Origin of the sequence: Zunongwangia pacifica (genome assembly GCF_023499215.1) — a bacterium.
GTDB lineage: Bacteria > Bacteroidota > Bacteroidia > Flavobacteriales > Flavobacteriaceae > Zunongwangia > Zunongwangia pacifica.
Window position 1 is genome coordinate 57,672 of sequence record NZ_JAKHSK010000008.1, and the last position, 57,671, is coordinate 115,342.

The window sequence follows — 57,671 nt, forward strand, 5'->3', positions numbered from 1 at the left end:
TGCAACGGCAATGAGTCCTTATTCTGTTCCATACGATGAAAATGGGGAATATATTATTTTCCCAATGAATCCAGAATTACTTTATGCTAATCCCTTATTAGGATTAACTACAGATCGGGAAGTTAGGGAACGTACATTGTCGGGTAATGCCTATGCTGAAATTACTCCAAAATTTTTAGAGGGCTTATCTTACCGTGTTAATGCATCATATACGATAAATCCATATTCTTATAAAACCTATACCGGTAGAGCTGCAAACGATAACAGAGGAACAGCGACCATAGGAGGAGATGAAGAAAAGGTTTGGGTAGTTGAAAACATTCTAAAATATCAAAAGAGTTTTGGAAAACATAATTTCGATGTAACCGGCTTATATAGTGCCCAAGCCAATGAATTTTTTAGAAATGAAACTGTTGGTGTTGGTTTTGTGAATGATCAATTATCATTTAATAGGATTTCTGCGGCAGAAAATTTAAGTGCCAATCCAGATCGAAACTATAGTAATCGGTCTACATTAGTATCGCAAATGGGGCGTTTTAATTATAACTTTGATAGTAAATACTTATTCACTTTTACAGTAAGACGAGATGGTTACTCGGCTTTTGGATCGAATACTTCAAAGTATGGTACTTTCCCATCTGCAGCTTTAGGGTGGAATGTTCATAAAGAATCTTTTTTTGAAAATATCCAGATTGTAAATAATTTGAAACTTCGTTTTTCTTATGGGGAAACCGGGAATCGAGGTGTGAAAATAAATCAAACTCAAACCCGGGCAGGAACATTATTATATCCGTTTGGTGGACAGGCTTATACTGGAACCTATATTGATGGTTTAGGAAATCCAAATTTAAAATGGGAAACAACAACTTCCGCGAACTTAGGATTTGATTTTGGATTATTAAAAAATCGAATTTCAGGATCATTCGAGGTGTATAAATCTAAAACCGAAGATCTATTACTTAATAGAAATATCCCAGCATTAACAGGTACTAGAAGTATAATTGAAAATATAGGAGCTGTAGAAAACAGAGGTTTAGAATTTACCGTAAATAGCACTAATATTAATAAAGGTGATTTTAAGTGGGAAACCAGTATTAATTTTTCAACCTATAAAAATGAAATTATCGATTTATATGGAGATGGTAAAGACGATATTCCCAGCAGATGGTTTATTGGTAAATCCCTAGGCGCTATTTATGATTATAAAATGGTAGGTGTATGGCAAGAGGGAGAAGATACCGGCACTTATAATGCCCAGCCGGGAGATCTTAAATTCGAAGATTTAAACGGAGATGGTGTTATAGAACCAGAAAATGATCTAACCTATTTAGGAAACTCGTTGCCAGATTGGACAGGAGGTATCACTAATACATTTTCATATAAAAACTTTGATTTTTCTTTCTTTATTCAAACAGTTCAGGGAGTGTTAAAGGGAAATCCTGATATTAATTACGGGGACGAGTTAACCAGAAGAAATACTCCGCGCGATGTAGGGTATTGGACACCAGAAAATCAAAGTAACGAATTTCCATCTCTGCTATATCGCAATACTAGGGGGTATGGATATCCAAGAGATGCAAGTTTTGTTAGGCTAAAGGATGCACGTTTAAGTTATAGATTTTCACAGGAAAAAATTGAAAAGATTGGATTAAGTAATTTAATGATTTATGTGGCTGGTAGAAATTTATATACATGGACAGATTGGATAGGCTGGGATCCAGAAAGTAACCAAAATTATCGAGGAAGTAACGATTGGACAAATAACTATCCTGTGGTTAAAACATTTTCACTAGGACTAAATGTATCACTGTAAATAATGAAATTGGAAAATATGAATATCAAATATAAAATACTCGTATCACTATTTAGCTTGAATTTATTACTTGTATCCTGTAGTGATGATTTTCTAGATGAAGAAATTAGATCTGATTTTACACCAGAAACCTTAAATGATGAATTAGGATATCAAGCTCAAATAATTGGTTTATATCAGATGCTTAGCACATGGCAAACAAGAAGTAATGAGCAGGGCTGGTTAGCCGTTTGGCAAGCCGGTACAGATATAGTTTGGCCAACTCAGCCACAAGGAGTTGAAGTTCCCTGGTTTAAATATAATCAATTGAATACTGATGATAGTGCCGCTAACCAAAGTTGGGAATTATGGTATAATATGGTCGAAAATACAAATAGTATTATCTATAGTATAGAAAATAATCCACCTGAAACCATCTCAACAGAAAAACAAAATGCTATTAATGCCGAAGCGAGATTTTTCCGGGCTTTAGCTTATAATAATTTGGCGACTTTGTTTGGAGGAGTACCGTTAATTTTAGAACCGGTGACCGAAGCCAGATTCGATTATACAAGAAATCCGATAGAAGAAATTAACAAACAAATAGCTATAGATTTAGAATATGCAACAGCAAATTTAAACGATCCCTCTGTTTCTCCGCAGTTAGAATCCAGAGTTAACAAATATGTAGCCAATCAATTATTCGCTGAATATTATTTAAGAATAGGAGATCCCGAGAATGCAGAAAAGCAGGCCAATATAATATTAAATAGCGGCGAATATAGTTTAGTGAAAAGTCGTTATGGAGTAAAGGCTTCAGAGCCAGGAACTCCTTTTTCAGATATGTTTTTAAAAGGTAATCAAAGAAGATCTGAAGGGAATACTGAAGCTATTTGGGTATTGGAAAATGAAAATCCTGCTGAAGTTAGAGGGGGGGCCAGTGGTTATCCCCAGCATCGTAGAGTATGGGGGGCTGGTTATCATAACATTAATGGAATGGTGCCGGCAGATTCTTTGGGGGGTAGAGGTTTATCCCGTATTAGACTAAATAATTGGGTGTTATATGATCTTTATGATGATGGAGATATGCGTAATTCTCAGTTTTCAATTAAAAGAAATCTATATTACAATGACCCTAATTTCGATTACAGTAAGGTAGATTTCGATTATGGTGATCCTGTACCTTACACCGGTATCGATACCTTATTCAGGATCAATCCATATACTTTAAAATGGGGACAGTTTGATCCTAACGATGTATTTGGATATGGAATGTGGAAGGACTTTATACTAATGCGATTAGGGGAGACCTACCTTTTAAAAGCTGAAGCACAAGTGCTACAAGGTAAAACGATAGAAGCCGCCGAGACTATTAATGCTTTAAGGGAAAGAGCAGGAGCACCTCTTGTGAACGCATCACAAATGGATCTGGATTTTATTTTAGATGAAAGGGTAAGAGAATTGATTGGTGAAGAGAATCGAAGAATGACATTAATGAGAACCAAGATGTTAGTAGAGAGAGCCACAAGATTAAATACGGGTAATATGGCTCCGGTTCCTCAACAAATGACAATTGAAGGAATTCAGGAACATCATGAGCTTTTTCCTATACCTTTAAGAGAAATACAGTTAAATAAAGATGCTGTTTTAGAACAGAATCCAGGATATTAGTTAGTAGTTTGAGTTTTGCAAAGCAGGCGGTTATTTTAATAATTGTCTGCTTTCTTTCTTTACTTTTAAGTAAATTGAACAATTTATACCCCTAAATAAATCAAATACACCCTTTTATATATAGTAAAATTTAGCAAAATTGGAAACCCTATATTTAAAAGATGAAGTTTAAATTAGTATACCTTATTTATTTTAGTTTTCTATGCCTATCCTGTACAGCAGTAAGAGTTGATGAGGTTAGGGTAGGAGAAGGCTGGGCTAATAATTCCGTGAATACAACTATTTTTAGGAAAAATGCAATAACATCTATTGGTAATTATCAATTTCTGGGATATTACGATGATAATGGGCAGATGGTAATTGCAAAAAGAGAGCTGAATTCATCCAATTTCGATTTAAGTAAAAGTGATTTTAAGGGCAATGCGAAAGACGCTCATAATTCTATAAGCTTAGCTTTAGATGGGAATGAGAAATTGCATGTAAGCTGGGATCACCACGATAATCCTTTAAATTATGCCCTTGGGAAAACCATTTTAAGTACACAATTGGGAGATAAAATGGAGATGACAGGTAAAGAGGAAAATAAACTTTCTTACCCTCAATTTTACAATCTCAAAAACGGGAATCTTCTTTTTTTATATCGATCTGGGCAATCTGGAGAAGGTAAACTGGTTTCAAAACTTTATAATGTTGAAAGTCAAAATTGGACAGATTTGCATGACAATCTAATTGATGGCGAAGGGGCTCGAAATGCCTACTGGCAGGCTTGTGTAGACCAACAAGGGATCATTCATTTATCATGGGTATGGCGTGAAACCTGGGATGTGTCTACTAATCATGATATGGCCTATGCCAGGTCTAAAGATGGTGGGGAAACCTGGGAAAAATCGACCGGTGAAAAATATAGGTTACCCATAACCGTAAATACAGCAGAATATGCGTGGAAAATTCCGCAAAAAAGAGAATTGATTAATCAAACTGCTATGACGGCCGATAGAAATGGTAATCCCTTTATCGTAACCTATTGGACAGAAGATCACAAAACCGATTATCAAATAATCTATTTGGAAAATGGAAAATGGAAGCACGAAAACACCAATTTTAGAAATTCTTCATTTCAATTAGGTGGTGGTGGAACCAAGAAAATTCCAATCTCCCGACCAGATATTTTAATTAAGGAAACAAAAAATAACCCAATCATCTATCTTTTATTTAGAGATGCTGAAAGAGAAAATAAAGTTTCTATGGCATACCACAAGTTACATAGCGACGATCCCTGGAAGGTAATCGATCTTACAAAAGAATCTGTTGGGGAATGGGAACCAAATTATGATTTACAGCTTTGGAAGAACAAAGAGAAACTGCATGTTTTTGTCCAAAAAGTAACGCAGGTTGATGGTGAAGGTCTTGCAAAAGCAAAGCCTACAATGGTTCGGGTTTTGGAAGTTTCAAATTTGCCGAAAAAATAAATAACTATAGTTCACAACCCTAATGAAATTAAAAACAATTAAAATATTAAGCGTCTTTGTATTTCTTATAAGCATGAGCTCGTGCAAAGAGAATAAGAAGACTAAAGAAGATAAAACAAATCAAACTTCAGAAGAAAAAATCACCAAAACGATTTCCGAAGAAAAAATAGATTCGGTGAATCAGTTAGCCGCCCGTCAGTATTTAACAATGGCTGAAAAATTGGAAAAAAACAGGTATCCAAAAACTTTTTATCCTGAAAACAACGAATTTGAATCTAGTAATTCGGGCTGGTGGACAAGCGGATTTTATCCGGGTACGCTACTGTATCTTTATGAAGAAACCGGGATAGATAGCTTAAAAATCGAAGCCGAAAGGATATTAAAAGATCTTAAGCAAGAAGAATCTAATACCGCTACACACGATCTTGGTTTTATGATGTTTTGCAGTTTTGGCAATGCCAACCGTATCGACCCTAAACCAGAATATCAGGAAATCTTAATGAATAGTGCCAAATCACTGGCCACTCGATATAACGATACAGTAAAAGCCATTAGATCATGGGATAGTGCTTCCTGGAATAAAGCAGGAGAAGATGATTTAGTGGTGATTATCGATAATATGATGAACTTGGAGCTTCTGTTTTGGGCAACAGAACATAGTGGTGATAGCATCTACTATGACATTGCCGTAAATCATGCCAATACAACCATGAAACATCATTTTAGGAAAGACTATAGTTCGTATCATGAAGTAATCTATGATGAAAATACCGGAGCCGTGAAAAAACAAATCACCAATCAGGGATTTGCAGACGAGTCTTCCTGGGCAAGAGGTCAGGCCTGGGGGTTGTATGGTTATGTAGTGATGTATCGTGCCACCAAGAACGACAAGTATTTAGAGATGGCAAAAAATATAGCCGATTTTATATTAAATCATTCTAATCTTCCAGACGATAAAGTGCCTTTCTGGGATTTCGATAGCGATAAAATTCCGAATGATTTAAGAGATAGTTCTGCCGCCTCAGTGATGGCTTCCGCTTTGTTAGCATTGTATGAATTCACTAATAGTACTGAATATTTTACTGCTGCTGAACAAATGCTGAAAACTTTATCCAGCCCAGAATATTTAGCAGGTCAGGGCGAGTTAGGTGGCTTTTTACTGAAACACGGTGTGGGAAATATGCCTAACAGCACCGAAGTAGACGTTCCTTTAACTTATGGAGATTATTATTTTATTGAAGCATTCCACCGATATAAAGCGATGTAACACCGAAAATCGAATACTATAGAACTATGAAAAAGAACATTTTACGCCTTCTGTGCTTGCTATTGATCGCGGCAGGCCATGCACAGCACAACGAGTGGGAAGATCCCACCCAGGTAGATGCCCATAAGCTTGAGGGCCGTAGTGACTTTGTGCTTTACACTTCAGCAAAAAAAGCCTTACAAAACGATCCCACAGCATCAACTTTCTACCAAAGCCTTAACGGCACCTGGAAGTTCCATGTGGTGCAGCACCCCAGTGAGCGTCCCAAAGATTTTTATTCAGCATCATTAAACGACAGTAGTTGGGACGATATCACCGTCCCATCCAATTGGGAGCTGGAAGGCTTCGACCTTCCCATTTATACCAATGTCACCTATCCCCATCCCAAAAACCCACCCTATATCGGGTTCCCTTCCCAGGAAAAAACAGCCGACGGGGAAGTCATCAACACCAACACCAAAGGTGGGAACGAAGAGATTTACAATCCGGTAGGGACGTACCGCAGAACATTTACCATCCCTAAATCCTGGGACGATCACGAGATCATCCTTCGTTTTGGTTCCATCTCGGGCTATGCCAGGATTTTTGTAAACGGTAAAGAAGCCGGGATGACCAAAGCCTCTAAAACCCCGGCAGAATTTGATATCACCACCCTGCTAAAAGAAGGGGAAAACCTTTTGGCCGTTCAGGTATTCCGCTGGCACGACGGCAGCTATCTGGAAGATCAGGATTTCTGGCGTTTAAGCGGTTTAGAACGGGATGTGTACCTACAGGCCGTTCCCAAAACCACGCTTTGGGATTATTTTGTCACCAGCGGACTGAGCAACAATTATCAGGATGGCGAATTAAAGGTTGACGTAACACTCAAGGAATTTGATAAAGGCAGCCTCAAAAGGCCAAAAGTAAGATTCGTTTTAACGGCCCCTTCCGGAAAGCAGGTGTATACCGAAACCAAAGCATTGGATAAAAACGCTACCAAAGTAAACTTCAGTAAAAACATTGCCAAGGTTGAAAAATGGAGCAATGAATTTCCCAACCTGTATCAGTACAGCATTAGCTTATTGGATAAAAAGGGCAATGAGGTGGCTGCCATTGCAGGAAAAACGGGGTTCCGTGAAGTCGAGATCAAAAATGCCCAGCTCATGGTCAATGGGGAGCCCATTACCGTAAACGGGGTGAATTTACATGAGCACCATCCCGATAAAGGCCATACACCCGATCGTGAAATGATGCGAAAGGATATCGAGGTGATGCAAAAAAACAATATCAATGCGATTAGGATGAGCCATTACCCACACGATTCCTATATCTACGAACTTGCCGATGAATACGGGATGTACGTGGTCGACGAGGCCAATATCGAGACCCATGGGATGGGCGCCGAATGGCAGGGGAATTTTGATAAATCCAAGCACCCGGCCTATCTGGAAGCATGGGCACCCGCGCATATGGACCGTATCCAACGCATGGTAGAATTCCATAAAAACCATCCCTCAATTATCGTCTGGTCTTTAGGGAACGAAAGTGGGAACGGCCCCGTGTTTTACGAAGCCTACGATTGGATCAAAAAACGGGATACCACAAGAAAAGTACAGTTTGAGCAGGCCGGTGAAAATAGGAATACCGATATTGTTTGTCCCATGTACCCCGGTATGGAATACATGAAGGAATATGCCGAAGATAATAGCAAAAAGCGCCCTTTTATTATGTGTGAATACTCCCATGCCATGGGCAACAGTAACGGGAACTTCCAGGAATACTGGGATATTATCGATAGCAGTGACCACATGCAGGGCGGCTTTATCTGGGATTGGGTCGACCAGGGACTGCGTGCTAAAACGGAAGATGGGAAAGAATTTTGGGCCTACGGGGGCGACCTTGGCGCAGAAAAACTACAAAACGATCAAAACTTTAATGCCAACGGACTGGTAAGTGCCGACCGTACCCCACATCCTGCTTTAGAAGAGGTTAAAAAAGTATACCAGAACATCAAATTTGAGCTGGAGGGAAACTCTATTTTGTTGACCAACAAATTCGATTTCACCAATCTGGAGGCTTTCGATTTTAAATGGGAATTGCTGGGCGATGGTGAAGTTGTAAAAACCGGGGAATTCACGGTAGCTGTTGCCCCCAATGCCACCAAGGCGATAGGTATTTCATTACCAACATTGGGGGAGAAGGAATATTTCTTAAGCGTGTATGCCTATACCCAAAAAGCCAAAGCCATGGTCCCTGCAAATCATGAGATTGCCAGGGAGCAGTTTAAACTAGGTGAAAATACATTTTTTGCTGAAGAGGGGGCTGATGCCACAGGAAATCTAAAAGTAAAAACAAAAGGCGATCAGCTTCTTTTTTCAACAGCAAAAATCGAAGGGATTTTTAATATTGAAACCGGAAACTTTGAAGCTTATCATATAAAAGGAGCTGAAGGATCCCCAATATCGGTATTCCCAGTGCCTTATTTTTGGAGGGCACCCACCGATAATGATTTTGGGAACGGCATGCCAGCAAAACTAAAAGCCTGGAAAGAAGCCACCCATAATGCCAAAGTGACGAATGTTGAAGTTGCCAAAAAAACAAAAGCAGGGCAGCAAATTACCGTAACCTATCAGTTGGCTGGTGTGGATGTACCCTATACTGTGGAATATGTTATTGAACATAATGGGGATATCAAGGTAACCGCTATTTTAGATAGCAAGAAAGACCTTCCCGAACTTCCACGTTTTGGAATGCGGATGATCCTACCGGGAGACTACGACCATCTGGACTATTACGGCCGTGGCCCGTGGGAGAATTATTCCGATCGAAATACCTCAGCCTTTATGGGGATTTATGATGATAAGGTAGAAAACCAGTTTACCTGGGAATATATCCGTCCACAGGAGGCCGGCTATAAAACCGATACCAGGTGGATCCTGCTTAAAAATAAAACGGGCAACGGAGTAAAGATCGTTGGCGGACAGCCACTGGGCTTTAGTGCCTTAAATGTGTCGACAGAAGATCTGGATCCTGGGGAACACAAGGCGCAACGCCACCCTACCGATATTAAGGTTCAGGACAAGGTGTTTTTACATATCGACCTTAAACAACGTGGTCTTGGCGGGGATGATTCCTGGGGACGTTACCCACATCGACCATACCGATTGGAAGATAACAGCTACCGCTATTCCTATACCATTTCTTTGGTGGAGTAGTCCATGAATATGTTGAAAAAATTAGAATCTTAAGTTTGAAAAGTAGACTCAAAAAAAGATTCTAACCACATTACAATGTGAGTTGGGAGCTATCCCCTATAGGATTAATTTTCTTTGGGGATAGTTTACTCGATGATCTATTAAAAATTGAAAGCCGTTTCGACTGTCTTTGTATTGTTTTTAATTTAAATACTTGTAAAACATGCTTCAAAAAGCATCGATTTTAGTCATTTTTTTATGGGTTTTCCAATCTTGTGCAGTTCAGCGAAACAGTGTTGTCCCCATTGGATATAAACTGGTTTGGTCTGATGAATTTGAAAAGGGAACCAAACCAAACCCTAAATTTTGGGGCTATGAAAATGGTTTTGTTCGCAATGAAGAATTACAATGGTATCAATCTGAAAATGCAAATATTCATGATGGAAAACTGATAATTTCAGGTAAAAAAGAATCGGTTAAAAATCACCAATATAAACCTGAGAGTAGCAACTGGAGAGAAAACAGGGAATTTGCAGAATATACTTCAGCCAGTATCAATACGAATGGTAAATTCGATTTTCAATTCGGTATTTTAGAAGTAAAAGCCAAGATCGATACCTCGATGGGAATGTGGCCGGCAATCTGGACGCTTGGTATAAAGAAAGGATGGCCTTCTAATGGAGAGATCGATGTGATGGAATATTATTTAGTCGATCAAAAACCTGCAATTTTAGCAAATGCCGCATGGAAGGGAGAAAAAGCCTATGTATCTTGGGATAGCGAGAAAATCCCGTTCTCAAAATTCCTTGAAAAAGATCCAAAATGGGCAGATAAATTTCATATCTGGAAAATGGACTGGACAAAAGATGATATCAAAATCTATTTGGATAACGAATTGCTAAACACAATAGAGCTTTCCAAAACCCAGAATCCCGACGGATTTAATCCATTTCATCAACCCCATTATATTTTACTTAATCTAGCAATTGGTGGTAATGGCGGAGATCCCTCAAAAACTGCATTTCCCAGAAAATATGAAGTCGAGTATGTAAGAGTCTACCAGAAAAAATAACGTATGTTGAAAATATCCAATCTTAGTTTTTTATTTAGTTTACTTTTTTTGAGTTTCAGTATAAATGCTCAGGAAGTAGATCAGCCGGCGCCTAAAGAGGTCCGGGAATTTTATGTAAACGCTTTAGTCAAAATAGCCGATCCGGTTTTAAGTAATCTGGCCAAAGGAAAATTAAAAGATAAAATGCCTATAGAGCGTTCACCGGGTGCCTGGGACGATCGTACCCATGTAACTTATCTAGAGGCTTTTGGAAGAACATTATCCGGGATTGCACCTTGGCTGGAGCTTGGGCCAGATGATACTAAAGAAGGAAAACTAAGAGAAAAATATATCGAATTAGCTCAAAAAGCAATTGATCAAGCAACCGATCCTGAGTCGGCAGATTTTATGAATTTCAATAAAGATCGTCAGCCTTTGGTAGATGCTGCTTTTTTTGCTCAGGGATTACTTAGAGCTCCTACGCAGTTGTGGGAGCCACTCTCTGAGGCAACAAAAAGGAACGTTATAAAAGCGCTAAAATCGTCTCGGGATATCGAGCCTTATTACAGTAACTGGTTGTTGTTTACAGGAATGGTTGAAGCTGCTTTGCTAAAATTCGATAAAAAAGCCGATATGGTTCGACTATCTTATCCTATAAATAAGCACATGGAATGGTATCTGGGCGACGGAATGTATGGGGACGGACCAGATTTTCATTGGGATTACTATAATAGTTTTGTGATTCAGCCTATGTTACTGGACATTCTAAAAGCGATGGATGAAGCAGGAGTGGGCCGAAAAGAAGATTTTAAAAAAGTACAACAAAGAGCGCAAAGATATGCCAGTATTCAGGAGCGGTTAATCTCTCCTACCGGAACCTATCCACCAATTGGCAGGTCTTTAGCTTATCGTTTTGGTGCTTTTCAGTCACTCTCTCAGATAGCACTATGGAAAAATTTAAGTCAGGAATTGGCACCTTCTCAGGTTCGGTCAGCTTTATATGCGGTTATAAAAAGACAAATTGAAGCTGAAGGAACCTTCGATAAAGAGGGATGGCTTCAGGTTGGTCTTGTAGGCCATCAAAATAATATTGGTGAAGGCTATATTTCTACCGGAAGCCTTTACTTATCTACCGAAGCTTTTCTTGTTTTAGGACTTTCTCCTGAAGACGAATTCTGGACAGCACCTGCAAAACCTTGGACTCAAAAGAAAATATGGAGTGGAGAAACCATTCCTATAGATCACGCACATTAACCCCCACGAAAAATGAAAAATCCGGAATTCAAATACCTCATTATTTTAGCTGTGTTTTTGTTCAATATCGACATAGAAGCGCAATCTACAGCACCAAACTATACTGCTTTTTATCCTGGCGAGATATGGAAAGATACCGATGGAAATCATATTAATGCGCATGGTGGCGGGATCATGTTTAAAGACGGTACTTATTACTGGTATGGTGAACATAAAGGAAAATCTAGTTTGGCCAGGGTTGGGGTTACCGTATATTCTTCAGAAGATTTATATAATTGGAAAAATGAGGGCGTAGCCCTTTCAGTATCCAAAGATCCCGATTCAGAGATTACTTCGGGCAGTGTAATGGAACGGCCGAAAGTAGTGTATAACGAAAAAACGGGGCAATATGTGATGTGGTTTCATTTGGAGCTGAAAGGACAGGGATATTCTGCCGCCCGAACCGGAGTAGCAACCAGTGAATCTCCAACAGGCCCATTTACCTATTTAAAATCCTATCGTCCAAATTCGGGAAAATGGCCACAAAATTTTAAAGAAGCATGGAAAGCTACCCCAAAAAAGGGAGATCCAAAAGAGTGGTGGACACCAAAATGGGAAAAGGCTTTAAATAAAGGAATGTTTGTTCGCCGTGATTTCGAAAAAGGACAAATGTCACGTGATATGACGATTTATATCGATAAAGATGGTACGGCATATCATATCACTTCTTCAGAAGAAAATCAAACGCTTCACATTTCAAAATTAACTGATGATTATCTTGATTTTACCGGGGAATGGGTGCGTATGCAACCCGGCGGGCAAAATGAAGCACCGGCAGTCTTTGAAAAAGAAGGATATTATTATATGATTACTTCAGGCTTAACCGGTTGGGAACCAAATGCAGCAAGGTCATTCCGCGCCAAATCTATGATGGGACCCTGGGAAAAACTAGGAAACCCTGCAAGAGGAAAAAATGCCGATAAAACCTTCTTTTCTCAAAGTACGTTTATTTTACCCGTACAGGGAAAAGATGATGAATTTATATTTATGGCAGATCGATGGAAGCCAAAAAATCATATTGATGGACGATATATCTGGTTACCGATTGAATGGGAAGATGATAAGCCAATCATTCGATGGAAAGATAGTTGGTCATTATAGTTTAGTAAGCATTACGATTAATTATTTCTAATTCCGTTAAAAAGTGTATATTTAACACTTAAATGATAAAATCCGAAAATATCACCATAATGAACATCAAATTCTTATTGAAGCCTGTAAATTTTATTTTATTACTATGTTGTATCACTCTTTTCTCCTGTAAAGATGGACAAAAGGAAAGCGAATACACCGCCTATTTATTCACCTATTTTACCGGTAATGGCGATGGAGAAGAAGCCATTCGTTACGCCATTAGTAAAGATGGTTATAACTTCTATGCGTTAAACAACAACGAGCCCATTATATCTTCAAATGAGATCAGCCTAAGCGGAGGCGTTCGTGATCCTCATATTTTAAGAAAAGAAGATGGTAGTGGATATTATATGGTAGTGACCGATCTTTTATCGCAAAAGGGTTGGACAAATACAGCCATGACGCTATTAACATCTGATGATATGGTTAGCTGGTCTAGTTCTATTATTGATATTCCACAAACTTATCCAGAGTTTTCAAAGGTGATGCGGGTTTGGGCGCCACAAACCATTTACGATGCCGCTGCAAAAAAATATATGGTGTACTTCTCGATGTTAGAGCCAGGAAGCTATGATAAAATATATTATGCTTATGTAAACGAAGATTTTACAGGTCTGGAAAGTGCACCAAAGCAATTGTTTTTTAATCCGAACAAAAAGGCATCTATAGACGGTGATATTATTAAAAAAGACGGCAAGTTTTATTTGTTCTATAAAACCGAAGGAGATCAAGATAAAGGGATAAAAGTAGCTATTTCAGATTCTTTGACTTCAGGATATAAGGCAGAGCCCGGGAACGTAGATCAAACTGATAAAGCGGTAGAAGGATCTGGAGTATTTAAATTGATTAATTCTGAAGATTATATCCTGATGTACGATGTGTACATGGACGGGAGTTATCAATTTACCAAAAGTTCAGATTTAAAGAATTTTGAAATCGTAGATGAAGATATATCCATGAATTTTCATCCAAGACACGGAACGGTAATGCCTATTACGATTAAAGAGTTGCAGCGTTTACTCAACGCTTTCCCTTCAGATGATCTGGTTGGTGTAACAGGCGCTTCAAATTCGGCTATAAAAAAGAACAATATTGTAATAAAAAGCGATGAAAATACTATTTATCTTCCTGTAAAATATGGTACAGATATCAGTAATTTTAATCCTGAGTTTAAAACACTTCCGGGGGTTGCGGTTTCTCCCGAAGGGGCTCAGGATTTTTCTAATGGTCCGGTAGCTTATGACATTTCAACAGGTGACGAGACCAAAACTTTTCAGGTGACTGTAGCGGTAGCCAATAATCCGGTAGTTGAAGGGTATTATGCTGATCCAGAAATTATTTATGCTGAAAAAGATAAAAAATATTACCTGTACCCAACCAGCGATGGTTTTAACAGTTGGTCTGGAACCTATTTTAAAACCTTTTCTTCTGAAGATTTAGTAAACTGGACAGACGAAGGTGTAATTCTCGATTTAGAGAAAGATGTTTCCTGGACCAGCAGAAATGCCTGGGCACCAACAATGATCGAGAAAAAAATCGATGGAAAGTATAAATATTTCTATTATTTTACAGCAGCACAGCAGGTAGGAGTAGCCGTTTCAGATAGTCCTAAAGGTCCATTTAAAGATTCTGGAGCACCATTAATTTCAGAGAAGCCAGAAGGCATAAAAGGGGGACAAAATATCGATCCTGATATTTTTGAAGATCCACAGTCTGGTAAAAATTATTTGTACTGGGGGAATGGGTTTTTAGCTGTTGTAGAGCTTAATGACGACATGACCTCTATCAAAGAAAATACATTAAAAGTACTCACTCCAGATCATACCTTTAGAGAAGGGGCCGAAGTTTTCTTTAGAAATGGAAAATATTATTTTATGTGGGCTGAAGATGATACGCGAAGCCCAAATTATAAAGTACGCTACGCCACAGCCGATAGCCCACTTGGCCCGTTAACTATTCCTGAAGATAATATCGTAATCCAAAAAGATGTGAAAAAGGAAATTTTAGCTACAGGTCATAATTCAGTTATTCAGGTGCCGGGAAAAGACGAATGGTATTTAGTGTATCATCGTTTTACACGTCCTAAAGGCGAAGCTATGGGAGAAGCTGCCGGATTCCATCGTGAGGTTGCTATCGATAGCTTAGCTTTTAACGAAGACGGTTCGATAATCGAAGTTAAACCAACTTTAGAAGGTATAGCACCTTTAAATTAAGTGATGAGAAATTTGATAAGGTTCCATATTTTTTTGCTCCTTTCTTTAGGAGTGCTTTCCTGTAAGCAAACTCCTTCTCAAGGAAATTCAGAAAAGCAGGATCAGGAAAAAAAGGCGGCAGCAAATGAAGAAGCTCAGGGAAATAAGGAAGCTTATCTTTTTGTTTATTTTGAAGGAACAGGAAAGGGGGAACTTCAGGAACAGTTAAGGTTTGCGGTAAGTGCTGATGCTCAAAACTGGAAAGCCCTTAATAATAATCAACCCATTATAAGCTCAGATCGTATTTCGAATTCCGGAGGAATTAGGGATCCTCATATTCTTAGAAATAATGATGAGTTTTTTATGGTGGCCACAGATATGTTTACCGTTAAAAATGGCTGGGGCAGCAATCCGGGTATCGTTTTAATGCGTTCCAAAAACTTAACCGACTGGAAAACGAATGCTATCGATTTTAGAAAAGAATATCCTAAAACTTTTAAAAACGTGAAATGGGTCTGGGCACCACAAACATTTTACGATAAGGATAAAGATAAATATCTGGTGTATTTCACCATTCGGTTTTCAGGGCAGGATAATTTAGATTTTTATAGTGCGTATGCAAATAAAGGTTTTAGTGGTTTTGAAAGTGAACCTACATTAATGTTCCGGGCAAAATATGGTGCGATTGATGGCGATATCATTTATAAAGACAGTCTTTATCACTTTTTTTATAAAGGAAATACTAAAAATGAAAAAGGAGAAGAAATAAAAAATGGAATTCAACAAGCTGTTAGTAAATCCTTAGAAGGGCCGTGGAAAGAGGATTTTAAATATCTGGACAGTTATGCTGATACTAATACTGTTGTAGAGGGTTCTTCAGTATTTAAACTGAACAATAGTGATGAGTATATCCTGATGTACGATTTATATTCGAGCGGTCGTTACGAATTTCAGCGAAGTAAAGATCTTTTTCATTTTTCAGAAGAAACAGAAAGTTTTACAAAAGATTTTTTTCCTCGTCACGGCAGTGTTATCGGGATAACCAAAGAGGAAGCAAAAAGACTCGATAAAAAATGGGGCGGTGTACCCAAAGAACTTTTAAATGAAGAGGAATGAAAATAGGAAACACTTTTATAAAAATAGTATGTATGCTCTTTGCAGGTTCTATACATGCGCAACAACATGTAGATTCAACATTTATTTTTGAAGCGACACAAAACCCGATTTTTACCCATAAATACACCGCAGATCCTGCAGCTCTGGTAGAAGATGATACTTTATGGCTGTTTACCGGGCATGATTACGAAGGTGGGCAAAAAGGCTACAAAATGAAAGACTGGTTGGTATTCTCTACAAAAGATATGAAAACCTGGGAAGAACATCCGGTACCTTTAAAAATTACCGATTTTAAATGGGCGACCAGTGGCGATGCCTATGCCGGGCATGTTGCCAAAAGAAATGGAAAATACTACTGGTATATCAGTACTAATTGGAATGGCATTGGTGTTGCCGTTGCCAACAAGCCTAGCGGCCCTTATAAAGATGCGCTTGGAAAGCCATTATTAACCAATGAAGATTGCTTTGCTTCTACACATTCATGGACGTGTATAGATCCTGCAATTTTTATAGATGATAATGATCAGCCGTGGATTTTTTGGGGAAATGGCGTTTGCTATTATGCAAAGCTTAAAGACAACATGATTGAAATTGAAGGAGGTATTAAAAAGATCGATTTTGATGGCTTAGAGTTTACCGAGGCGCCCTGGGTGCATAAAGCCAATGGAAAATATTACCTAACCTACGCTACTGGTTTTCCAGAGAAAATAGCTTATGCCATGGCAGATAGTATCGAAGGGCCTTATGAATATAAAGGGATCTTAAATGAAATTGCCGGAAATAGCAATACCAATCATCAGTCAATCGTAGAATTTAATAATGATTGGTATTTTATTTATCATAATGGAGGCATCCAAACCGACGGTTCTAGTTATAGCCGATCTGTTTGTATCGAAAAAATGGAACACAACGCCGACGGAACCATAAAACCCATTGTGATGACGACTAAAGGAATTTATAGTGAAGAATAATTTATTCTTCTGATAGCCCCAGCCCTAAATCTTCTAAAGATTTGCCTTTGGTCTCGGGCATCATAAATTTCACATATAACAACTGCAATACCATCATAAATGCGAAACAGGCAAAAACCCATCCCGGGCCAATACTTCCAAATAAAACAGGTACCATTGATGGAATGATGGCTGCCAATACCCAATGGGTAGACGATCCAAAAGCCTGTCCATCGGCACGCAAATGATTTGGGAAAATTTCAGAAATAAAAACCCAAATAACAGAACCCTGCCCAATAGCATGAGCGGCGATAAATATAAAAATGAAAATGGGGACACTCATGCCGCCCCAATTTAAAAAGAACGCGGCTGAAACCATGGACAAAGAAATAATGTAGCCAATAGATCCTATAAACATTAATGTTCGCCGGCCTAAACGGTCAATTAAAAATAAGGCTAAGAATGTGAAAATAATATTGGTGACCCCAACTCCTATACTGCTAAGCAGGGAAGCACTTTCTTCTAAACCGGCTTCTTCAAAAATTCTTGGTGCGTAATACAACAGGGCATTAATTCCTGAAAACTGATTAAAAAAGGCGATAAGAAAAGCTAGCGCCAACGGTTTACGGTACTTTTTCATAAAAATGTTTTCGTGGCTGGATTTTCCGTGATCGGCCTGTCTTTTAATTTCGGCAATCTTAGCGTCTAGATTTTTAGAAGTATCGATTTTAGATAAAATACTGCGTGCTTTTTCAATTTTCCCCTGTGCGATTAACCAACGCGGACTTTGTGGAATAATAAGTACTAAAAAAGTATAAATTAAAGCCGGTAAAGCTTCCATACCCACCATCCATCGCCAGGGTTCGCTGCCGGTTTCTCGTAGCAGGTAATTTGAAGCATAAGCCGCCAACATCCCTAAAACAATATTGAATTGATAAAATGCCACTAATCTTCCCCGATCTTTTTCAGGAGCGATTTCAGAAATATAGGCGGGCGCAGCGATCGTTGAAGCCCCAACTCCTAATCCACCAATAAATCTAAAAATCCCAAAGGTAATAGGATCGTCTACCAAAGCAGATCCTAAAGCAGAGATTACATATAAAATCCCTATAAAGAATAAACTCTTTTTTCTTCCGAAAAAATTAGTAGGGAAACTTCCAAAAACGGCTCCGGCTACCGTACCCCATAATGCCATACCAATTACATAAGTGCCATGAAAAGCATCAGAGCTTTGCCAGATTTGTTGCAATTGCTTTTCGGCTCCCGAAATTACTACGGTGTCGAAACCAAAAAGGAATCCTGCAAACGCGGCGCAAAGTGACCAGAGTATGATTTTATTCATTTTGTTAAAATAAAATTTAGAATTTTTGAGAATATAGCCATTTTTATTGGAATGATAATTTAAACTTGAAAATTTCAGGAATGTGTATTTCAGAAGTTTATAAAAAATACCCAATTATTTGATTCTAATTTTAGGCAGGGTAAAATTGAGACCGCTACGAAAACGATATTGTGAAGATTTTATATCTTCGAGTTAAACCTTATATAAATGCTTTCTTAAGTCTATGGATTGAATATATTTTCGCTGAGTATTAACAACAAAAAAATTAAAAATTATGGCATCTTATTTAAAAACGGAGGAGATTAAAACATCATTGCGGGTATTGGTAAACCAATATATTGAAGAGTGCAGGGATTGTGATAAAATACCACAGGATTTTATCGATTTATTACGCCATAATTTTTTAGCAAAGTTTGTTTTTTATAACAAGAACGATAAAACTATAGAGATTGGCATTAATCAGGGATCGTTGCCAGAAGGGTATCCTAATATTAAAGTCTTTACTTTTCCTGTAAATAAAGCAGTAGAATGGCTGGATGAATCGTTTAAAAGTAATAGCAACGATCTTGAATTTTACGGAAAATTACTGAATAGAAATGATAGTATTAGTCCATCAGAATTGGTGCTGATCTAATTAACTATTTAAATGTTGTGATACAAACCCCGGGAATTTTTCGGGGTTTTCCTTTTTTAGGCTTGTTTATAAGTTTTTCGCTTTTTCAACCAGTTTTTTTACCTGTAGATCGCCAAAGCCATAAATACTTTCCCGCTTACAAAATTCCCTAAAAATGAGGTTAAAATCATCGGTTTGCAATTCATCCATAATTTTTAGGGTAGCGGTTACCGGACGGCCTGGATCCTCCTTTTTCGGAATTCGTGCAATGTGAGCCTTGACTGCGGGCAGAATGAACGGGAATTCTTTTTTAAGATTCTTGGCCGTTTCCTTTAGGTCTTCAAGGTTATTATTTTGATAGTGCTGCCAAAGCTTTGCAAAATCTTGAACATTATTTATCGATTTTCGATGGTTATAAGCTGCAATTAATTCGGGTTCACTTAATCCGCCAAATCCAAAGGGAGTGTGCTCTTTTGGCATTACCAAAAATACGTTGTTTACATGAGGGGTTTGAACGATTAAAGAAGCGACAAACCACAAATTCGCCTGGCAGAAAAGATCCTGCTCAAACCAAAGGTTAATTTCACAGGCTTCGTTGATATCCAGGATTTTCTGAAATTCCGATTTAACGTTTTTTAGGTAATTTTCTTCAGTTTCAGCATGACTTTCAGAAATAAACCGGGCCCGATTTTTAAAAAAGCTATCAAAATCATCTCCTTTTGTAGTTCCTTCTACTAAACATTCCCTGGCGATAATTGATTTGCCTGGAAGTACTTTGGGAAATTGATGTTTTAAAGCATCGCCGTTTAGAATGTGATATTGTGATAGCATAGAAAAAAATGAATCTAAAATTCAGGATTAAAATTGCATAAATTAGGATTAGCTTTTAGGACTTTCCAACAATATCGGCAACGATAAGCTTGGCGTGAATTCTAGAGTTTTCAATAAACCATTTATGGGTTTCCATTCCGCCGCAAATCACCCCGGCAAGGTAAATCCCTGGAATATTGGTTTCCATCGTATTTTCATCATACATAGGGATTCGTTTGTTTTCGTCTTTTAGTGAGATTCCTATTTTATTTAAAAACTCAAAATTAGGACGATATCCCGTTAGTAATAACACAAAATCATTTTCAATTTGTATTTCACCGTCTGGTGTTTGCACGATCACTTCGTGTTCTTTGATCTCTTTGATACTAGAATTAAAATGCGCTTTAATGCTCCCTTCTTCTATCCTGTTTACAATATCCGGGCGCACCCAATACTTTACGCGAGGGCCAATATCTTCGGTTCTCACAATCATCGTAACCTCGCCGCCTTTTCTGTAAATTTCTAAAGCTGCATCTACTGCCGAATTACTTGCGCCAACAACAATTGTCTTTTGGGTGGCGTAATAATGGGGATCGTCGTAATAATGCGCTACTTTAGGCAGTTCTTCGCCTTTTACGTCAATATAATTTGGGATATCATAAAATCCGGTAGCGACTACTACATTCTTCGCTTTATAAGAAGCTTTTGTGGTAATGACCTCTTTTATAGCAGCATCAGCTTTTACCTGGGTAACCTTTTCAAACAAACGAATGTTCACCTGGTTAGAAGTGGTAATCCTGCGGTAATATTCTAAAGCTTCGGCCTTTCGGGGCTTAGGATTATTACTGATAAAAGGAATGCCATCTAACTCCAGTTTTTCTGAAGTAGAAAAGAAAGTCATATTGGTAGGATAATGGTAAAGACTGTTTACCAAACATCCTTTTTCAAGGATCACATAGGTGAGTCCGTGTTTTGCTGCTTCTAGTCCGCATGCTATCCCTATTGGGCCACCGCCTATAATTACAAGGTCGTATGTATCGTTATGAATTTGCAAGATGCTTTAAGTCTTTAATAGTTTCTAATTGATTTTTAGCTTTAAAAACATAGCTGCCGGCAACCAGAATATCTGCACCAGCTTTTACCAGTTCTAAAGCATTTTTATTGGTTACCCCACCGTCGATCTCGATTAAGGTTTCAGCATTGTGGTTTAAAATGATTTCTTTTAAACGTTGTACTTTATTGTAGGTATGCTCAATAAAAGTTTGTCCGCCAAAACCGGGGTTAACACTCATTACAAGTGCTATGTCGATATCTTTAATTACATCTTTCAATAAATCTACATTTGTGTGAGGATTTATCGCTACGCCAGCTTTCATGCCTTCTGCTTTTATGGCTTGTAACGTTCTGTGCAAGTGCGTGCAGGCTTCATAATGCACGGTAAGATGACTGGCACCAAGATCAGCAAAATCCTTAATGTATCGATCTGGATCTACAATCATAAGATGCACATCCAAGGGCTTTTTAGCATGCTTATTAATGGCCTGTAACACTGGCATTCCAAAAGAAATATTGGGTACAAAAACACCATCCATAATATCGATATGAAACCATTGTGCTTCGCTATTATTAACAGTTTCTATATCGCGTTGTAGATTTGCAAAATCTGCTGCAAGTAGGGAAGGGGCAATTATCTTTTCTTTCATTGTTAAAGAATGTTTCTCTAACAAAAATACTAAGAATATGTGAGGTGTAAAGAATAAGAGGAAAAGCTTCCCTTGCTTCTTTATCGTTTTTTAATTGAATATCTTTGAAAAACCTAAAGAAAAAAGACCATGATTTTTATCGAAAATGAAGGAAATAACGATCCTTTTTTAAACCTGGCATTAGAAGAATATATACTACGGAACTTTGACCACGGGCAGGATTACCTATTGTTTTACATCAATGAGCCTTCGATTATTATTGGTAGAAATCAAAACACGCTAGAAGAAATTAACCACTCTTATGTTGAAGCGCAAAATATTAAAGTAGTACGAAGAATTTCTGGAGGAGGTGCGGTATATCATGATTTTGGCAATTTAAATTTTAGTTTTATTACCGATTATGATGTAAAAAGCCTGAATAATTTTAGAAAGTTTACAGAGCCGGTTATTAAAGTGTTGAACAAAATGGGTGTTCTGGCGGAATTAAAAGGGCGTAATGATATCGTGGTGAACGATCGTAAAATCTCGGGTAATGCACAGTTTAGCAGTGTAAAAAGAATGTTTAGTCATGGGACTTTGCTGTTAGATTCAGATTTAGATGAGGTGACCAGAGCGCTTCAGGTAAAAATGAGTAAAATTCAGTCTAAAGGTCATAAATCGGTACGTAGCCGTGTGGCCAATATTAGTGAATTTTTAGATGAACCTTTAGCTATTGAAAACTTCCGAAGTATTATTTTAAAAGGATTATACGAGGAACGTGAAGAATTTGAAACGTATCATTTGACCCCAGAAGAATGGGAAGGAGTACGGCAATTAAAGGCTGAAAAGTACGAATCCTGGGATTGGAATTATGGACGATCGCCTAAATTTAATATTCAGCGTACAAAGCGTTTTCCAATAGGGGAGATCGATCTTAGAATTTTTGTTGATAAAGGCCGTATTGAAGAATTTAAGATCTTTGGAGACTTCTTTGGAAAAGAACCGGTATCTAATATTGAAAATAAACTGATTGGTGCCCGATATGATAAACCAGAAATAGAATCGCTTTTAGCCGATATTGATACCAAATTTTATTTTGGAGATTTACCAAAAGAAGATTTTATAAATCTTGTATATGGGGAAGATGAGGAATAATTCCGCAAAAAAATGAGACAGTTCAGGATTTAATCTACAAAAGCCTTTAGCATATTTTTTACTGTATTTTGTGAAGCAGGATACAAATACTTAAGATACTCCAGATAGCTTATATTCTGGGTTAAGTTTTTGGTTTGCTTAGAGAGAAAAGCAGCTTCATAACCGGTAAAGGTGGTATTTTTAATTTCTTTATTAAAAATTTTTATGAGGTTGCGATGTCTGGAGTCTTTAGCGATATTGGCGAAAAGCTCTTGAATAATAGCACTTTCCCCTTCTATTACCTGAAAAAAATTACCTTCTGAACATAGTAAAATTCCGGTGATGTTGTGATCCATATTCCAATTTTCTGTATAAGAAAGAATGTTATCGATGTCTTTTTCTTCCATATCGGGAGAAGCTGTACTTACGTAGCAGATTGCCCATCTTTTCATAATTAAAATGATTGGTGAAATGTTAAAAGTAAGGAATTAAGTGAAGTTTTTATATTAAAGCCTTGTTACAATTTATTATAAATGAAGCGACCCCGGGTCATCACTCCGGGGTCATTCATCAATCAAAAAACGAACAGTTATTTTCATGGTTAGGGTCATCACTCCCACCACTAAACTGTTGTCATCTTAAATATGTTTAAATCTATCTTTAATTTTCAATATTTTAATAGTGATAGTCAAAAGTAATGCCATTATAAAATAGATGATCGCTAAGACTCCCAAAATTAGTCCGCTAATTTAGTAAGTTTCAATTAGAATCAATAAATTTTAATTTAAGTTTAATAAATGATGCCAAAATAAGGAGTGGAATTAAAAATACATATCCTTATAAAATGAAGCGACCCCGGGTCATCACTCCGGGGTCATTCATCAATCAAAAAACGAACAGTTATTTTCATGGTTGGGTCATCACTCCCACCACTAAACTGTTGTCATCTTAAATATGTTTAACCTAAATAGGTTTTTAAAATCTTACTGCGGGATGTATGTTTTAATCTTCTAATCGCTTTTTCTTTAATTTGTCGTACACGTTCACGGGTAAGATCAAAAGTTTCGCCAATTTCTTCTAAAGTCATAGGATGTTGATCTCCTAATCCAAAATATAAGCGAATAACATCAGCCTCACGAGGTGTAAGTGTTTCCAAAGCACGCTCGATCTCTGTTCTTAGCGATTCATGTAGAAGATCTTTATCTGGATTTGGAGACTCACCAGATCGTAATACATCATAAAGGTTAGAATCTTCACCTTCTACTAAAGGAGCATCCATCGATACGTGACGGCCAGAGTTTTTCATAGACTCTTTAACGTCATTAATCGTCATATCCAGCTCTTTTGCAATTTCTTCAGCACTTGGTGGGCGCTCATGAGATTGCTCTAAGAAAGCAAAGGTTTTGTTGATCTTGTTAATAGATCCAATTTTGTTAAGTGGCAAACGCACAATACGGGATTGCTCTGCCAATGCCTGTAGGATAGATTGTCTAATCCACCAAACAGCGTAAGATATAAATTTAAAACCACGAGTTTCATCAAAACGTTTCGCAGCTTTAATAAGTCCTAAGTTTCCTTCGTTAATAAGATCGGGAAGGGTTAATCCCTGGTTTTGATATTGTTTCGCCACAGAAACCACAAAACGTAAGTTCGCTTTTGTTAATTTCTCCAAGGCACGGTTATCACCCGCTTTAATTCGTTGTGCTAATTCTACCTCTTCGTCTGCGGTAATTAAATCTACTTTACCAATTTCTTGCAAATACTTATCTAGCGAAGCAGTTTCACGGTTAGTTACCTGCTTCGTAATTTTAAGTTGTCTCATCTATCTTCTCCTTGGGTTTTAATTATGAATAGCTCTTGTATATAGTTATACGTAAGAAGACCAAAAAATGTTACAAAATGTTTAGGTAATTTTATCTGGGCGTTACCCAAAATGGCCATTTTGGGTCGGGCTTTCTGCTACAAGTCCGCGTTGCTTGTAGCAACTACGGGCTTTTCGCGCCAATCCCTAACGCAAAGAAAAATTATGAAATTTTATCGAAAAAAAATGAAATAAAAACAAAAAGGCACCGAAATTCGGTGCCTTTTTTAAGATTATATAATCTAAAGGATTATTTTTTATCTCCTCTTGGTTTGCGATCGTCACGTTTGTTGTGATTACGATCACCACCTTCTTTACGTTCTGGGCGTTCTGTACGCTCTGGTCTTGGAAGTAAAGCTTTTCTGGAAACTTTCTCTTTTCTGGTTTTTGGATCTACACCAAAATATTTTACATCGATAACATCACCAAGGTTAACAACATCGGTAACATTATTGGTGCGTTCCCAGGCAAGTTCAGAAATATGAAGTAACACTTCGTTTCCTGGAGCTTCTACATATTCTACTACTGCACCAAAATCTAGAAGTTTTATTACTTTAACTTCGTAAACACTTCCTTTTTCTGGTTTAAAGGTAAGGGCGTCGATCTTAGCAAGAACTTTATCGATGCCTTCCTGGCTGGTACCAAGAATTTCTACAATACCTTCTTCAGTAACAGGATCTTCGTTAATAACGATCTCAGTCTTAGTTTCTTTTTGTAGTTCTTGGATCACTTTACCACCTGGCCCAATTAATGCTCCAATATAATCTCCAGGAATTCTTCTGGTAATGATTTTTGGCGCGTGAGCTTTTACATTTGTATTTGGCTCGGCAATCGTATCGGTTAATTTTTCAAGAATATGTAATCTTCCGTCACGTGCCTGCTTAAGTGCTTTTACTAAGATTTCGTAAGAAAGTCCTTTGATTTTAATATCCATCTGGCAGGCGGTAATACCATCTGCAGTACCGGTAACTTTAAAATCCATATCTCCTAAGTGGTCTTCATCCCCAAGAATATCAGAAAGTACCGCGTAATCTTCACCATCAGAAATTAATCCCATAGCGATACCGGAAACTGGCTTTTTAAGCTGAATACCAGCATCCATTAAGGCCATTGTACCAGCACATACCGTTGCCATAGAAGAAGAACCGTTAGATTCTAAAACTTCAGAAACAACTCTTACAGTATAAGGACAATCTACAGGGATCATTCCTTTTAATGCCCTTTGTGCAAGGTTACCGTGACCAATCTCTCTTCTGGAAGTTCCTCTTATTGGATACGCTTCACCGGTAGAGAAAGGAGGGAAGTTATAATGTAAGTAGAAATTTTCTTCACCCTGATAGGTTGGAAGATCTACTTGGTTGGCTTCTCTAGAAGTACCTAAAGTAACAGTTGCAAGCGCCTGAGTTTCCCCTCTGGTAAAGATGGAAGATCCATGCGGAGAAGGTAAATAATCTACTTCACACCAAATTGGTCTAATTTCAGTAGTTTTTCTACCATCTAAACGAATTCCTTCTTTAAGAACAACGTCTCTTACTGCTTTTTTGTGGGCATCACCTATGTAAGCACTAATAAGTTTTTGATTTTCTTCAAGTTCTTCTTCAGTGAATGTCGCTAAAACTTCGTCTTTTAAATTAGAGAAAGCTTCGCTTCTTTCTTGTTTGGTGCTTCCCTGCTTAGCAATATCGTATGCTTTTTGGTAAACAGCATCGTAGATTTTTTGTTTTAAATCTTCATCATCTTCAGCAACTTCGTATTCACGAATCTCTGTTTTTCCGGCAGCTTCTCTTAATCTTGTCTGTGCTTCACACTGAACTTTAATCGCTTCGTGAGCAAATTTGATGGCTTCTGCCATTTCTTCTTCAGAAATTTCATCCATCTCACCTTCAACCATCATTACAGAATCTGCAGATGCACCAACCATGATATCAAGATCGGCTTGCTCCAACTGTTCAAAACTTGGGTTGATAACCAGTTCTCCATCAATACGTGCTACTCTAACTTCTGAAATTGGAGTTTCGAAAGGGATGTCTGAAACCTGGATAGCGGCTGAAGCGGCTAAACCGGCAAGGGCATCTGGCATCACTTCAGGATCATGAGACATCAACTGAATCATTACCTGAGTTTCGAACTTATAGTCTTTAGGGAAAAGAGGTCGTAATACACGATCTACTAATCGCATTACAAGAATTTCTTCACTACTTGGTCTTGCTTCACGCTTAAAATACCCTCCAGGGAATCGTCCCGCTGCGGCAAATTTTTCACGATAATCTAAGGTTAATGGGAAAAAATCCATTGTAGTAGGCGTGTAAGACGACACTACGGTACATAAAAGCATAGCATCTCCCATTCTAACAACAACAGAGCCATGTGCCTGTTTTGCTAGTTTTCCGGTTTCGATCGAGATTTCTCTTCCATCTCCAAGATCGATAACCTCTTTAAAAGTTTGTGGAATCATAAATTTTGCATATTTGATCTGAATAACTTCACCAGATCTATTTTGTTAAACAAAGGTCTTTCCGTCTTTATCTGGACGGCCAGGAGTTGTGTTGTTGTCGTTGCAGGCAGACCAATGAAAAACTACCCTTTTTGGGTGACAATTTCTAAAATAGGAGTAATCCTAAATTGTAAAGAACTTATTTTTGGGTATTTACAGCTACCCAGGCTGTATAAAAAAAGGGGGCAAAAAGCCCCCTGAAAATTATTTTCTTAATCCTAATTCCTTAATAATGGCACGATATCTCATGATATCCTTTTTCATTAAGTAATCAAGAAGTCTTCTTCTTTTTCCTACAAGACCAACAAGAGATCGCTCTGTGTTAAAGTCTTTACGATTTCTTTTTAAATGCTCAGACAAATGTGAAATTCTGTAAGTGAATAATGCGATTTGCCCTTCAGCTGTACCAGAATCGTTTTTACCGTTTCCGTACTTTTCGAAGATTTCTTCCTTCTTTTCTTTAGTTAAATACATTCCAATATTATTTAAATGATTTTTATGTATTGGCAGCTTTTCTGCCAGGCCGCAAATGTACTACTTTTTTGTACAAATGCTATTTATTCTTTAAATTTTATTTTTATCGCTATTACGCTCTTATTGGTTGATTTTGAATAAGATCCAGGTAAAGGTTAACCTTATTCTTAAGTTCAGACCTTTTGGTAATAAAATCTAAAAAGCCGTGTTCTTTCAAAAATTCTGAAGTCTGAAAGTCTTTTGGAAGGTCTTTACCTGTTGTATCTTTCACTACACGAGGACCGGCAAACCCAATAAGCGCACCAGGTTCAGAAATATTAATGTCTCCTAACATGGCAAAGGAAGCGGTGGTTCCTCCGGTAGTAGGATCTGTACATAAAGAAATATAAGGAAGTTTAGCCTCAGCTAATTGTGCTAGTTTTACTGAAGTTTTTGCCAGCTGCATTAAAGAAAGCGCAGCTTCCTGCATTCTGGCACCACCAGATTTAGAAATAATCATTAAAGGCAGGTTGTTTTGGATGGCATAATCTGCTGCACGTGCTATTTTTTCACCTACTACAGATCCCATAGAACCTCCAATAAATTTAAAGTCCATACAGGCAATAACCAGTTCTTTTCCTTTAGATTTTCCTACGGCTGTTCTTACAGCATCTTTAAGTCCTGTTTTATCCTGAGCGGTCTTTAGACGTTCCGTATATTTTTTGGTGTCCTTAAAGCTAAGAGGATCCTTGGCAGAAAGCCCTTTATCCAGTTCATTATATTCATTATCATCAAAAAGGATCTGGAAGTACTCGTTACTTCCTATTCTTACATGATAACCATCTTCAGGACTTACATAGAAATTGCTTTCTAATTGTTCTGCATCAACGATTTTTCCTGTAGGGGACTTATACCATAAGCCTTTTGGAACATCCTTTTTCTCCTCAGTAGGGGTTTGGATACCTTTTTGTGTTCTTTTAAACCAAGCAGCAGCCATAGTATTTCAAGTTTTTATCTCTTTCGTTCAATCAGCTTCATTTACGAAAGAGCAATTAATATCAAAAAATAAAAACAGCTGAAATTTAATAATCTCAGCTGTTTATTAAGCTTATTCTTATAAAGTATTTACGTTATTAAGATCTTCGAAAGCTTTCTTTAAACGAGTTTTAAAAGTAAGTTCTCCTTTACGTACCCATTTTCTTGGATCATAGTATTTCTTGTTTGGAGAATCTTCCCCTTCAGGGTTACCAATTTGCGAAGCAAGGTAATCTTTGTTTTCGCCCATATAGTCTCTAATTCCTTCTAGGTAAGCGTATTGAAGATCGGTGTCAATATTCATTTTAATCACTCCGTATCCAATAGCCTCACGAATTTCTTCTACTGTAGAACCACTACCACCGTGGAAAACAAAGTCGATATGGTTTTCTTCAACATTGTATTTTTTAGTGATATAATCTTGTGAGTTTTTAAGGATCTTAGGAGTAAGTTTTACGTTTCCTGGTTTGTAAACTCCATGAACGTTACCAAAAGCAGCAGCGATAGTAAACTGGTCACTAACTTTGCTTAATTCTTCGTAAGCGTAAGCTACTTCTTCTGGTTGGGTGTACAATTTAGAAGAATCCACATCGCTATTGTCAACTCCGTCTTCTTCACCACCGGTAATACCTAGCTCAATTTCAAGAGTCATTCCCATTTTGCTCATACGCTCAAGATATTTTTTACAAATCTCAAGGTTTTCTTTAAGAGGTTCTTCACTTAAATCGATCATGTGGGAACTGAAAAGTGGCTTTCCGGTTTTTTCAAAATGTGCTTCACTGGCATCCAGTAAGCCATCAATCCAAGGTAAAAGTTTCTTGGCACAATGGTCTGTATGCATAATTACAGTAACACCATAAGCTTCAGCTAATGTTTGTACATGTTTTGCACCGGCAATACCACCTGCGATTGCAGCTTTTTGCCCTTCGTTAGAAAGACCTTGACCAGCGTTAAATTGTGCACCTCCGTTAGAAAATTGAATAATAACAGGAGAATTTAATTCAGCAGCAGTTTCTAATACAGCATTAATACTGCTCGAGCTAATTACGTTTACAGCAGGAAGGGCAAAGCCTTTCTTTTTAGCGTAATTAAATATTTCTTGTACTTCCTTTCCGGTTGCTACACCGGGTTTAATGTTGTGACTCATAATTTAAGTTGAATTAGGTTTACAAAAATAAGAAAATAAACTGGCTTAGAAAGGATAATTGATCCCAACATTATATACTGCCCTGGCAAAATTATATTCTTTAAACCATCTGTCACCTAATACTCTGGCAGGATTGTAGGTTTTAAAACCGATATCGAAACGAAGGATGAAAAAATTAAAGTCGTAACGCAAACCAAAACCAGAACCTATAGCAAGATCCTGCAGGTCTGAGAAGGAGGTGAAGGTAGAAGCTTCATCTTCTACAATATCCAATACATTCCAGATATTGCCAATATCTACAAAAAATGCACTGTTTAAAGATCCAAAAAGATTGTAACGATGTTCAATATTAAAAGCAAGTTTCATATTAGCCTCGTTAAACTCGTTACGGCCACCGCTGCTTCCTGGGCCAAGATCGTAGGCTTGCCAGGCACGGTTATCATTAGGGCCGCCGGCAAAGAAACTTCTGGTAAATGGGATACTATTAGCATTTCCGTAAGGTATAGCAACACCACCAAAAGCTCTAATGGCAAAAATATTATCGTGCCCCAAATCCCAGTGCTTAATAAAATCGACTTCTGGTTTTACATACTGTGAAAAATTTACACCTAAAATGTCGTAATTTCCATTTTCGTTTTTATCCAAATTGGCAATACTGGCTACGGCCGATAAAAAGTTACCGGCAGTTTCAATCTTAAAACGAAAGCGGGTAAACTCACGGTCGTAAAGATTATCTTTGGTATTCCATAAATAAGTATAATTAGAGGCAAAAATCAAGTTGTTTTCTGTAAGTCGTTGTTTTCGTTCTCCGATATTTTTAACGAGCTGGGATTGATCGCTGGTTAATCCTGTAGTAGCGCTTCGGTTATTCTGGATATCATTGATAAAGTTATCAGCCCCATTTGGGATGATAAGGTTGCCATTTCCATTTAAATAAGCAGGATCGGTAACCACGTTAACCGAGTTTACAATTTCGTTGAGATCCTGGTATGAGCTGCGATAAACATTAAAATAATTAGCAGCATTAAGGTTTCTTACGTATTGAATATCCAGTAAATCAAAACTGTTTGAAAGCTTTCTGGAAGGCGACCATTTATAATTTAATTCGCCAGTAATATTCTGTTTATCCAGTCCGATATTGGTTTGTGTGCTTACTCCAAGACTTAAAGAGGTAAACGGGGACATATATTTTGGGATAAACCTTTCTGTATTAAAAGGCAAAAATATCCTTGGGAAACTTAGGCTTACATCACCGCCAATTTCAGTAATATCAAAAAACTGATCCTGATTGCTGGAGGTTACCGCATCTTTAGATGAGCCTATACTACCACGTGCAGAAATTTCAAAATTCTCAGCACCACCAAAAACATTTCGTATTAATAAAGAACCTCCAAAACCAATCCCAAATTGTTGAATGTTGGACTGAGAGACATCAAAATTGAATCCTAAAGAATATTTTTGTTGCGGGGTTAGGAATATATTGGTGATTAAATCGGTGCCGGTACTATCTGCCGGATCTGGCATGTATTGGATGTTAGGATATTTAAAGACACGATAAGAATTTAAACGGTTATAAGTACGGGTACGGTCGATATCCCTGTAAATTTGTCCAGGTCTTATAAATACCGCATCGGTAATGGCCTCGGGTTTAAAATCCAGTTTGTCGTAAGAATATAAATAGTAGCCACCCATTACCTGTGCACTATCTAAAAGGGGTTTGTTTTTATTTATAAATTTATAATCGGTAATAATATTTATCCGACTAATTTTGTGGATTTTAAAGGTTTTTTTTACCGTATCTTCCTCGGTGTTTGGTAAATCACCAATAATTACGCTGGTATTTACATTGTGATTAGTATTAATGGTATCGGCATCAAAACTTATATATTCCTGTTCAAAATCATAAATTCCATTATTTCTGAAAAGAGTAGTTAAACGATCTCTTTCGGCATTAAAATCTAATGTTTTGTACTGCACACCAGATTTTATGATCGAGTTTTGATCGTGTTCATTATAAATAGAATCCAGGACATGAGAAGTAATTCTGGTTTTTATAGAATCAATATCATAGGGTGTTCCTGTCTCTACAAAATATTCAACACGGGCACGTTTTTCTTTTTTTAGTGGAATGACATCAGATGAGGTTTCTACATTAAACCAACCATTATTCCAATAATAAGACTTTAATTTTTCTTCAGAATCCTGAATGTCTTTACTTCGAACGGTTACAGGTGCTTCACCAGTTCGTTTAATCCAGGCGTTAAAATCTTTTTTATTCTGAATTAACTGATCAAATTGCTTTCTGGAAAGGCGGTTGACCAGTCGCCTGAATTTTACGGAATCCTGAATATATTTTTTATTTAAAATCGAATCGATATTTGGCCTGGCCAGATTATAAAAGTGTAAGCGTAAAGGAATGCCCAGCAAACGGGTGTTGGGCTCTTTGTCTAATTGATTGTAAATATTCGCCTGACTGATCTTATCCCCATTAACAAAAATTTCGTTTTTCTCTAATAGCTGCTGGTTCTCGTCTAAGCGTTTTACCGCATCACACGAAAATAGAAAAAGAGATACTAAAAAAAATAATGATATTTTTGCGAAAAGCCTTTTCAAACATTAGGTTTTAAAGTGATCAAAAATACATTTTTTGTATGGTTAGTAAAAGCCAAATTAAATTAATAACGAGCCTTGGTCAAAAAAAGTACCGACAAAAAAACGGACTTTTTGTTGCTGAAGGAATCAAAGTAATCCAAGAGCTTTTAAATTCTGATTTTCAGTTAGAAAAATTATTTGCTTGTGAGGCGATTTTTGATGTTTCTGAAGATCAATTTGTTTTGGCTGACGTACGCGACTTAAAGAAGATGAGCTTTCTTAAAACACCGCAAACGGCATTGGCACTGTTTAAAATTCCGCAGCAAGATTTAGAAGAAGTTTTAGATGAACTCACCGTCGTTTTAGATGGTGTTCGCGATCCTGGTAATTTAGGGACTATCATTAGGCTTTGTGACTGGTTTGGAGTAAAAAATCTGGTGTGCAGCAAGGACACGGTAGATTGTTTTAATCCTAAAGTGATCCAGTCTACTATGGGATCGATCACTCGGGTAAATGTAGTTTATAAAAACCTGGCTGAATTTTTACAATCTCAGGATCTGGTAAGCTATGGTACCTTTATGGAAGGCGAAAATGTTTATCAGAAAAAGCTTCGGCAAAAAGCAGTTTTGGTAATGGGGAACGAAGCGAATGGTATTAGTCTAGAAATTGAAAAATTGATTTCAGAAAAAATAAGTATTCCGCAATTTAGCCAATCTCAAGAAACCGAAAGTTTAAATGTAGCCACGGCAACAGCGATTTTTCTTAGTGAATTCCGAAGAAAATAGTTTTTATAAAAAAGATTCGGTTTTATTAAATCTTAATCGATAACGGTGATTAAATGCTTCACAGCTTGCTTAGAAACGAAAAAATCTAATAAATATGCCGTTGGACTTATTTAAGATGACTTTTATTGAAAAGTAAAGTTTAAGAATATCGCACGGGTGGTCATTTTATCGATATTGCGGGTAAAATGACTATTTGGATTATCATCCCGAACCAACTCGTCATTTAAGCCAAAAACACCACGTATAGAAGGGGTGAATTTAAAGTAATACAAGTAAAAATCAATCCCAAAACCAATTTCCCAGTTATAGGTGTTGGTCGTCATTCTAAATTGCCCGTCCTCATTATCATCCTCATTATCTTCGTTGCTCGAAAGGTTTGCCGAATAAGAAACACCGCCAATTAAAAAAGGCCTAAAATTGTTAAGACGATTAGTGTTTATTTTTAATAACAATGGCACATGAATATAGGTAGAGTTAATCTCTCGATATCTGTTATCTTCGGTTACGCCATTGCCAATAGGAAAATAAAAACCGCGGGAAGCAAAGTTAACCCCGGGTTGTAGTCGTAAATCCAGATTTTTATGCAGTTTTAAATTCCCTAATAGACCAACATTAAAACCTATATTTCTTTGTATGCCTACTTCACGGCCGGTACGCGGACTTGGATCGTATTCATTATACTTAAAATTAAAATCGTAAGAATTTAGACCAAGAAAATATCCCCACGACCACCGTTTATTATCGATATCTACACTTTGCTGAACTTTTTCTTTGGTGAAAAGCTGCGCCTGCGTTGATGTGAATGAGCATAAAATGATGAATAGTAAGAAATATCGTTTCATATAATTACCTGGATAATTACTTAGATGCATTATAAATGGTAGCAACTCCTAAAGTTTGTGGATTACTTGCTACAGATATAAACCCAATTTTCTTTAAAATATTGTTGAATTTTTCTCCATAAGGAAATTCAGCGGCACTTTTACTTAAATACGTATAGGCTTCCTTGTCTTTAGAGAACAATTTTCCAATAGTGGGTAAAATAAAACTGCTATAAAATTTATATCCCTGTTTAAAAGGAAATTGGGTAGGAACTGAGGTTTCTAACACAATAAATAATCCGCCTTTTTTTAGTACGCGGTAAATTTCAGATAAACCAAGTTCTAAGGTTTCAAAGTTTCTAACACCAAAAGCAACGGTAATGACATCAAAAGAATTATCCTCGAAAGGTAAAGCTTCAGAATCTCCCTGGATCATTTCGATCTTGGTTTGCAGGTTTTTAGACATAATTTTTTTACGTCCTACTTTTAACATGCCTTCAGATAAATCTAATCCTACAATTTTTTTCGCGTTAGCGGCTTCAGCAATTTGTATGGCAAGATCTCCGGTTCCGGTAGCAATATCCAAAACAGTCTCTGGCTGGTGATCTTTGGCCATTTGCACCACCTTTTTTCTCCAGCTTACATCTGTTCCCATAGAAATCACACGATTTAAGCCGTCATAATTTCCAGAAATATTATCAAACATTTGCTCTACCTGCTGCTTTTTGCTTTGAGTAGAACCTTGGTACGGAGTAACTTTTTTGCCCATTTCTGCAATTTTGGTTCAAAGATAAGTTTTATAGAATAATTAGTAGATAAAGATTTCTGAATTGTTCTTATCTCCTCAGTTTTAGGTTTATTTAAAAATAACTTACATTTGCACTTCTTTACAATTCTAAGCTGTTATATGAAGATAATTATCGCCGGCGCGGGTGAAGTGGGCTTTCATTTAGCTAAATTACTTTCTTTTGAATCACAGGATATAACCCTGATCGATCCTAACCGGGATAGATTGCAGTATGCAGATACGCATTTAGATATTCGTACCATAAAAGGGGATGCCAGTTCTATTGCGATTTTAAAGGAAGCACAGGTAAAATATACCGATATGTTAATTAGTGTAACCTCTAGTGAGGCCACTAATATTACGGTATGTGTGTTGGCAAAGCAGCTTGGAGCAATGCGAACAATTGCCCGAATCTCGAATACTGAATTTTTAGAGAAAAAAGAAGAGATTGGATTTACCCAATTTGGGATAGATGAGTTAATTTCTCCGGAAGCACTGGCGGCGCGAGAAATTGGTTTGTTGTTAAATCAGTCCGCTTTTAACGATTCTTACGAATTTGAAGAAGGAGCCCTAACCATGATTGGTTTAAGTTTATCCAGAACTGCGCGCTTTGTGGGGAAAACAGTGAAAGAAGCGGCAAGGATATTTCCGCAGCTTAACTTTGTTCCTATAGCCATTCAGCGTTTTGGAACGCAGTATACTTTGATACCACGTGGGGATACACAATTTAAAGAAGGCGACCAGGTCTATTTTATCACGCTAAAAAGCGGAGTAGAAGAATTGTATAAACTTACCGGAAAAACCAAACAGGAAATTAAAAGTGTTATGATCCTGGGTGGGAGTAAGATTGGGCGAAAAACCGCAAGGGATTTATGCCGAAATAACTTTAACGTAAAACTGGTTGAAACCAATAAAGATAAAGCTTACGATCTAGCCGATGAGCTACCAAATACACTGATTATTCACGGGGATGGTAGAAATGTAGAATTACTTGAAGAAGAGAACATTCACGATATGGATGCTTTTATCGCAGTAACCGGTAATTCTGAAACCAATATTATGTCTTGTTTGGTGGCAAAATCTAAAAGTGTAAAGAAAACCATCTCTTTAGTTGAAAATATGGATTATTTTCAGCTTAGCCATTCTATAGGGATCGATACTTTGATCAATAAAAAACTTCTTGCCGCAAACAATATTTTTAGATATATACGAAAAGGAGAAGTGGTGGCGATGACCAAGCTAAACAATATGAATGCCGAGCTTCTGGAATTTATTGTGAAGCCGGGATCTCAGGTAGCCGATAAAAAGATTAAAAATCTTGATTTTCCCCGTTCAGCAATTATCGGTGGGATTATTCGTCATGGCGAAGGAATTATCGCTTTAGGCGAATTTTTAATTAAACCCGGCGATCGTATTGTGGTTTGCTGTCTTCCAAGATCGATTAAGAAGGTTGAAAAATTATTCCTGTAATGCCAAAATTAAACTTTAAGGTCATTTTGCATGTTATGGGGCTGCTGTTAATTTGTAACGGTGGTTTTATGTTGCTATCGGTACTTATTAGTTTTATTTATAAAGATGGCGTAACACTGGGGATGTCTGCAGCAGCTTTGGTGACCTTACTTATTGGTACGCTACTTATGTTTACTACCAGCGGGCACCGTAAAGAATTAAAAGTTAGGGAAGGCTATATAATTGTAAGTTTTGGCTGGATCTTTATGGCGTTAAGCGGTTCTTTACCTTACGTGATGACCAAAGCGATCCCCGATTTTACCAATGCTTTTTTTGAAACCATGTCTGGTTACACCACAACAGGAGCTTCCATCTTAAATGATATCGAGTCGATCCCAAAAGGAGTATTATTCTGGCGTAGCTTAACCCATTGGATAGGAGGTATGGGAATTATTGTCCTGGCAATAGCGATTTTACCGCTTTTGGGAATAGGAGGGATGCAGTTATTTGCTGCGGAATCTCCCGGACCAAGTGCCGATAAACTGAAACCTAGAATTACTGATACTGCAAAACGTTTATGGCTAATTTATGTAAGTTATACTGCTGCTGAAACCGTCTTGTTAATGCTTGCGGGAATGGACTTTTTTGATGCGATAAACCACGCATTTAGCACCTTATCTACCGGAGGCTTTTCTACAAAAAATGCCAGTATGGCTTATTGGAATGATAATCCGATGATCCAGTACATAATCATCTTATTTATGTTTTTGGCGGGTAGTAACTTTGTGATGAGTTACTTTGCGTTTAAAGGAAAAGTACAACGCGTGTTACAGGACGATGAGTTTAAGTGGTATTTCTATTTTGTAGCTGCCTTTACAATAATATCATCCTTAATTGTCTATTTTCAGGCAGATGTTTCGTTGTCGTCCATAGATCATCCAATGATTTGGGGCGAGGGTGAAAGTGCTTTTAGACACTCATTATTTCAGGTACTAACGGTAATTACCACCACAGGATTTGTGTCGGCAGATTTTACCATGTGGACGCCTTTCTTAACGATCTTTTATTTTGGGATGTTCTTTCTTGGTGGTTGCGCCGGGAGTACCGCCGGTGGGGTAAAAGTGATGCGCCATATTATAATGATCCGTAATGGACTGATCGAATTCAAACGAACTCTTCATCCAAATGCGATCTTACCGGTACGTTTCAATAAAAAGTCGATTAACAGTGATATTGTATTTAATATTCAGGGATTTTTTATCCTTTATATGTTATCATTTATTATTGGTGCCGTGGTTTTAGCTGCTTTAGGTTTAGATTTTGAAACGGCTATTGGGGGCGCTGCCTCTTCTTTGGGGAATATAGGCCCTGCTTTTGGTGCGCTTAGCCCGGTAAACAATTTCGATTTATTGCCCGATTTTGGTAAATGGTGGTGTTCTTTTTTAATGCTTATAGGAAGGCTGGAACTGTTTACGGTTCTAATTATCCTTACACCATTTTTCTGGAGAAATAGGTAATGATTTGAGTTTGATATAATAGTTTTTTATCCCAGATATTTTGGTCATTGCGTGAATTTTCAAAGAAAAGTTATATCGAAGCGCAACCAACTACAATGGAAGCTTCATCAAAATCTTTTGCAAAGATTTCATTCAGTCTCTGGAGTTTTCTTAAATCGAAATCAGTTTAGTCGTTACTTTGGTAATTTTAGAGTCCTATTAAACTATAGGTTCAATAAAGAAAACCGGCGCATGGCCGGTTTTTAAGCTATTGCTTCTCGGAATAAACTATTCAGTTAAAGCAGATTTTATTCTTTTTAAAGCTTCTTCAATTTGTTCTTCACTGGCTGCATAAGAAATTCTGATACATTCTGGATTTCCAAAAGCATCACCGGTAACAGTTGCTACAAGTGCTTCTTCTAATAAGAACATAGAGAAATCTGTCGCATTGTTAATAGTGTGTCCTTTAATGGTTTTCCCGAAGTAATACGAGATATTTGGAAAAACATAAAAAGCACCTTCAGGCTCTGTAGTTTCAAAACCTTCGATCTCGTTTAGTAAGTCTATAATTAGCTTTCTTCTGGATTTAAAGGTATCTACCATGTAGCTAATTTTGCTCACCGGTGCTTCTAAAGCGGTAATAACTGCTCTTTGTGCAATACAATTGGCACCGCTGGTTACTTGTCCCTGTAGTTTGTTGCAGGCACGTGCGATCCAGGCAGGAGCTCCAATATAACCAATTCTCCATCCTGTCATGGCAAAAGCTTTTGCAACTCCGTTAACGGTAACGGTACGGTCGTACATATCTTCAAACTCGGCCATAGAGGCGTGCGCACCAATGTAGTTGATGTGCTCGTAAATTTCGTCACTTACTACAATAATATCTGGGTGTTTTACCAAAACATCAGCTAAAGCTCTAAGCTCTTCTTTTGTATACACCATACCACTTGGGTTACATGGTGAGCTGTACCAAAGCATCTTTGTTTTAGGGGTAATAGCTGCTTCAAGTTGTTCTGGAGTCATTTTAAAGTTAGACTCTAAAGTAGTAGGAACTTCTACAGGAACACCTTCTGCAAGTTTTACAATTTCAGCATAACTTACCCAGTAAGGACATGGTAAAATAACTTCATCTCCTGGGTTAAGCATGGCTAAAGCTACATTTGCCAAAGATTGTTTAGCTCCTGTAGAAACCACGATCTGAGGATGTGTATAGGTTAAATTATTATCTCTTTTGAATTTAGTAATAATAGCATCCTTAAGCTCTACATAACCATCTACCGGGCTGTACGAGTTATAATTATCGTTAATGGCCTGGATAGCGGCATCTTTAATAAAATCTGGGGTATTAAAATCTGGCTCTCCCAGTGAAAGCCCAATAATATCTTTACCTTCTGCCCTCAATTCACGCGCTTTAGCTGCCATTGCCAGCGTTTGCGAGGTTGCTAAATTGTTAATCCTGTTAGAGAGTTTTTCTTGCATTTTAAAATGATTAATAAATAAGTATTAAGACGATATTGCAGGTTTTGTCCCCATTTCTTTTAAATATTTAAAATGGGCAATAATCGCTGCGCGTGTGGTTTTGTATTCGTTGTATGGTAAATTACATTCCCTGGCGGTCTCTTTTACGATCTCGGCAATTTTTGAATAGTGAATATGACTAATATTTGGGAATATATGATGTTCTACCTGATGGTTTAGGCCACCGGTAAACCAGTTTACTATTTTGTTTTTGGTTGAAAAATTCACTGTAGTAAATAACTGGTGAATCGCCCAGGTATTTTTCATAGAACCAGTATCATCTGGTAAGGGCATATCGGTTTCTTCAACAACATGTGCCAGTTGAAATACGATACTTAAAATTAAACCAGCGGTATAATGCATAACGAAAAAACCTATTAAAATTTTCCACCATGCAATCGATAATATAAGCATTGGGATTAAAATCCAAACCGAAACATAAATTAATTTGGTAATCGCTACTGTACTCCATTGCTTTACAGGATTAGGCATTTTACCGTAGGAAAGCTTTCTTTTAAGATACCTTCTTGTCTGCTTAAAATCTGTAGTAATCGCCCAGTTAAAAGTTAAAAGGCCATATAAAAAAACAGAATAATAATGCTGAAATTTATGGAACTTTCGCCATTCGGCATGTTTTGAAAATCGTATAATCCTACCGGCATCTAAATCTTCGTCGTGTCCATGGATATTGGTATAGGTGTGATGAAGCACATTATGTTGTACTTGCCAGTTGTATACATTCCCGGCAAGAATATAAATAGTGCCCCCCATAAATTTATTTACCCATTTTTTGGAAGAATACGAGCCATGATTTCCATCGTGCATAATATTCATCCCAACTCCAGCCATTCCTATTCCCATAACGATGGTCAATAAAAGCATCCACCATTGCGAAATATTTAAGGTGAGAATAAGAAAGTAAGGGGTTAAAAACATAGAAAACATGATCGCTGCTTTTAAATGCAATTGCCAGTTTCCTGTTTTTTTAATGTTATTTTCTTTAAAATAAGTATTTACTCGTTTGTTTAGGGTTCTAAAAAAATTAGCAGAATCCTTCCTCGAAAAACGTATATGTGGTTGTGATAAATCCATTTGTATTTTTAATCTATAGTCAAAGGTAAAATATTATACTTTCGAAACGAATTAAATAGCCACTTTAATACTAAATTTCTAATTTTGTTTAAAAATTGATCAGTTGGAATTAATCAGGAAATATTTTGACGGACTTAGTCCGCAGCAAATTGCTCACTTCGAAAAATTGGAAGATCTTTATAAAGACTGGAATCTTAAGATTAATGTCGTAAGCAGAAAAGATATCGACGAATTGTATTTGCGCCATGTGTTGCATTCTTTAGGAATTGCTAAGGTGCAACAATTTAACCCCGGCTCTTATATTCTTGATGTAGGTACAGGTGGTGGTTTTCCCGGTATTCCAATGGCTATTCTTTTTCCTGAAGTAAATTTTCATTTAGTAGATTCTATAGGGAAGAAAATGAAAGTGGTTGAAGAAGTTGTGACGGGTTTAGGCTTGGAAAACGTAAAGACCACGAATGATCGTGTTGAAAATATCGATGGCCGTTATGATTTTATTATTAGTAGAGCAGTAGCGGCCATGCCAACATTTGTAAGGTGGACTAAAGGTAAAATTGCTAAAAAAAGCAATCACGAATTAAAAAATGGAATTCTTTACTTAAAAGGTGGAGAATTGGCTGAAGAACTTGCTGATTATCAAACTGCAAGAATATATAATTTAACAGACTATTTTGAGGAGGATTTCTTTGAAACCAAAAAAGTAGTGCACTTACCCTTAAAATATAAAGGTTGAAAAAGCGGAGTTTCAACTCCGCTTTTTATATTCAATTTTCTTTTATTAAAAAAAGACCTCAGAACTATCGAATATCAGGGATTGGTGTTCGATGTTTTTAAAGTTTAGAATGCTTTTAAAATTCAGGCTAAAAACAATTCCTAATTTCTAACAAACTTCAGATTAGTCACGCCATTCTCTGTAAAAATTTTCAGAATATATACGGCAGAACTCATTTTGTTTTCCATTGGGATATATATTTCTGAAATGATAGGAACATCATTAAATTCTTTTATAAGGCTTCCGTTTATATTATAAATTAATAGTCTTTTTATGTCTATTAAATGAGGGTTTTTAAGATAAACACTCTGCTCTTTCGATAGGTACAAGACTTTAAAGTTTCCTATAATTTCTTCTTCATGATTTTCAGCATTATCTTCCTCTTCTGGAAGTTCTGGTTTTTCAGGGGTTTCATTATCCTCTTCGGTTTCTTCATTTTCATTATCCTCTGTTTCGTCGTTTTCCGGGTCTTCATTATCTGTTTCTTCCTCGTCAGGATCTTCTTGGACGTCTTCTGGATCTTCAATTTTTTGGAAGGTAATCGCAAAGCGATCCTTGTGATAACCGCTATCGATAGTAGCACTATATTTTTCAGCTTTTAAATCAAAATAAGTACTGTCTTTACGATCCAAAAGGTAGATTTTCTTTTCTGCAGGAATGTTTTCGAGCGAGTCAATTTCAATATAAAATTTATTATTGGATCGCACTAGAACTCCCAGTTCGAGAATACGATCTTTATTGAAATCTGGCACTCCCTGAATAACAAGTGGCTGATCTTCCATGAGCCAGAACATATCTTCCTTTTGACGATCGTAAAGTGGTGCGTCATATCCCAAATCGAAACCTGAAGTTGAATTTTTATCGGCTCCCACGACAATTTGCCTATTAATTCCTCCAGGAGACTTAAAATTTAATCGGATTTTTTCGCGTTCGTCTGCCTTTACGAGTACGCTGGCATTCAATGTTTTTAGAAAAACACTCTCTGGTTTTAAAAACTGTGATTCGGTTGATATGCTTTCTTTAGAAAATACTCTTTGGGCATTTCTAAATAGAATATCTCCCTGGCTAATGCTAATATTGCTATTAGCGGTGTTCAAATAACTATTTACAAAAAATCCCTGTCCTACTGGAATATATTTTCCGGGCATTCGTTCACTTTGTGAATTATTAGCGTTAATTCTTTCATCTGTAGAAACGGCCGGTACACTTCCTATTAAATTTAATGCAGCATAGCCGCCAACATAATCTTTTAGATAATGAGAATTACTATCGCCAAAATGATCCCAAAAATATACGGCACCATTAAAAAGGTTTTTATCCCCAGTAGCACCATTCACCGTATTTTTATCGAGGTTATCAAGAATAAATTGTTCAGCATCCAGGGCTGAAGGATAAGGATTTCCAATAAGAAAAATTTCATTGGGTTGGATGCTCAATTTTATGTCTCCATTATTTGGGAGTCCTGTGAATGTATAATTTTGCAAAGTGGAAATAGCAACCGAACCTGAGGTGCCTTTCATAGTGTAGCCTTCACCAGCTTTTAGTTTTGTGTTTTGGGTTATTTGTTTCCATCCAGAATAGCTTGCGATTTGATGAAACCTATTTAACCAATAGGTACTAATTCTTTTTAGTCCCGTATAATTTCTGGAGTCGGCCCAGGCGTATTGTCTATTAAATGAAATTTCCTGAATATTATCAGGATCGGTACCGTCTTTTAAGACTTCACCAATAGTGAATCCAGAATTTATTGAATTGGTGCTTACCGGGGAAGACCAATAGTTGTAATTATAAGAATTCGCTGTTCCTTGTTGATCCTTCTGAATGCTGCCGGTACTGTTTGGATCTAGTACACTTCCTTCTGTTTGGATTAATTGAGATTCCCCATTTAAGTCTATAATTCCGTTCAGTTTTAGATAATCGGTTACAATTAATGGATTGCCGGTCCCTCCTTCGGGAGGATTTGTTCCCATGATATTTAGAGTTCCTGCATTTGAAATTAACCCTAGCAGTTGCAAAGGTTTTGTTGAATTCGCATAAGGATAGAATATATCTTGGGAAACTTCTACAATATTCCAGTCTATAGTAGTTTCTCCATCAATACCATAACTACCGGGAACTTGCCAAACATTCCTTTCTGATATTTTTGAATTATTTACAGTAGAAGCCAATAACCATGTAGTTGGATTGATCCAATTTTGGTTTTCTTCGCTTAGCACATAAGGAAATGGTGCAGTATTATCCTGGGTAGTGGTAATATTCCTGATAAGGCCGTTGCTGTGATTACCGGTTATTTCAGGTGTTAAACCTTTAGTAATGGCTTCAGGGTTACCTTTTAGTTGATAATATGCTTCAAGATCGATCCATTTTAGATTACCCGGTACATCAACAGGTAATAAATTTCCACGTAAAGGATCGCTTGCCACAGCAATACGTTGATTCATTAAAAAGCGTAGCTGTTTTTCAGAAAGACTTTTGTTCCAGATTCTTAGTTCTTCAATCCAACCATCAAAATAATTAGAGGGAATATCCTGATTCGCGCTGTCATAGATAGCACCGATAATAAACGGAGAAGAAATATTACTGGGAGCATTACCGCTTTTGCTGGCTAAAAGAATCCCATCTATATATAACTTCATATTATTTTCCTGATAAATCACAGCGATATGATGCCATATTCCTTTCTTAATTTTATATGAAGTTGAAACAGAATTATCATTCCATCTAAATGTTGGGGAACCTGCGTTGATGGTCAAATCATAGCCTCCAATATTTAAATTTTGAATATCCCTTTTTGAAATAATGGTTTTTAAACCGGTATTATTTTCAGACTTTATCCATGCTTCAATGGTGAAGGCTGTTTTATCGGCCATATTAAAAGAATCGCCTATTAAGATATGATCATCTATTCCATCAAAATCAAGCGTATTACAATTAGCAGATATGGTTAAATGGAAGTCCTCATAATTTGAACAATTTTCGTTCGATACGGTCCATCTTAACGTGTATTCTCCTTCATCGCCTATAAATTTGGTTGAAGGGTCGTTAGGATCGATAAAATTATAATCTGAAGGGCCGCTAACGACACTCCATCTACCAGTTCCAAATTCTGGTGTATTCGCTTCTAGTGTCGTTTGAAAATAACCACATCCTAATACCTTGTCTTCTCCTGTAGCGGCATTGGACAATTTTTCTGGTTCAGTAATACTAATTGTTTGGATGGCCTGACATTGATTGGCATCAATAACGGTGATGGTATACTCTCCTGGTTCGAGGCTGTCTACTGTTTTTGTTGTAGAGCCGGTTGCATCATTCCACAAATATTCATAGGTGGAATTTCCGTTCTCAACTTTAGGTGTGCCACCAGAAGGATTTACAGTTACCGTTGCTTTATCACCGGGACAAACAGGTTGCTGAATTTCAAATTCCATGGTAATAGGTGCATCGGGCTGCGTAATAACCACAGATGGAATTTTATATATCGTTCCTTCAGAATCTTTAACCCATACATCATAAGAGCCCGCCTTTAAAATTTCAAATAAATTTTCTTTTTGGAAACCTGAAGTTTCACTGGTTATACTATAACTGTAAGGAGCCCTTCCTCCTGAAGCCTGGACCAATATCGTTCCTAATTCAGAATCATAACATTCTAATTGATTAGGCGTGGCTTTAGCGTACAAAGGTGTGAAAACAATTTCCTGGTTATTAGTAGAATAACATTTAGATTTGCTGCTTTGTCCACAGGTGTTTTTAATATTGTTAGAGAACGTAAGGTAGATATTATCGATAGAAACCTCGTCGCCACATTCATAATTGATAGGTATGGTTTGCGCGTAAACCGGGATTTCTTCTCTTTCGTAAAAACATCCAAACTGTCTTTTGATGGTAGTCTGACCAGTTTCTAAGCTCTTCACACTATAAGTGAACTCGGTATATAAGGAGTAACGTGAAGTATTTTGATCAAGTTGAACATAAATATATTTCTGATCTCCATTATTACAATTTTCTGATGTTATTTCTTTACCTGAAGCATCCCCAATATAATATCCAGAAATACCAAAATCGTTAGAACCGCAATTGTCTACATAGCACTCTCCAACATATTGTTGATATATAAAATCACGACTAAAACCTTCGGCGTCGGTAACCGTTAAAGTGATGTTTCTGTTGCCTTCCGTAGGGTAGGTAACTCTGTGAGAACCTATCCCGGTATTGGTGGTGTACGTCCCATCGGAGTCGAAATCCCAACTATAAGAATACGGAGCAACGCCTCCATAAGCCTTTCCATCTGCTACTTCAAAATAACTAACACGAACATTATTTTCTCCTTCACAAATAGAAGTCGGTAATATTTCTGCTTTTAATATTTCATTAACTACAACATCCACCGTCTTGGTACAACCATTTTTGTCAAAAACGCTTAGCTTATAATCTCCAGCTGCCAGGTTTGTTGCTTTTTTTGTAGTCGCTATGACCGTAGAATTTCCGGAAGCTCTCCATTCATAAGTGAAACCAGGAGTTCCTCCGCTGGGATAGGCCTCTGCTGTACCCGTTTTAGAACCAAAAACAGTAGTTCTGGTGGTAGTTACAGTTACATTAACGGCAGCGTCTGGTTCACTTATCGTAATATTTTCCGCAATTAATTTTTCACAGCCTATATTATTCTTATCTCTTATTTTTAAGGTATACGACCCTGGTTTTAAATTGTCAAAAACAGCTGAATTTAACCAGTTCGCTCCATTGTCAATACTGTATTGAAAAGCCTCAGTACCTCCGGAAGTTCCTGTAAACTCCATTTTACCTGAATCTTCCTGATAACAGTTAACGTTGGTTTTGTTGTAGTTAGAAATAAGTTCATTTGGCTGGTCTATCGTAAACATTTGCTGTATTCCACAAGCATTTGCATCTTTTATAAAAAGTGTATAATTACCAGCGCTTAGGTTTGGGAAATTTTTATCTGTTTGAAAATTAATGTTGTCGATAGAATATTCATACGGGGCGGTACCGCCATTAACCGCTCCTACGGTAATTTCTCCGTTTGAAGCACCATAACAATTGACGTTTGTTACCGATGGATTGGTCGCTGTAAGATCATCGGGTTGACTGATTTGTATGGTCTCATTAATAGTACATCCATTATTATCTATAATGCTTACTGTATAGGTGCCTGAAGATAAGTTACTAAATTTTTTATTGGTTTGGTAATTGGAGCCATCAATCGAATATTGATAAGGAGTAATTCCACCAGAAACCCTTCCTATGGTAATACTACCGTTACTTCCTCCAAAACATGAAACATTTTCAGAAGACGGTGTCTCCATAATCAATAGGTTGGGTTCTCTAATGGTGATATTGGTAGAAATCGAACAATTATTTGCATCGCGAACGTAAAGCGTATAATTCCCAGCAGAAAGGGAATCGAAATTGGTGTCCGTAGAAAAGTTTGTACCGTCTAACGAATATTGATACGGCGCTGTCCCTCCTGAAACGTTACCTGCGGAAATACTTCCGTCATTGCCACCAAAGCAGGACACATTTTCTGAAGCAGGCGCAGTCATGCTGAGTTGCGCCGGTGCTGTAATTTCGATATTTGTAGAAATTGAACAATTATTTGCATCACGAACGTACAGGGTATAATTCCCTGCTGTCAGCGAATCAAAATTGTTAGCTGTGGAAAAATTCGTTCCATCTAAAGAATATTGATAGGGTGCTGTTCCTCCCGAAACGGTACCTGCGGAAATACTTCCATCATTGCCACCAAAGCAGGACACATTTTCTGAAGCAGGCGCAGTCATGCTGAGTTGCGTCGGTGCTGTAATTTCGATATTTGTAGAAATCGAACAATTATTTGCATCGCGAACGTAAAGCGTATAATTCCCGGCAGAAATGGAATCGAAATTGGTGTCCGTAGAAAAGTTTGTACCGTCTAACGAATATTGATAGGGTGCTGTCCCTCCCGAAACGGTACCTGCGGAAATACTTCCATCATTGCCACCAAAGCAGGCAACATTTTCTGAAGTAGGCGCAGTCATGCTGAGTTGCGCCGGTGCTGTAATTTCGATATTTGTAGAAATGGAACAATTATTTGCATCGCGAACGTAAAGCGTATAATTCCCGGCAGAAAGTGAATTGAATTCCGTATTCGTAGAAAAGTCAGTGCCATTTATCGAATATTGATACGGCGCTGTCCCTCCTGAAACGTTACCTGCGGAAATACTTCCGTCATTGCCACCAAAGCAGGCAACATTTTCTGAAGCAGGCGCATTCATGCTGAGTTGTACTGGTTCTGTAATTTCGATATTAGTAGAAATCGAACAATTATTTGCATCACGAACGTACAGGGTATAATTCCCTGCTGTCAGCGAATCAAAATTGTTAGCTGTGGAAAAATTCGTTCCATCTAACGAATATTGATACGGCGCTGTCCCTCCCGAAACGGTACCTGCGGAAATACTTCCGTCATTGCCACCAAAGCAGGACACATTTTCCGAAGCAGGCGCAGTCATGCTGAGTTGCGTCGGTTCTGTAATTTCGATATTTGTAGAAATGGAACAATTATTTGCATCACGAACATAAAGTGTATAATTCCCTGCTGTCAGCGAATCAAAATTGTTAGCTGTGGAAAAATTCGTTCCATCTAACGAATATTGATACGGCGCTGTCCCTCCTGAAATGTTACCTGCGGAAATACTTCCATCATTGCCACCAAAGCAGGACACATTTTCTGAAGCAGGCGCAGTCATGCTGAGTTGCGTCGGTTCTGTAATTTCGATATTTGCAGAAATCGAACAATTATTTGCATCACGAACATACAACGTGTAATTCCCTGCTGTCAGCGAATCAAAATTGTTAGCTGTGGAAAAATTCGTTCCATCTAACGAATATTGATACGGTGCTGTCCCTCCCGAAACGTTACCTGCTGAAATACTTCCATCATTGCCACCAAAGCAGGACACATTTTCTGAAGCAGGCGCAGTCATGCTGAGTTGCGTCGGTTCTGTAATTTCGATATTAGTAGAAATGGAACAATTATTTGCATCACGAACGTAAAGCGTATAATTCCCGGCAGAAAGTGAATTGAATTCCGTATTCGTAGAAAAGTCAGTGCCATTTATCGAATATTGATACGGCACTGTCCCTCCCGAAACGGTACCTGCTGAAATACTTCCATCATTGCCACCAAAGCAGGCAACGTTGGTGGAAGAAAACGATTCCAGAACAAGTTCGTCTGGCTGGCTAATTACAATTGATTCTGTACCAGTATTTCCAGCATCGTCTGATACTGATATGGTATAACTTCCGGCTTCTAAATTTATAAGATCTTCATTCGATGAAGAAAAGGAATTTGGGCCAGTCCATTGATACGTATAATTGCCGTTACCACCAGATACGGTAATATCAATACTTGCATTGTTGGCATTATAACAGCTTACATCTTCCGATACGGAAGTGATAATAAGATCCTCTTCCAATCCGAAAGACTCAGATTGGTGATTAAGAAAAAAAAGTAGAGATAAGCCTAAGATAAGAACGGCTCCAGGAAAAGTAGTTTTTTTCATAGGCACTTACCTTTATTATTATTCGCTATCTTCAAGTAAGATAATTTTTCTTCAAAGATTTTTATGTCATTTAAAATTTCTCTCATCATTGTTGCATCTTGCAAATCTAATCTTTTTTTGCAAATTATCGATAAAAGGTTGTCTTTTAGCGTTAAAGGAAGTTAAATATCAAATTCTATGCCTTAATATTTAGTTGTAAGATGGTTAATTTCAATTATGTCCAAAAAAAAAGGCTACTCGCGGTAGCCTTTTTTTATAAAATATGTTTGAAAGATTATTCCTTCATAAATGGATATTTATAATCGGTTGCGGGAACGAATGTTTCCTTAATTAAACGAGGAGATATCCAACGCATTAAGTTAAGTTTAGATCCTGCTTTATCGTTAGTACCACTAGCTCTAGCTCCACCAAATGGTTGCTGTCCTACAACGGCTCCTGTTGGTTTATCATTAATATAGAAGTTACCAGCAGCATTTTGTAAAATATCTGTTGCTTTTGCAGCTTCGTAACGATCACCAGAGAAAATGGCACCGGTTAAAGCGTAAGCACTTGTGTTATCTACCGTGTGAAGTGTTTCTTCCCATTTTTCGTCCTCGTAAACATAAATGGTTACTATTGGGCCAAATAATTCTGTTTCCATAGTCGTGTAGTGAGGATCTGTAGTAAGAATTACTGTGGGTTCAACAAAATAACCTACAGACTTGTCGTATTTTCCACCTACTACAATCTCTGCAGCATCATCTTCTTCAACTTTATCAATATAAGAAGCCAGTTTATCGAAAGAACGCTCATGGATTACTGCTGTAAAGAAATTGGTAAGATCTTCTGGAGATCCCATTTTTATCGATTTCACATCTTCTACCACAAAGTCTTTAATTTCTGGCCATAAACTCTTAGGAAGATAAACTCTGGAAGCGGCACTACATTTTTGCCCCTGAAATTCGAATGCGCCCCTGGTGATTGCCGTAGCAACCTGTTTAGGATTAGAGGTAGGGTGTGCAATGATAAAATCTTTACCACCAGTTTCTCCAACAATTCTTGGATATGATTTGTAGGTATGGATATTGTTTCCAATTTTAGCCCAGATGTTTTTGAAAACTTCTGTACTACCAGTATAGTGAATACCGGCAAAATCAGGACTTTTTAATACCGTATCGGTAATCATTTCAGGATCTCCCATCACCATGTTAATAACACCATCTGGCACTCCTGCTTCTTTAAATACCTCCATTAAAACCTGTGCAGATAGCATTTGGCTATCACTAGGTTTCCATACCGCTACATTGCCCATTAAGGCCGCACTACTAGGAAGGTTACCTGCAATTGCCGTAAAATTAAATGGCGTTACGGCGTAAACAAAACCTTCTAGGGGTCTGTATTCAACGCGGTTCCAGCATCCGTCTGAAGAGTTTGGTTGCTCGTTATAAAGCTCTGTCATGTATTCTACGTTAAAACGTAAAAAGTCACAGATCTCTGCAGCCGAGTCAATTTCTGCCTGGAAAATAGTTTTTGATTGTCCTATCATTGTGGCTGCATTCATCTTTTGGCGGTATGGTCCAGAGATTAGATCTGCAGCTTTAAGGAAAACAGCGGCTCTTTGTTCCCACTCTAGTTTTGCCCATTTTTTACGAGCTTCCAAAGCAGTCTCAATCGCTTGTTCTATATGTTTTTTTTCAGCCAAATGATAAACACCACATTCATGTTTGTGATCGTGTGGCGGATTTATACTGGCTGTTTTTCCGGTCCTGATTTCTTCAGAACCTATGTAAAGTGGTACATCAACTTTGGTGTTGTACAACTCTTTATATGTTAATAATACTTCTTCTCTTTCTGGTGTTCCCGGAGCGTAAGTTTTTACCGGCTCGTTTACAGCTTTAGGAACGTGAAAAAATCCTTTTCCCATGTTGTTGTTTTTCTTGTTTTTATAGGTTTTCTAAATCAATCTAAAGGTAAAAAAATAATAAAGATTTAAACTAACTAAATCTGGCTTTTAAGTAAGCTTAACTTTTTTCGTACATTCAGCTTTTCGTTTAAGAAAAAATTATGTGTACAGTAAGTATTTTTCCCAAAGAAGAAAGTCCAAATTCTTTCATATTAAGCTTTAACCGCGATGAAGCCTTAGAACGGAAAACTTTTGCCCCTGCAAAGCAAAATGTTAATGGATGTGAAATGATTTTCCCTAAAGACGCGGTTGCTGGGGGAACCTGGCTGGGAGTAAGTGAGAAAAAACGACTGGTAGGGATTATGAATGGCGAATTTAAAGCGCATAAACGCCATCCGCCGTACCGAAAAAGCAGAGGAGTAGTGGTAAAAGAATTTTTAGCTGCGGAAGCGCTAAAAAATCATGCTGAAAATTACGATTTTGACGATATAGAGCCTTTTACGATGCTTTGTGTGGAATGGAGTTTAGATTTAGTGATTACTGAAATGGTTTGGGATGCTAGAAAACTTCATGTGAAAAATATCCCATTAAAACCTCAAATCTGGTCCTCTTCACCTTTATATGATCCAGGCATGAAAAAACAGCGAGAAAATTGGTTTAATGATTTTATTGGAAATACTGAAATTACGGCTGGTGCCATTTGGGATTTTCATCATAAGGCCGGCGAGGGCGATAAAAATACCGATTTAATAGTAGATCGCGGGTTTTTAAAAACACAAAGTATTTCGCAGATTGAAATTAGCGAAAAAAAGAAGCAATTTAAATATGAAGAATTAGCTACCGGAAACCTTAAAATACTGAATTTAGAACATTTAGTTTAACGCAAACGGAGCACTTAACTTAAAAGAAGGAATTTGTACTCTAAATTTTCGGGTAGAAGTGAAATTAATCATGTTGTAATATCCGCTCATGGCCCCAAAAGGGGTATTTAGAAGGCAACCACTTTGATAAGTGTGTTTTTCCCCGGGTTTTATCACTGGTTTTTTGCCAATAACCCCTTCACCTTCTACCGTTTCGGTTTTATTTAAAGCATCTTTAATTTTCCAGAATCTTGATTTTAACTGAACCGAATCATTGCTTTGGTTTTCTATAGTAACCTTATAACCAAAAGCATATTTTACCTGATAGCTATCGTAAAGAATGCCATCAAAGAACGTTTGTACTGAAATTTTAATGCCTTTAGTAATTTGTTCAACCATATCAATCTCTAAAAAATTGCGAACGAGCCGAATACCGATATCAGTCCTACAATTGTGGCTAAGGTAAAAAATATTATGTTGAGAATCATAAATTTAACAATGGTTTTCAATTTTCCTTGTTCGTAGAATTTTCGTAATCCCTGGTACAGATACCCTATAAAAATAATATTGGCAATATTTACGCCGTAACTATTTCTGGTAATAATATCTACAATTAATGCGATACTGTATAAAATGAAGCACATGCTTTGTGTATGGAAAGCAAAAGTAAGATGCTCCATATAATTATATTTAGACCGAATATAGATCAGGCTTAAGAAAAGTGTGAAAATAGGCAGAAATATAAATATGATAAAAGGGAGTTTGCCAATTAAATAATTCAGGAAAAACTTGGGGTTTTCTCTTAGAAGTTTAAAATCGATAACCTTCTTATATAACCAACGGTTGTAAGCAGAGTTTTCAAGGTCTAATTTGTTTAAAGCATCTTCTGAAACTGTATTTTGAGTTTCTTTAAAATAATGATCAAATAATTTAATCTTAGCACTAAAAGAATCGCTAAAAGACATGGTGTCAATCTGCTGTTGAGTTACTAGATAGTCATGATAGGTCTTCTGCTTGGTAGAATTTGATGATTTTATGATAGAATCCAAATTAGTAAGATTAACACCTTCGAATTCAATATCTACTTTATTATCCTCATTAATTTTTTCTAGTTCAGTGGTCAGTTCTTCAGGATCTTTGCCAAGGTTTATTCCTTCAAAAGAAGTATCGTAACCATAAATTAAAAAGAAAATAATAGCGGTGGTTAAAAAAAAGCGGTAAGGATTTACGTATCGCATCCTTTTTCCCTGAATATAGTCTTTAGAGATTTTTCCGGGTCTAAAAAGAAGGATCCTCATGGTTCTGATAAACCGGGAGTCGTAGGCAAAAAGACCAGAGAAGAATTCAGAAAAGAAGTCGCTCAGGGCTAGTTTTTTAGTAGAGTTTAATTGGCCGCAATTAGGGCAAAACTTATGCTCTTGTTCTAAACTTACGCCGCAGTTAAGACATTCTTCGCCGCGATACTTCACTAAAGATCGCTTAGATTTCATTTATGTTGCAATAGGTTAGTTGCTAATATTCTTGGAGTTTGTCATGCCCATGCCAATAATCCTGTCGTACCTTCCTCCAATTTCGCGATAATAGATAAGCACTCGATATTCGTTTTCGGTTTCGTCGTAATTTCCACTAACAAATCCTTCATCTAAGCTTCCGTCTTTATTTACAAGAATATATTTGTAATTATAATATCCTTGTTTAAAAAGACGGGCAGTTTCGTAATAACCGGTTTCTTCATTGTAATTAAGCGCTGTGCTGTTATCGGGAGTGAAATTATTAAAATTTCCGTAAATATGTAATTTTCCTCCGTTTATTGGTTCGGGATTTTTCAGTGAGAAGTGAATCCAGGTGTATTCCGATTCTGTATCTACATCTTCAGCATCAAGCTGTCTAATTACAAAGCCACCATTAATATCGGGATTATAGGTGTATGGATTGTTGGCCCTGGCGATATCCCTGTTTAAATAATGATGATAAAGCTGATCTGCTTCTACTCTAACAATATCTGCGGTGGTGGCTCTAAGATCTTTGGTGTCAAATTGCAAATATTCGTTGCCGCCCCAAAAAGAAGTTTGCATATCATATCGATAAATCAATTGGTCGCCAACGGTATATTGCGGTTTGATATTTTTAATAGCCGTTTTTAAATTATTATTCTGAAGAATTAAAGGTTTTACCGTTTGTTCGGGATTACGGAGTAGTAGGTTAGGGGATTCTACTGTGAAATTTATCACTTGTTTAGTGTCTATAAACTGAAGATCCCTGGCTCTTTTTACGACAGGGGCAACACTAACTTTAGCTTCATAGATCATAAATTTTCTTGAAAACACCAGCTCTTCGTTTTCATTGAAAATCTTGATCATGTAGTTTCCTGAAACTTTTAGTGCTTTGGTATATTGGTTGGGAATACTTAATTCGTAGTGCGAAAAAGGCTGAAGGGTATTATAAGAATTTTGATAATTCATAATTCTAATATCATCCAAACCTTCTAAATACTCGTTTTTCGAAAGCTGTGTAGGCTTCCAATCATAGTCGTAATGCTGTATTTGGTAATAATAATCGGCTTCATCTCCAATAATATCATCAAATGTTAAATTTAACATTCCGTTGATAGGGATCACCGGATTCCCATTATTGGTAGAATTTTCCCCAAATAATTGTACCGTTCTTATATAGTTTGGCGGTGGTGTTTCTTTGATGACCTGCCCAATGGCAGACCCTGTAAAACATAAGAAAACCATCAAAAAAAATAATCTATTCATTGTAAAAAAATATGGGTAAATGTACTTACAATTAGCATACCTTATTTTAATGCTTCTTATTTTAACAATTGACTAGCCCGAAAAAACACCAGTTTGTTGGGAAAAATCTCGTGAAAAATATAAATTTGCACGACTTTAAAATAAACTTTATAACATACACTCCATCCTATGTCAAAAGACATTCGAATTAAAAGAGGACTTACTCTACGATTAAAAGGGGAGGCGGAAAAACAAATAGTTGAGGCCCCAAGGTCCAAGACCTATGCGATTAAACCTCCAGATTTTCACTCAGTTGTTCCTAAAATGGTTCTTAAAGAAGGAGCCAAAGTACTTGCAGGAGACGAAATTTTCTTTTCTAAATATACGGAAGAGGTAAGATTTACTTCGCCGGTTAGCGGAACCCTGAAAGAAATTAAAAGAGCTGAAAAGCGCCGAATAGTTGAGGTGATTATCGAAGCCGATGCTACAGATTCCTACAAAGATTTTGGAAAACTTAATGCAGCTACCGCTCCGGCTGAAGCTGTTAAAGAAAAAATCCTTGCAAGTGGTTGCGGAGCTTTTATCATGCAACGTCCATACGACATTGTAGCAGATCCAAAAGATACGCCTAAGGCAATCTTTATCTCTGCCGTAACTACAGCACCTTTAGCAGCAGATCTAGGCTTTGTTTTAAAAGACAAAGTAAAAGCATTTCAGGAAGGGATTTACGCTTTACAAAAACTTACACCGGGAAAAGTTCATCTTTCGGTAGATGATTCTTCTTATCCAGTTCTTAAGGATATTCAGGGTGTGGAGTTACACAAAGTTAGTGGTCCACATCCCGCAGGGAATGTTGGTGTACAAATCCATGAAATCGACCCTGTAAATGCAGGGGAGCGTGTTTGGGTTGTAGGCGCAGATCATGTTCCTGTAATAGGTAATTTGTTTTTAACGGGGTATTTTCAGCCTAAAAAGACAATTGCTGTTGCAGGTAGTGAAGCTAAGGATAGAAAATATTATGAGGTAATCCTTGGAGCAAATTCTGCAGATCTCATAGGGAATCAAATCCCAGATGATGTAAGGATTATTTCTGGTGATGTATTAACGGGAGATCAAATATCCAACAATCATTATTTAGGTTTTTATCACAATACATTAACCTTAATTCCTGAAGGTAATAATTATAGAATGTTTGGATGGTTGCCATTTACGTACAATAATATCCATTCTAATTCTAAAACATCGTTATCCTGGTTGTTTCCTAATAAAAAATACGAGCCAACGACCAACCTTAATGGTGAAGAGCGTGCATTAGTAGTTACGGGAGAAATGGAAGAAGTTTTTCCTATGGATATTTATCCAATGCAATTACTAAAGGCTTGTATGGCTGGAGACATCGAGAAGATGGAAAATTTAGGGATTTACGAAGTAGCCCCTGAAGATTTTGCGTTGATAGATTATGTAAACACTTCTAAACTTGAAGCTCAGGAAATCATACGTCTTGGTTTAGATTTAATGATCACTGAAGTAGGATAGTAGGATAAAAAGTTTAATTATGGAATGGATAAGACAACGATTAGATAAATTTAAAGAGCCTTTTGGCAAGGGCAAAAAACTTGAAAAGTATGCTCCTGCCTTTAATGCTCTTGATACTTTTTTGTTTACGCCTAACCACACCACTAAAACCGGTGCGCACATTCGTGATGGTGTAGATTTAAAAAGAACAATGATTACGGTAGTGTTAGCCTTGATCCCTGCCCTTATTTTTGGGATGTGGAATGGAGGTTACCAGTACTTGCATCAATTACCAGAATATGCAGATGGTGTTCCTTTTATGGATGCCTTTTTAGAAGGAGCGTCTAAAATAGTACCAATGATCATAGTTTCTTATGTTATTGGTCTTGGGATAGAGTTTGCTTTTGCAATTTTTAGAGGTCACGAAGTGAATGAAGGTTACCTGGTAACCGGTTTGCTAATTCCTATGATCATGCCAATCGATATTCCACTTTGGATGGTTGGAGTAGCTGTAGTTTTCTCTGTGATTATTGGGAAAGAAGCTTTTGGTGGTACAGGGATGAATATTCTTAACCCAGCTTTAACTGCTCGTGCATTTGCTTTCTTTGCCTATCCAACTTATATGTCTGGTAACACCGTTTGGGTGCATAATGCTTATGAAATCGATGGGGTTTCAGGAGAAACCATTCTTGGTAAATTGGCATCGGGTACAGATGTTCCTTATAATACTATGGACATGTTTTCTGGTTTAATCCCTGGTTCTATTGCAGAAACTTCTACTATATGCATCCTGGCAGGGGGCCTTATTTTAATGCTAACAAAAGTAGGTAGCTGGAGAATAATTGTAAGTGGGTTTATTGGAGCTGCAGTAATGGCTTTCATATTTAATTCACTTCCATCTTTAGGAGTTGAAGGGAATGATCTTACTAATTTCCCCTGGTACAATCACCTTGTAATTGGTGGTCTCGCTTTTGGTATCGTGTTTATGGCTACAGATCCTGTTTCTGCAGCACAAACAATGAAAGGAAAGTGGATTTATGGATTTTTGATAGGGTTCTTTGCAATTATGATTAGAATCTTTAATCCTGCATATCCAGAAGGAATTATGTTAGCCATCTTATTAATGAATGTTTTTGCTCCTGTAATTGATCACTATGTGGTACAGGGGAATGTGAAGAAAAGAAAGAAAAGATTGGCTACAGTTAAAGAAGTGAAAACAGCTTAGTTATGGAAGAGAAAAAAGTAAATAAAACAAATACAAACGGCTATACCTTTTTATTCGCCATCATCATGGTATTAGTGGTAGCCAGTGTACTTGCTTTTACGGCAACATCGCTGAAGCCTTTGCAAAATGAGAATGTGCGTAATGAAAAGATGCAAAACATTCTTGCCACTGTTGGTATAGAAACCAGCAGGGATAGTGCGCAGGCTTTATACGATAAATATATTACAGAAACCGTTTCTTTAAGAGAAGATGGTTCTGTAGACGAGTCTATCGATGCTTTTGAGGTTGATTTAACCAAAGAATTGCGTAGACCGGTTAAAGACCAGGTTTATCCATTATATATTGCAGATATCGACGGTGCTAAATACTATATTATTCCTCTTAGAGGAAAAGGACTTTGGGATGCAATCTGGGGATATATTTCTCTTAAAGATGATGTAAATACAGTTAAAGGTGCTGTGTTTGATCACAAAGGAGAAACACCAGGTTTAGGAGCTGAAATTACACAGGCATGGTTCCAGGAACGTTTTGCAGATGAAAAGATCTTCGACGAAAACGGAAATCTTGTAGGGGTGTCTGTTGTAAAGGGAAGTAAGGGAAATGCTAATAAAGACGACAACCAAGTAGATGCTATATCTGGTGCGACAATTACTGGTAATGGGGTGTCTGATATGATTTCTGAAAGATTAAAGCATTATCTACCTTATTTCAAGCAACAAACTGACGTTAAAGTAGCAACTAAGTAATTATGAAGACAGATAACACACAAACTTCTACAGATTCGGCTCAAAAAGCTGCTGAGAAGAAAAAAGATGAAATGATTCTGTTCTTATCAAGTTCAGAAGAGAAAGAACATTTTCTGTCTAAGAATAACAGGAAATTATTATCAGACCCATTTAACGAT

At 37.3% G+C, this 57,671-nt stretch carries 42 protein-coding genes (2 of these 42 cut by a window edge); 22 read left to right on the forward strand and 20 right to left on the reverse strand.

Annotation, left to right across the window (positions count from 1 at the left end):
* From L1967_RS07215 to L1967_RS07265, 11 genes are all read left to right on the forward strand, one after another.
* Positions 1-1,813 carry the 3' portion of a SusC/RagA family TonB-linked outer membrane protein gene (locus tag L1967_RS07215; protein WP_249601058.1) on the forward strand. Its footprint begins 1,151 nt before the window's first position, so only the last 1,813 of its 2,964 coding nucleotides appear in the window; its start codon lies beyond the left edge, outside the window; the stop codon is at positions 1,811-1,813.
* Between the two features lie 18 nt (positions 1,814-1,831).
* On the forward strand, positions 1,832-3,463 hold the full coding sequence (locus tag L1967_RS07220) for a RagB/SusD family nutrient uptake outer membrane protein (RefSeq protein ID WP_249601059.1): 1,632 nt from the start codon (positions 1,832-1,834) through the stop codon (positions 3,461-3,463).
* 161 nt (positions 3,464-3,624) lie between these two features.
* Positions 3,625-4,932: a BNR repeat-containing protein gene (locus L1967_RS07225; protein ID WP_249601060.1), complete on the forward strand. Its 1,308-nt coding sequence runs from the start codon at positions 3,625-3,627 to the stop codon at positions 4,930-4,932.
* A gap of 73 nt (positions 4,933-5,005) precedes the next feature.
* On the forward strand, positions 5,006-6,199 hold the full coding sequence (locus tag L1967_RS07230; protein WP_249601061.1) for a glycoside hydrolase family 88 protein: 1,194 nt from the start codon (positions 5,006-5,008) through the stop codon (positions 6,197-6,199).
* Between the two features lie 26 nt (positions 6,200-6,225).
* On the forward strand, positions 6,226-9,393 hold the full coding sequence (gene lacZ, locus L1967_RS07235) for a beta-galactosidase, LacZ type (RefSeq protein ID WP_249601062.1): 3,168 nt from the start codon (positions 6,226-6,228) through the stop codon (positions 9,391-9,393).
* 202 nt (positions 9,394-9,595) lie between these two features.
* Positions 9,596-10,444, forward strand: coding sequence for a glycoside hydrolase family 16 protein (locus L1967_RS07240; protein ID WP_249601063.1), 849 nt, complete (start codon positions 9,596-9,598; stop codon positions 10,442-10,444).
* 3 nt (positions 10,445-10,447) lie between these two features.
* Positions 10,448-11,677, forward strand: a complete 1,230-nt coding sequence (locus L1967_RS07245; protein WP_249601064.1) for a DUF2264 domain-containing protein — start codon at positions 10,448-10,450, stop codon at positions 11,675-11,677.
* A gap of 12 nt (positions 11,678-11,689) precedes the next feature.
* Positions 11,690-12,817 (forward strand): glycoside hydrolase family 43 protein, encoded by a 1,128-nt coding sequence (locus tag L1967_RS07250; RefSeq protein ID WP_249601065.1) that lies wholly within the window; start codon positions 11,690-11,692, stop codon positions 12,815-12,817.
* An 89-nt stretch (positions 12,818-12,906) separates the two neighbouring features.
* A complete protein-coding gene (locus L1967_RS07255; protein ID WP_249601066.1) occupies positions 12,907-15,063 on the forward strand; it encodes a glycoside hydrolase family 43 protein in 2,157 nt (718 codons plus the stop codon).
* A gap of 3 nt (positions 15,064-15,066) precedes the next feature.
* Complete coding sequence (locus tag L1967_RS07260; protein WP_249601067.1) at positions 15,067-16,158, forward strand: glycoside hydrolase family 43 protein; 1,092 nt, start codon at positions 15,067-15,069, stop codon at positions 16,156-16,158.
* Positions 16,155-17,129: a glycoside hydrolase family 43 protein gene (locus tag L1967_RS07265; RefSeq protein WP_249601068.1), complete on the forward strand. Its 975-nt coding sequence runs from the start codon at positions 16,155-16,157 to the stop codon at positions 17,127-17,129. Before L1967_RS07260 ends, L1967_RS07265 begins: the two co-directional genes overlap by 4 nt.
* A 1-nt stretch (position 17,130) precedes the next feature.
* Here L1967_RS07265 and L1967_RS07270 read toward each other — a convergent pair whose 3' ends face one another.
* Positions 17,131-18,450, reverse strand: a complete 1,320-nt coding sequence (locus L1967_RS07270; RefSeq protein ID WP_249601069.1) for a sugar porter family MFS transporter — start codon at positions 18,448-18,450, stop codon at positions 17,131-17,133.
* A 274-nt stretch (positions 18,451-18,724) separates the two neighbouring features.
* Between L1967_RS07270 and L1967_RS07275 the strand changes: the two genes are divergently transcribed.
* Entirely contained in the window at positions 18,725-19,084 is a 360-nt protein-coding gene (locus L1967_RS07275; RefSeq protein ID WP_249601070.1) for a hypothetical protein, read from the forward strand.
* Between the two features lie 66 nt (positions 19,085-19,150).
* Here L1967_RS07275 and L1967_RS07280 read toward each other — a convergent pair whose 3' ends face one another.
* From L1967_RS07280 to rpe, 3 genes are read right to left on the reverse strand one after another with little or no spacing between them, the layout of a single operon-like run.
* Complete coding sequence (locus L1967_RS07280; RefSeq protein WP_249601071.1) at positions 19,151-19,894, reverse strand: DUF1835 domain-containing protein; 744 nt, start codon at positions 19,892-19,894, stop codon at positions 19,151-19,153.
* 55 nt (positions 19,895-19,949) lie between these two features.
* Positions 19,950-20,927, reverse strand: coding sequence for a YpdA family putative bacillithiol disulfide reductase (locus L1967_RS07285; protein ID WP_249601072.1), 978 nt, complete (start codon positions 20,925-20,927; stop codon positions 19,950-19,952).
* Positions 20,914-21,576, reverse strand: coding sequence for a ribulose-phosphate 3-epimerase (gene rpe / locus L1967_RS07290; protein ID WP_249601073.1), 663 nt, complete (start codon positions 21,574-21,576; stop codon positions 20,914-20,916). Before rpe ends, L1967_RS07285 begins: the two co-directional genes overlap by 14 nt.
* A gap of 129 nt (positions 21,577-21,705) precedes the next feature.
* Here rpe and L1967_RS07295 point away from each other — a divergent pair, with 129 nt between their 5' ends.
* On the forward strand, positions 21,706-22,710 hold the full coding sequence (locus L1967_RS07295; protein ID WP_249601074.1) for a lipoate--protein ligase: 1,005 nt from the start codon (positions 21,706-21,708) through the stop codon (positions 22,708-22,710).
* 29 nt (positions 22,711-22,739) lie between these two features.
* Here the strand turns inward: L1967_RS07295 and L1967_RS07300 are convergent, their stop codons facing one another.
* From L1967_RS07300 to tamL, 7 genes are all read right to left on the reverse strand, one after another.
* The gene (locus tag L1967_RS07300; RefSeq protein WP_249601075.1) at positions 22,740-23,141 is read right to left on the reverse strand and encodes a BLUF domain-containing protein; all 402 of its coding nucleotides are present in this window, start codon (positions 23,139-23,141) and stop codon (positions 22,740-22,742) included.
* Between the two features lie 506 nt (positions 23,142-23,647).
* The gene (locus tag L1967_RS07305; RefSeq protein ID WP_013070425.1) at positions 23,648-24,511 is read right to left on the reverse strand and encodes a sigma-70 family RNA polymerase sigma factor; all 864 of its coding nucleotides are present in this window, start codon (positions 24,509-24,511) and stop codon (positions 23,648-23,650) included.
* Positions 24,512-24,800: 289 nt separating this feature from the next.
* Positions 24,801-27,005, reverse strand: a complete 2,205-nt coding sequence (locus L1967_RS07310; protein ID WP_249601076.1) for a polyribonucleotide nucleotidyltransferase — start codon at positions 27,003-27,005, stop codon at positions 24,801-24,803.
* A gap of 243 nt (positions 27,006-27,248) precedes the next feature.
* The gene (gene rpsO, locus L1967_RS07315; protein WP_249601077.1) at positions 27,249-27,518 is read right to left on the reverse strand and encodes a 30S ribosomal protein S15; all 270 of its coding nucleotides are present in this window, start codon (positions 27,516-27,518) and stop codon (positions 27,249-27,251) included.
* A gap of 112 nt (positions 27,519-27,630) precedes the next feature.
* Positions 27,631-28,494, reverse strand: coding sequence for an acetyl-CoA carboxylase, carboxyltransferase subunit beta (gene accD, locus L1967_RS07320; protein ID WP_249601078.1), 864 nt, complete (start codon positions 28,492-28,494; stop codon positions 27,631-27,633).
* A gap of 117 nt (positions 28,495-28,611) precedes the next feature.
* Positions 28,612-29,679: a class II fructose-bisphosphate aldolase gene (fbaA, locus tag L1967_RS07325; protein WP_249601079.1), complete on the reverse strand. Its 1,068-nt coding sequence runs from the start codon at positions 29,677-29,679 to the stop codon at positions 28,612-28,614.
* Between the two features lie 45 nt (positions 29,680-29,724).
* The gene (gene tamL / locus L1967_RS07330; RefSeq protein WP_249601080.1) at positions 29,725-32,292 is read right to left on the reverse strand and encodes a translocation and assembly module lipoprotein TamL; all 2,568 of its coding nucleotides are present in this window, start codon (positions 32,290-32,292) and stop codon (positions 29,725-29,727) included.
* Positions 32,293-32,330: 38 nt separating this feature from the next.
* Here tamL and L1967_RS07335 point away from each other — a divergent pair, with 38 nt between their 5' ends.
* Positions 32,331-33,056, forward strand: coding sequence for a TrmH family RNA methyltransferase (locus tag L1967_RS07335; protein WP_249601081.1), 726 nt, complete (start codon positions 32,331-32,333; stop codon positions 33,054-33,056).
* 122 nt (positions 33,057-33,178) lie between these two features.
* Here L1967_RS07335 and porT read toward each other — a convergent pair whose 3' ends face one another.
* Together porT and ubiE are read right to left on the reverse strand one after the other, a co-directional pair.
* Entirely contained in the window at positions 33,179-33,898 is a 720-nt protein-coding gene (porT, locus tag L1967_RS07340) for a type IX secretion/gliding motility protein PorT/SprT (protein WP_249601082.1), read from the reverse strand.
* 16 nt (positions 33,899-33,914) lie between these two features.
* On the reverse strand, positions 33,915-34,646 hold the full coding sequence (gene ubiE, locus L1967_RS07345; protein WP_249601083.1) for a bifunctional demethylmenaquinone methyltransferase/2-methoxy-6-polyprenyl-1,4-benzoquinol methylase UbiE: 732 nt from the start codon (positions 34,644-34,646) through the stop codon (positions 33,915-33,917).
* Between the two features lie 138 nt (positions 34,647-34,784).
* Between ubiE and trkA the strand changes: the two genes are divergently transcribed.
* Positions 34,785-36,134, forward strand: a complete 1,350-nt coding sequence (gene trkA / locus L1967_RS07350) for a Trk system potassium transporter TrkA (RefSeq protein ID WP_084840891.1) — start codon at positions 34,785-34,787, stop codon at positions 36,132-36,134.
* Positions 36,134-37,630 (forward strand): TrkH family potassium uptake protein, encoded by a 1,497-nt coding sequence (locus L1967_RS07355; protein WP_249601084.1) that lies wholly within the window; start codon positions 36,134-36,136, stop codon positions 37,628-37,630. The genes trkA and L1967_RS07355 overlap by 1 nt, the downstream gene beginning before the upstream one ends.
* 267 nt (positions 37,631-37,897) lie before the next feature.
* Here the strand turns inward: L1967_RS07355 and L1967_RS07360 are convergent, their stop codons facing one another.
* Together L1967_RS07360 and L1967_RS07365 are read right to left on the reverse strand one after the other, a co-directional pair.
* Positions 37,898-39,088, reverse strand: a complete 1,191-nt coding sequence (locus L1967_RS07360; RefSeq protein WP_249601085.1) for a pyridoxal phosphate-dependent aminotransferase — start codon at positions 39,086-39,088, stop codon at positions 37,898-37,900.
* Positions 39,089-39,112: 24 nt separating this feature from the next.
* A complete protein-coding gene (locus tag L1967_RS07365) occupies positions 39,113-40,219 on the reverse strand; it encodes a fatty acid desaturase family protein (RefSeq protein WP_249601086.1) in 1,107 nt (368 codons plus the stop codon).
* Positions 40,220-40,322: 103 nt separating this feature from the next.
* Here L1967_RS07365 and rsmG point away from each other — a divergent pair, with 103 nt between their 5' ends.
* Complete coding sequence (gene rsmG, locus L1967_RS07370) at positions 40,323-40,952, forward strand: 16S rRNA (guanine(527)-N(7))-methyltransferase RsmG (protein WP_249601087.1); 630 nt, start codon at positions 40,323-40,325, stop codon at positions 40,950-40,952.
* A 140-nt stretch (positions 40,953-41,092) separates the two neighbouring features.
* On the opposite strand, the gene L1967_RS07375 is transcribed toward rsmG, so the two are convergent.
* Both L1967_RS07375 and pruA read right to left on the reverse strand, forming a co-directional pair.
* Complete coding sequence (locus L1967_RS07375; protein ID WP_249601088.1) at positions 41,093-48,547, reverse strand: LamG-like jellyroll fold domain-containing protein; 7,455 nt, start codon at positions 48,545-48,547, stop codon at positions 41,093-41,095.
* Positions 48,548-48,821: 274 nt separating this feature from the next.
* Entirely contained in the window at positions 48,822-50,450 is a 1,629-nt protein-coding gene (gene pruA, locus L1967_RS07380) for an L-glutamate gamma-semialdehyde dehydrogenase (protein WP_249601089.1), read from the reverse strand.
* A 140-nt stretch (positions 50,451-50,590) separates the two neighbouring features.
* Between pruA and L1967_RS07385 the strand changes: the two genes are divergently transcribed.
* A complete protein-coding gene (locus tag L1967_RS07385; RefSeq protein WP_249601090.1) occupies positions 50,591-51,310 on the forward strand; it encodes an NRDE family protein in 720 nt (239 codons plus the stop codon).
* On the opposite strand, the gene apaG is transcribed toward L1967_RS07385, so the two are convergent.
* From apaG to L1967_RS07400, 3 genes are read right to left on the reverse strand one after another with little or no spacing between them, the layout of a single operon-like run.
* A complete protein-coding gene (gene apaG, locus L1967_RS07390) occupies positions 51,302-51,688 on the reverse strand; it encodes a Co2+/Mg2+ efflux protein ApaG (protein ID WP_249601091.1) in 387 nt (128 codons plus the stop codon). The two genes, L1967_RS07385 and apaG, sit on opposite strands and share 9 nt — an antisense overlap.
* Positions 51,689-51,696: 8 nt before the next feature.
* On the reverse strand, positions 51,697-52,779 hold the full coding sequence (locus L1967_RS07395) for a DUF3667 domain-containing protein (RefSeq protein ID WP_249601092.1): 1,083 nt from the start codon (positions 52,777-52,779) through the stop codon (positions 51,697-51,699).
* A gap of 15 nt (positions 52,780-52,794) precedes the next feature.
* Positions 52,795-54,048, reverse strand: coding sequence for a type IX secretion system plug protein (locus L1967_RS07400; protein WP_249601093.1), 1,254 nt, complete (start codon positions 54,046-54,048; stop codon positions 52,795-52,797).
* 168 nt (positions 54,049-54,216) lie between these two features.
* Between L1967_RS07400 and L1967_RS07405 the strand changes: the two genes are divergently transcribed.
* The 4 genes in view from L1967_RS07405 to L1967_RS07420 are tightly spaced (at most 19 nt apart) and all read left to right on the forward strand, a layout consistent with a single transcriptional unit that may run on beyond the window.
* A complete protein-coding gene (locus tag L1967_RS07405) occupies positions 54,217-55,563 on the forward strand; it encodes a Na(+)-translocating NADH-quinone reductase subunit A (RefSeq protein WP_249601094.1) in 1,347 nt (448 codons plus the stop codon).
* A 19-nt stretch (positions 55,564-55,582) separates the two neighbouring features.
* Positions 55,583-56,767 carry an NADH:ubiquinone reductase (Na(+)-transporting) subunit B gene (locus L1967_RS07410; protein ID WP_249601095.1) on the forward strand — a complete coding sequence of 395 codons (1,185 nt, stop codon included), beginning with the start codon at positions 55,583-55,585 and terminating at the stop codon, positions 56,765-56,767.
* Between the two features lie 2 nt (positions 56,768-56,769).
* Positions 56,770-57,513 carry a Na(+)-translocating NADH-quinone reductase subunit C gene (locus L1967_RS07415; RefSeq protein ID WP_249601096.1) on the forward strand — a complete coding sequence of 248 codons (744 nt, stop codon included), beginning with the start codon at positions 56,770-56,772 and terminating at the stop codon, positions 57,511-57,513.
* 2 nt (positions 57,514-57,515) lie between these two features.
* Positions 57,516-57,671 carry the 5' end (the start) of an NADH:ubiquinone reductase (Na(+)-transporting) subunit D gene (locus L1967_RS07420; RefSeq protein WP_249601097.1) on the forward strand. It continues 603 nt past the right edge of the window, so only the first 156 of its 759 coding nucleotides appear in the window; it begins with the start codon at positions 57,516-57,518; its stop codon lies beyond the right edge, outside the window.

What these genes read in the sequence shown, in the direction of transcription:
- L1967_RS07220 (WP_249601059.1), top strand. Translation starts at nt 1,832, where the DNA reads ATGAATATCAAATATAAAATACTCGTATCACTATTTAGCTTGAATTTA.
- L1967_RS07225 (WP_249601060.1), top strand. Translation starts at nt 3,625, where the DNA reads ATGAAGTTTAAATTAGTATACCTTATTTATTTTAGTTTTCTATGCCTA.
- L1967_RS07230 (WP_249601061.1), top strand. Translation starts at nt 5,006, where the DNA reads ATGAGCTCGTGCAAAGAGAATAAGAAGACTAAAGAAGATAAAACAAAT.
- lacZ (WP_249601062.1), top strand. Translation starts at nt 6,226, where the DNA reads ATGAAAAAGAACATTTTACGCCTTCTGTGCTTGCTATTGATCGCGGCA.
- L1967_RS07240 (WP_249601063.1), top strand. Translation starts at nt 9,596, where the DNA reads ATGCTTCAAAAAGCATCGATTTTAGTCATTTTTTTATGGGTTTTCCAA.
- L1967_RS07245 (WP_249601064.1), top strand. Translation starts at nt 10,448, where the DNA reads ATGTTGAAAATATCCAATCTTAGTTTTTTATTTAGTTTACTTTTTTTG.
- L1967_RS07250 (WP_249601065.1), top strand. Translation starts at nt 11,690, where the DNA reads ATGAAAAATCCGGAATTCAAATACCTCATTATTTTAGCTGTGTTTTTG.
- L1967_RS07255 (WP_249601066.1), top strand. Translation starts at nt 12,907, where the DNA reads ATGAACATCAAATTCTTATTGAAGCCTGTAAATTTTATTTTATTACTA.
- L1967_RS07260 (WP_249601067.1), top strand. Translation starts at nt 15,067, where the DNA reads ATGAGAAATTTGATAAGGTTCCATATTTTTTTGCTCCTTTCTTTAGGA.
- L1967_RS07265 (WP_249601068.1), top strand. Translation starts at nt 16,155, where the DNA reads ATGAAAATAGGAAACACTTTTATAAAAATAGTATGTATGCTCTTTGCA.
- L1967_RS07270 (WP_249601069.1), bottom strand. Translation starts at nt 18,450, where the DNA reads ATGAATAAAATCATACTCTGGTCACTTTGCGCCGCGTTTGCAGGATTC.
- L1967_RS07275 (WP_249601070.1), top strand. Translation starts at nt 18,725, where the DNA reads ATGGCATCTTATTTAAAAACGGAGGAGATTAAAACATCATTGCGGGTA.
- L1967_RS07280 (WP_249601071.1), bottom strand. Translation starts at nt 19,894, where the DNA reads ATGCTATCACAATATCACATTCTAAACGGCGATGCTTTAAAACATCAA.
- rpe (WP_249601073.1), bottom strand. Translation starts at nt 21,576, where the DNA reads ATGAAAGAAAAGATAATTGCCCCTTCCCTACTTGCAGCAGATTTTGCA.
- L1967_RS07295 (WP_249601074.1), top strand. Translation starts at nt 21,706, where the DNA reads ATGATTTTTATCGAAAATGAAGGAAATAACGATCCTTTTTTAAACCTG.
- L1967_RS07300 (WP_249601075.1), bottom strand. Translation starts at nt 23,141, where the DNA reads ATGAAAAGATGGGCAATCTGCTACGTAAGTACAGCTTCTCCCGATATG.
- L1967_RS07305 (WP_013070425.1), bottom strand. Translation starts at nt 24,511, where the DNA reads ATGAGACAACTTAAAATTACGAAGCAGGTAACTAACCGTGAAACTGCT.
- L1967_RS07310 (WP_249601076.1), bottom strand. Translation starts at nt 27,005, where the DNA reads ATGATTCCACAAACTTTTAAAGAGGTTATCGATCTTGGAGATGGAAGA.
- rpsO (WP_249601077.1), bottom strand. Translation starts at nt 27,518, where the DNA reads ATGTATTTAACTAAAGAAAAGAAGGAAGAAATCTTCGAAAAGTACGGA.
- accD (WP_249601078.1), bottom strand. Translation starts at nt 28,494, where the DNA reads ATGGCTGCTGCTTGGTTTAAAAGAACACAAAAAGGTATCCAAACCCCT.
- fbaA (WP_249601079.1), bottom strand. Translation starts at nt 29,679, where the DNA reads ATGAGTCACAACATTAAACCCGGTGTAGCAACCGGAAAGGAAGTACAA.
- L1967_RS07335 (WP_249601081.1), top strand. Translation starts at nt 32,331, where the DNA reads ATGGTTAGTAAAAGCCAAATTAAATTAATAACGAGCCTTGGTCAAAAA.
- porT (WP_249601082.1), bottom strand. Translation starts at nt 33,898, where the DNA reads ATGAAACGATATTTCTTACTATTCATCATTTTATGCTCATTCACATCA.
- ubiE (WP_249601083.1), bottom strand. Translation starts at nt 34,646, where the DNA reads ATGGGCAAAAAAGTTACTCCGTACCAAGGTTCTACTCAAAGCAAAAAG.
- trkA (WP_084840891.1), top strand. Translation starts at nt 34,785, where the DNA reads ATGAAGATAATTATCGCCGGCGCGGGTGAAGTGGGCTTTCATTTAGCT.
- L1967_RS07355 (WP_249601084.1), top strand. Translation starts at nt 36,134, where the DNA reads ATGCCAAAATTAAACTTTAAGGTCATTTTGCATGTTATGGGGCTGCTG.
- L1967_RS07360 (WP_249601085.1), bottom strand. Translation starts at nt 39,088, where the DNA reads ATGCAAGAAAAACTCTCTAACAGGATTAACAATTTAGCAACCTCGCAA.
- L1967_RS07365 (WP_249601086.1), bottom strand. Translation starts at nt 40,219, where the DNA reads ATGGATTTATCACAACCACATATACGTTTTTCGAGGAAGGATTCTGCT.
- L1967_RS07375 (WP_249601088.1), bottom strand. Translation starts at nt 48,547, where the DNA reads ATGAAAAAAACTACTTTTCCTGGAGCCGTTCTTATCTTAGGCTTATCT.
- pruA (WP_249601089.1), bottom strand. Translation starts at nt 50,450, where the DNA reads ATGGGAAAAGGATTTTTTCACGTTCCTAAAGCTGTAAACGAGCCGGTA.
- L1967_RS07385 (WP_249601090.1), top strand. Translation starts at nt 50,591, where the DNA reads ATGTGTACAGTAAGTATTTTTCCCAAAGAAGAAAGTCCAAATTCTTTC.
- apaG (WP_249601091.1), bottom strand. Translation starts at nt 51,688, where the DNA reads ATGGTTGAACAAATTACTAAAGGCATTAAAATTTCAGTACAAACGTTC.
- L1967_RS07395 (WP_249601092.1), bottom strand. Translation starts at nt 52,779, where the DNA reads ATGAAATCTAAGCGATCTTTAGTGAAGTATCGCGGCGAAGAATGTCTT.
- L1967_RS07400 (WP_249601093.1), bottom strand. Translation starts at nt 54,048, where the DNA reads ATGAATAGATTATTTTTTTTGATGGTTTTCTTATGTTTTACAGGGTCT.
- L1967_RS07405 (WP_249601094.1), top strand. Translation starts at nt 54,217, where the DNA reads ATGTCAAAAGACATTCGAATTAAAAGAGGACTTACTCTACGATTAAAA.
- L1967_RS07410 (WP_249601095.1), top strand. Translation starts at nt 55,583, where the DNA reads ATGGAATGGATAAGACAACGATTAGATAAATTTAAAGAGCCTTTTGGC.
- L1967_RS07415 (WP_249601096.1), top strand. Translation starts at nt 56,770, where the DNA reads ATGGAAGAGAAAAAAGTAAATAAAACAAATACAAACGGCTATACCTTT.